The sequence below is a fragment of the Nocardiopsis mangrovi genome (assembly GCF_042653925.1).
Classification (GTDB): domain Bacteria; phylum Actinomycetota; class Actinomycetes; order Streptosporangiales; family Streptosporangiaceae; genus Nocardiopsis_B; species Nocardiopsis_B mangrovi.
Window position 1 is genome coordinate 1 of record NZ_JBHSFQ010000019.1, and the last position, 55,990, is coordinate 55,990.

Annotated in this window: 49 protein-coding genes (1 of these 49 cut by a window edge); 22 read left to right on the plus strand and 27 right to left on the minus strand. The window is 74.7% G+C overall.

Annotated elements, in window-relative coordinates; translation table 11 throughout:
* Positions 1-964 precede the first annotated feature (964 nt).
* Both pstS and aroQ read right to left on the minus strand, forming a co-directional pair.
* Complete coding sequence (gene pstS / locus ACFO4E_RS18635; protein ID WP_378576531.1) at positions 965-2,077, minus strand: phosphate ABC transporter substrate-binding protein PstS; 1,113 nt, start codon at positions 2,075-2,077, stop codon at positions 965-967.
* Positions 2,078-2,271: 194 nt separating this feature from the next.
* Positions 2,272-2,751, minus strand: a complete 480-nt coding sequence (aroQ, locus tag ACFO4E_RS18640) for a type II 3-dehydroquinate dehydratase (RefSeq protein WP_378576533.1) — start codon at positions 2,749-2,751, stop codon at positions 2,272-2,274.
* A gap of 259 nt (positions 2,752-3,010) precedes the next feature.
* Between aroQ and ACFO4E_RS18645 the strand changes: the two genes are divergently transcribed.
* Both ACFO4E_RS18645 and ACFO4E_RS18650 read left to right on the plus strand, forming a co-directional pair.
* Positions 3,011-3,886 (plus strand): putative RNA methyltransferase, encoded by an 876-nt coding sequence (locus ACFO4E_RS18645; RefSeq protein ID WP_378576722.1) that lies wholly within the window; start codon positions 3,011-3,013, stop codon positions 3,884-3,886.
* Entirely contained in the window at positions 3,883-4,344 is a 462-nt protein-coding gene (locus ACFO4E_RS18650) for a PPOX class F420-dependent oxidoreductase (protein WP_378576535.1), read from the plus strand. The genes ACFO4E_RS18645 and ACFO4E_RS18650 overlap by 4 nt, the downstream gene beginning before the upstream one ends.
* 78 nt (positions 4,345-4,422) lie before the next feature.
* Here the strand turns inward: ACFO4E_RS18650 and ACFO4E_RS18655 are convergent, their stop codons facing one another.
* Positions 4,423-6,684: an MMPL family transporter gene (locus ACFO4E_RS18655; RefSeq protein ID WP_378576537.1), complete on the minus strand. Its 2,262-nt coding sequence runs from the start codon at positions 6,682-6,684 to the stop codon at positions 4,423-4,425.
* A 288-nt stretch (positions 6,685-6,972) separates the two neighbouring features.
* Between ACFO4E_RS18655 and ACFO4E_RS18660 the strand changes: the two genes are divergently transcribed.
* On the plus strand, positions 6,973-7,635 hold the full coding sequence (locus tag ACFO4E_RS18660) for a TetR/AcrR family transcriptional regulator (protein ID WP_378576539.1): 663 nt from the start codon (positions 6,973-6,975) through the stop codon (positions 7,633-7,635).
* A 26-nt stretch (positions 7,636-7,661) separates the two neighbouring features.
* Here ACFO4E_RS18660 and ACFO4E_RS18665 read toward each other — a convergent pair whose 3' ends face one another.
* Positions 7,662-8,927 (minus strand): isochorismate synthase, encoded by a 1,266-nt coding sequence (locus ACFO4E_RS18665; RefSeq protein ID WP_378576541.1) that lies wholly within the window; start codon positions 8,925-8,927, stop codon positions 7,662-7,664.
* A gap of 153 nt (positions 8,928-9,080) precedes the next feature.
* On the opposite strand from ACFO4E_RS18665, the gene ACFO4E_RS18670 reads away from it, so the two are divergent.
* A complete protein-coding gene (locus ACFO4E_RS18670) occupies positions 9,081-10,685 on the plus strand; it encodes a glycoside hydrolase family 10-like protein (protein ID WP_378576542.1) in 1,605 nt (534 codons plus the stop codon).
* 186 nt (positions 10,686-10,871) lie between these two features.
* On the opposite strand, the gene ACFO4E_RS18675 is transcribed toward ACFO4E_RS18670, so the two are convergent.
* Positions 10,872-11,861 (minus strand): sulfite exporter TauE/SafE family protein, encoded by a 990-nt coding sequence (locus tag ACFO4E_RS18675; protein WP_378576544.1) that lies wholly within the window; start codon positions 11,859-11,861, stop codon positions 10,872-10,874.
* A gap of 237 nt (positions 11,862-12,098) precedes the next feature.
* Between ACFO4E_RS18675 and ACFO4E_RS18680 the strand changes: the two genes are divergently transcribed.
* Positions 12,099-12,314 (plus strand): M48 family metallopeptidase, encoded by a 216-nt coding sequence (locus ACFO4E_RS18680; RefSeq protein ID WP_378576546.1) that lies wholly within the window; start codon positions 12,099-12,101, stop codon positions 12,312-12,314.
* A 212-nt stretch (positions 12,315-12,526) separates the two neighbouring features.
* Here the strand turns inward: ACFO4E_RS18680 and ACFO4E_RS18685 are convergent, their stop codons facing one another.
* The 4 genes from ACFO4E_RS18685 to ACFO4E_RS18700 all read right to left on the minus strand — a co-directional run bounded on the left by ACFO4E_RS18685 (position 12,527) and on the right by ACFO4E_RS18700 (position 16,198).
* The gene (locus ACFO4E_RS18685) at positions 12,527-13,057 is read right to left on the minus strand and encodes a flavin reductase family protein (RefSeq protein WP_378576548.1); all 531 of its coding nucleotides are present in this window, start codon (positions 13,055-13,057) and stop codon (positions 12,527-12,529) included.
* A gap of 86 nt (positions 13,058-13,143) precedes the next feature.
* Positions 13,144-13,665: an NAD(P)H-dependent oxidoreductase gene (locus ACFO4E_RS18690; protein WP_378576550.1), complete on the minus strand. Its 522-nt coding sequence runs from the start codon at positions 13,663-13,665 to the stop codon at positions 13,144-13,146.
* A 53-nt stretch (positions 13,666-13,718) separates the two neighbouring features.
* Entirely contained in the window at positions 13,719-14,900 is a 1,182-nt protein-coding gene (locus tag ACFO4E_RS18695; protein ID WP_378576552.1) for an LLM class flavin-dependent oxidoreductase, read from the minus strand.
* Positions 14,901-14,980: 80 nt separating this feature from the next.
* A complete protein-coding gene (locus ACFO4E_RS18700) occupies positions 14,981-16,198 on the minus strand; it encodes an SfnB family sulfur acquisition oxidoreductase (RefSeq protein WP_378576554.1) in 1,218 nt (405 codons plus the stop codon).
* Positions 16,199-16,890: 692 nt separating this feature from the next.
* Here ACFO4E_RS18700 and ACFO4E_RS18705 point away from each other — a divergent pair.
* On the plus strand, positions 16,891-17,460 hold the full coding sequence (locus ACFO4E_RS18705; protein ID WP_378576556.1) for a cysteine dioxygenase: 570 nt from the start codon (positions 16,891-16,893) through the stop codon (positions 17,458-17,460).
* Positions 17,457-17,858, plus strand: coding sequence for a rhodanese-like domain-containing protein (locus ACFO4E_RS18710; RefSeq protein WP_378576558.1), 402 nt, complete (start codon positions 17,457-17,459; stop codon positions 17,856-17,858). Before ACFO4E_RS18705 ends, ACFO4E_RS18710 begins: the two co-directional genes overlap by 4 nt.
* Before the next feature lie 559 nt (positions 17,859-18,417).
* On the opposite strand, the gene ACFO4E_RS18715 is transcribed toward ACFO4E_RS18710, so the two are convergent.
* The 4 genes from ACFO4E_RS18715 to ACFO4E_RS18730 all read right to left on the minus strand — a co-directional run bounded on the left by ACFO4E_RS18715 (position 18,418) and on the right by ACFO4E_RS18730 (position 22,206).
* The gene (locus tag ACFO4E_RS18715; protein WP_378576560.1) at positions 18,418-18,951 is read right to left on the minus strand and encodes a winged helix-turn-helix domain-containing protein; all 534 of its coding nucleotides are present in this window, start codon (positions 18,949-18,951) and stop codon (positions 18,418-18,420) included.
* Positions 18,952-19,461: 510 nt separating this feature from the next.
* Positions 19,462-20,478 (minus strand): ABC transporter substrate-binding protein, encoded by a 1,017-nt coding sequence (locus ACFO4E_RS18720; RefSeq protein ID WP_378576562.1) that lies wholly within the window; start codon positions 20,476-20,478, stop codon positions 19,462-19,464.
* On the minus strand, positions 20,475-21,368 hold the full coding sequence (locus ACFO4E_RS18725) for an ABC transporter permease (protein ID WP_378576564.1): 894 nt from the start codon (positions 21,366-21,368) through the stop codon (positions 20,475-20,477). The genes ACFO4E_RS18720 and ACFO4E_RS18725 overlap by 4 nt, the downstream gene beginning before the upstream one ends.
* Positions 21,352-22,206: an ABC transporter ATP-binding protein gene (locus ACFO4E_RS18730; RefSeq protein ID WP_378576566.1), complete on the minus strand. Its 855-nt coding sequence runs from the start codon at positions 22,204-22,206 to the stop codon at positions 21,352-21,354. Before ACFO4E_RS18730 ends, ACFO4E_RS18725 begins: the two co-directional genes overlap by 17 nt.
* A gap of 252 nt (positions 22,207-22,458) precedes the next feature.
* Here ACFO4E_RS18730 and ACFO4E_RS18735 point away from each other — a divergent pair, with 252 nt between their 5' ends.
* The 6 genes from ACFO4E_RS18735 (at position 22,459) to ACFO4E_RS18760 (ending at position 28,571) form a co-directional block, all read left to right on the plus strand.
* Complete coding sequence (locus tag ACFO4E_RS18735) at positions 22,459-23,472, plus strand: tripartite tricarboxylate transporter substrate binding protein (RefSeq protein ID WP_378576568.1); 1,014 nt, start codon at positions 22,459-22,461, stop codon at positions 23,470-23,472.
* The gene (locus ACFO4E_RS18740) at positions 23,469-24,071 is read left to right on the plus strand and encodes a tripartite tricarboxylate transporter TctB family protein (protein WP_378576570.1); all 603 of its coding nucleotides are present in this window, start codon (positions 23,469-23,471) and stop codon (positions 24,069-24,071) included. The genes ACFO4E_RS18735 and ACFO4E_RS18740 overlap by 4 nt, the downstream gene beginning before the upstream one ends.
* 19 nt (positions 24,072-24,090) lie before the next feature.
* Positions 24,091-25,614: a tripartite tricarboxylate transporter permease gene (locus ACFO4E_RS18745; RefSeq protein ID WP_378576572.1), complete on the plus strand. Its 1,524-nt coding sequence runs from the start codon at positions 24,091-24,093 to the stop codon at positions 25,612-25,614.
* A gap of 166 nt (positions 25,615-25,780) precedes the next feature.
* Positions 25,781-26,938, plus strand: a complete 1,158-nt coding sequence (locus ACFO4E_RS18750; RefSeq protein WP_378576574.1) for an LLM class flavin-dependent oxidoreductase — start codon at positions 25,781-25,783, stop codon at positions 26,936-26,938.
* Positions 26,935-27,186 carry a hypothetical protein gene (locus tag ACFO4E_RS18755; protein ID WP_378576576.1) on the plus strand — a complete coding sequence of 84 codons (252 nt, stop codon included), beginning with the start codon at positions 26,935-26,937 and terminating at the stop codon, positions 27,184-27,186. Before ACFO4E_RS18750 ends, ACFO4E_RS18755 begins: the two co-directional genes overlap by 4 nt.
* Complete coding sequence (locus ACFO4E_RS18760; protein ID WP_378576578.1) at positions 27,183-28,571, plus strand: NtaA/DmoA family FMN-dependent monooxygenase; 1,389 nt, start codon at positions 27,183-27,185, stop codon at positions 28,569-28,571. The genes ACFO4E_RS18755 and ACFO4E_RS18760 overlap by 4 nt, the downstream gene beginning before the upstream one ends.
* Positions 28,572-28,646: 75 nt before the next feature.
* Here ACFO4E_RS18760 and ACFO4E_RS18765 read toward each other — a convergent pair whose 3' ends face one another.
* A complete protein-coding gene (locus ACFO4E_RS18765) occupies positions 28,647-30,578 on the minus strand; it encodes an FAD/NAD(P)-binding protein (RefSeq protein ID WP_378576580.1) in 1,932 nt (643 codons plus the stop codon).
* Positions 30,579-30,850: 272 nt separating this feature from the next.
* Here ACFO4E_RS18765 and ACFO4E_RS18770 point away from each other — a divergent pair, with 272 nt between their 5' ends.
* Positions 30,851-31,138, plus strand: coding sequence for a DUF3040 domain-containing protein (locus tag ACFO4E_RS18770; RefSeq protein ID WP_378576581.1), 288 nt, complete (start codon positions 30,851-30,853; stop codon positions 31,136-31,138).
* Positions 31,139-31,204: 66 nt separating this feature from the next.
* On the opposite strand, the gene ACFO4E_RS18775 is transcribed toward ACFO4E_RS18770, so the two are convergent.
* The 4 genes from ACFO4E_RS18775 to ACFO4E_RS18790 all read right to left on the minus strand — a co-directional run bounded on the left by ACFO4E_RS18775 (position 31,205) and on the right by ACFO4E_RS18790 (position 37,085).
* A complete protein-coding gene (locus ACFO4E_RS18775) occupies positions 31,205-33,631 on the minus strand; it encodes a penicillin-binding transpeptidase domain-containing protein (protein ID WP_378576583.1) in 2,427 nt (808 codons plus the stop codon).
* A gap of 328 nt (positions 33,632-33,959) precedes the next feature.
* On the minus strand, positions 33,960-35,312 hold the full coding sequence (locus ACFO4E_RS18780; RefSeq protein WP_378576724.1) for an FAD-dependent oxidoreductase: 1,353 nt from the start codon (positions 35,310-35,312) through the stop codon (positions 33,960-33,962).
* A gap of 304 nt (positions 35,313-35,616) precedes the next feature.
* Positions 35,617-36,168, minus strand: a complete 552-nt coding sequence (locus ACFO4E_RS18785) for a hypothetical protein (protein ID WP_378576585.1) — start codon at positions 36,166-36,168, stop codon at positions 35,617-35,619.
* A 167-nt stretch (positions 36,169-36,335) separates the two neighbouring features.
* A complete protein-coding gene (locus tag ACFO4E_RS18790) occupies positions 36,336-37,085 on the minus strand; it encodes a lysophospholipid acyltransferase family protein (RefSeq protein WP_378576587.1) in 750 nt (249 codons plus the stop codon).
* Positions 37,086-37,302: 217 nt separating this feature from the next.
* Between ACFO4E_RS18790 and ACFO4E_RS18795 the strand changes: the two genes are divergently transcribed.
* Positions 37,303-37,968, plus strand: coding sequence for a cyclase family protein (locus ACFO4E_RS18795; protein ID WP_378576589.1), 666 nt, complete (start codon positions 37,303-37,305; stop codon positions 37,966-37,968).
* 33 nt (positions 37,969-38,001) lie between these two features.
* On the opposite strand, the gene ACFO4E_RS18800 is transcribed toward ACFO4E_RS18795, so the two are convergent.
* The 4 genes from ACFO4E_RS18800 to ACFO4E_RS18815 all read right to left on the minus strand — a co-directional run bounded on the left by ACFO4E_RS18800 (position 38,002) and on the right by ACFO4E_RS18815 (position 43,879).
* Positions 38,002-40,056: an FUSC family protein gene (locus ACFO4E_RS18800; RefSeq protein ID WP_378576725.1), complete on the minus strand. Its 2,055-nt coding sequence runs from the start codon at positions 40,054-40,056 to the stop codon at positions 38,002-38,004.
* A 237-nt stretch (positions 40,057-40,293) separates the two neighbouring features.
* Entirely contained in the window at positions 40,294-41,607 is a 1,314-nt protein-coding gene (locus tag ACFO4E_RS18805) for a coiled-coil domain-containing protein (protein WP_378576591.1), read from the minus strand.
* A 395-nt stretch (positions 41,608-42,002) separates the two neighbouring features.
* A complete protein-coding gene (locus tag ACFO4E_RS18810) occupies positions 42,003-42,776 on the minus strand; it encodes a pyridoxamine 5'-phosphate oxidase family protein (RefSeq protein WP_378576593.1) in 774 nt (257 codons plus the stop codon).
* A gap of 137 nt (positions 42,777-42,913) precedes the next feature.
* Complete coding sequence (locus ACFO4E_RS18815; RefSeq protein WP_378576595.1) at positions 42,914-43,879, minus strand: aldo/keto reductase; 966 nt, start codon at positions 43,877-43,879, stop codon at positions 42,914-42,916.
* Positions 43,880-43,987: 108 nt separating this feature from the next.
* Here ACFO4E_RS18815 and ACFO4E_RS18820 point away from each other — a divergent pair, with 108 nt between their 5' ends.
* The gene (locus ACFO4E_RS18820) at positions 43,988-44,389 is read left to right on the plus strand and encodes a MerR family transcriptional regulator (protein WP_378576597.1); all 402 of its coding nucleotides are present in this window, start codon (positions 43,988-43,990) and stop codon (positions 44,387-44,389) included.
* Positions 44,390-44,429: 40 nt separating this feature from the next.
* On the opposite strand, the gene ACFO4E_RS18825 is transcribed toward ACFO4E_RS18820, so the two are convergent.
* Positions 44,430-44,969 carry a GNAT family N-acetyltransferase gene (locus ACFO4E_RS18825; protein WP_378576599.1) on the minus strand — a complete coding sequence of 180 codons (540 nt, stop codon included), beginning with the start codon at positions 44,967-44,969 and terminating at the stop codon, positions 44,430-44,432.
* A gap of 327 nt (positions 44,970-45,296) precedes the next feature.
* Between ACFO4E_RS18825 and ACFO4E_RS18830 the strand changes: the two genes are divergently transcribed.
* Positions 45,297-46,247 (plus strand): ketopantoate reductase family protein, encoded by a 951-nt coding sequence (locus ACFO4E_RS18830; RefSeq protein ID WP_378576601.1) that lies wholly within the window; start codon positions 45,297-45,299, stop codon positions 46,245-46,247.
* Positions 46,248-46,360: 113 nt separating this feature from the next.
* Positions 46,361-47,302: a LysR family transcriptional regulator gene (locus tag ACFO4E_RS18835; RefSeq protein ID WP_378576603.1), complete on the plus strand. Its 942-nt coding sequence runs from the start codon at positions 46,361-46,363 to the stop codon at positions 47,300-47,302.
* 48 nt (positions 47,303-47,350) lie between these two features.
* Here the strand turns inward: ACFO4E_RS18835 and ACFO4E_RS18840 are convergent, their stop codons facing one another.
* A complete protein-coding gene (locus ACFO4E_RS18840; protein ID WP_378576605.1) occupies positions 47,351-48,283 on the minus strand; it encodes a LysR family transcriptional regulator in 933 nt (310 codons plus the stop codon).
* Positions 48,284-48,355: 72 nt separating this feature from the next.
* On the opposite strand from ACFO4E_RS18840, the gene ACFO4E_RS18845 reads away from it, so the two are divergent.
* Complete coding sequence (locus tag ACFO4E_RS18845; protein WP_378576607.1) at positions 48,356-49,333, plus strand: EamA family transporter; 978 nt, start codon at positions 48,356-48,358, stop codon at positions 49,331-49,333.
* Positions 49,334-49,370: 37 nt separating this feature from the next.
* Here ACFO4E_RS18845 and ACFO4E_RS18850 read toward each other — a convergent pair whose 3' ends face one another.
* On the minus strand, positions 49,371-49,598 hold the full coding sequence (locus tag ACFO4E_RS18850; RefSeq protein ID WP_378576609.1) for a hypothetical protein: 228 nt from the start codon (positions 49,596-49,598) through the stop codon (positions 49,371-49,373).
* A gap of 230 nt (positions 49,599-49,828) precedes the next feature.
* On the opposite strand from ACFO4E_RS18850, the gene ACFO4E_RS18855 reads away from it, so the two are divergent.
* Positions 49,829-51,631, plus strand: coding sequence for a hypothetical protein (locus tag ACFO4E_RS18855; protein ID WP_378576610.1), 1,803 nt, complete (start codon positions 49,829-49,831; stop codon positions 51,629-51,631).
* A gap of 701 nt (positions 51,632-52,332) precedes the next feature.
* On the plus strand, positions 52,333-53,457 hold the full coding sequence (locus tag ACFO4E_RS18860; protein ID WP_378576613.1) for a carboxylate-amine ligase: 1,125 nt from the start codon (positions 52,333-52,335) through the stop codon (positions 53,455-53,457).
* Positions 53,458-53,539: 82 nt separating this feature from the next.
* Here ACFO4E_RS18860 and ACFO4E_RS18865 read toward each other — a convergent pair whose 3' ends face one another.
* Complete coding sequence (locus ACFO4E_RS18865) at positions 53,540-54,193, minus strand: alpha-ketoglutarate-dependent dioxygenase AlkB family protein (RefSeq protein WP_378576615.1); 654 nt, start codon at positions 54,191-54,193, stop codon at positions 53,540-53,542.
* 286 nt (positions 54,194-54,479) lie between these two features.
* Here ACFO4E_RS18865 and ACFO4E_RS18870 point away from each other — a divergent pair, with 286 nt between their 5' ends.
* Positions 54,480-55,643, plus strand: a complete 1,164-nt coding sequence (locus ACFO4E_RS18870; protein ID WP_378576617.1) for a magnesium and cobalt transport protein CorA — start codon at positions 54,480-54,482, stop codon at positions 55,641-55,643.
* Positions 55,644-55,691: 48 nt separating this feature from the next.
* Here the strand turns inward: ACFO4E_RS18870 and ACFO4E_RS18875 are convergent, their stop codons facing one another.
* A protein-coding gene (locus tag ACFO4E_RS18875) for a VWA domain-containing protein (protein WP_378576619.1) crosses the window boundary here: on the minus strand, positions 55,692-55,990 show its final stretch. 904 nt of this gene lie beyond the right edge of the window; the window shows 299 of its 1,203 coding nt (coding positions 905-1,203); the start codon falls outside the window, past its right edge — the gene reads right to left on this strand; its stop codon occupies positions 55,692-55,694.

Consider the following 55,990-nt stretch of genomic DNA (forward strand, 5'->3'; position numbering starts at 1 on the left):
CGAAGGCGATGGCGAGGCCGACGTAGACGGAGATCCAGGCGCCGGCTTCGCGCATGGTGGGTTCGTGGGGGTTGCGGGCGGTGATGATGAAGTCGACGGCGATGACACCGAGCAGCACGGCGATGGTCACCGCCCACACCCACGGTTGAACGTCCAAGATTCTTCTGCTCCATTGCGAGGGGCACGAAAGGTGCCCGCCCCGGTGCCGGGCATCGGGGAACGGATGGCCGGCCGTCAGGGGCGGCGGCCGCGCCCGGGCGGGAATTGTTCGACGGCGCCATGGTAGATGCCCGCGATCACACACCTGCACACGCGGGTCCCGCAATTGACCCTCACGTGAGCTGGGAACACGCTGCGTGATCGACCCGAGGGGCCGATGGGGGAGCGCCCGGGGGCGGCGGTGGCACGCGGCGGTCCGGGCGGCGGACGGGCGCGCCGATTGACAGTGAGGATGTAGATGGCACCGCTCGGGGGTCTGACCCGCCGTCGCGGCTCCCCGGTCCCCCCGGCGGAGGGCTGGACCGGGGCGCCGCCGTATCCGCGGGCCGACGAGCGGATCGGGTGGGGGTGCGCCGGGGCCGTCAGAGGATTGTCAGAGGGCCGGGTTAGGGTCGCAAGCGTCGTGAGGACGGCGCACGCCGCTCGCGGCGACGGCACGCACGCCTGAACGCGGTGCCGACCACGGCCATGGGTGCATCGTCGCGGAGGACGGCCGCAGCGAGGCGCCCATGGTCCGCCGCGTGCGCGCCCGTGCGGCCCGCCGGCCCGGCGCGCGGGATCCGGCAGCGGTCCGGCCGGTGGGGGAAGACACCGGCCGGGCACACACCCGGACCCCGGCACACAGGCCACGATAACACTGTGCCATAACACCACTTCGGCAGGTGATGTGACATGTCCGGGTGCGTGCGTGTGCGGGAGCGGCGGGCCGGGCCCGGCGGCGCCCCGCGGTGCGGCCGCCCTCCGGCTACTCCGGCCCGCTGATCGCGTCGACCGACGCGCGCAGCCCCTCCCGGGTCTCCTCGGGCAGCGGGGCCGATCCGGTCTCGTCGGCGGCGGCCTGCTGGCCCTCCTCACTGATCACGTACCCGAGGAAGTCGCGGACCTTGGCGGCCTCGCCGGCGTCGGCGTACTCCAGGCAGGCGACCTCGTAGCTCACCAGCACGATCGGGTACGTGCCGGGCTCGGTGGTGCCGTAGTCCAGCTCCAGGGCGTGGTCGTGCTCGCCGTTGCCCTCGCGCTCGGGGGAGTTCGCCACGACGGCCCCGGCCGATTCCGGGGAGACGTGCACGAACTCGTCGCCGACCTCGACGTCGACCGTCGACATGTGGCCGACGTGCGACGCCTCGACGTAGCCGAACGTGCCCTCGCCCGCCTTGACCGCCTGGGCCACGCCGCTGTTGCCCTGGGCCGCCTCGGCCGGGGGCACCGGCCACTGGCCGCCCGGCTCGTGGGGCCAGGCGTCGCCGGCCGCGGCCGCCAGGTACTCGGTGAAGTTCTCCGTGGTGCCCGACTCATCGGAGCGGGACACGGGGGTGATGGCCGCGTCCGGCAGGTCGGCGTCGGGGTTGTCGGCGGTGATGGCGGGGTCGTCCCACCTGCTGATGTCCCCGTTGAAGATCCCGGCGATCACCTCGGGCGACATGTTCAGCGAATCGACGCCCTCCAGGTTGAACACCACCGCGATCGGCACGATGTAGCCGGGGAGGTTGATCGCCGCCGAGCCGCACCGCTCCCGGGCCTCGGCGGCCTCCTCGTCGTCCAGGGCGGCGTCGGAGCCGGCGAAGGAGACCGCGCCGTCGATGAACTGGCTGCGCCCCCCGCCCGACCCGATGGAGTTGTAGAAGACCTGGGCGTCGGCGCACGCGGTCTGGTAGCCCGCCACCCAGGTCTGCATGGCGTTCTCCTGCGCGCTGGAGCCCGATGCGGAGATGCTGCCCTCGGCGCACGCGATGCCCTCGGGAGTGGGGAGCGGGTCGTTGCCGCGTACGGCGTTGTCGCTGCCGCATCCGGTCGTCAGGGCCAGTGCGCCGGCGACGGCGGTGGCGGACAACACGCGGTAGGCGGACGGCTGCTGCACGGCCTCGTCAATCCCTCTCGGTCGGTGCCGGTGCCAGGGGTGCCCACGTGGGGCCCGCCCGGCGGCGGCGGGTGAACCTGCGGTGATCGGACACCGACGACGAATTTAACAACAGGTGGCGCCGTGTGCAGAACGGGGGCCTTGTGGGAAACCCCGCAGGCCCGCCCGCCGCGCCCCCGTGCCCGCGGCCGGCGTCACCCCCGGGGCCGCCCGATGCGCGCCAGCACCGCGCGCAGGCCGAGCTCGTACCCGGTGACCCCGCACCCCGCGATGTAGCCCTGCATGACCGGTGCCGTCACCGACGTGTGCCGGAACTCCTCGCGCGCGTAGACGTTGGAGATGTGCACCTCCACGCAAGGGGTGTCCACGGCGTCCACCGCGTCGCGCAGGGCGATGCTGTAGTGCGCGAACGCGCCCGGGTTGAGCACGATCCCGTCCAGCTCCCGGGCCCGGTGCACCTGGTCGACCAGGACGCCCTCGTGGTTGCTCTGCACGCACTCGACGTCCGCGCCCAGCTCCGCGCCCAGGTCGGTGACCCGCTTCTCGATGTCGGCCAGCGTGGTCGTGCCGTACTGGGCGGGGTCACGCACCCCCAGCAGGTTGAGATTCGGCCCGTTGAGCAGCAGGACGGTCGGCCGGCCGGTGGAGCCCGTGGATGCGCGGTTCTCGGACAACGTGCGACACCTTTTCCATGGTAGGAGCGGCGGTGATCGCCCGAAAGCCTAGTGCCGCGGCGGCGGGCGCACCCCGCGCGGCCTGCGGGGCGCCGCGGGCGCGGCGCCCCGGCCCGCTCGATGCGGATCCCACCGCCGGGCCCGCGGCCCCGGGCGGCCGTGCGCGGCGGCGGTGGGGGCCGGGCGGCGCGGCGGATAGGGTGGAGTGATCATGAGCAGCACCGAGCACCGTCCCCACGCCGTTCTCGGCCGGCTGCGGATGCCCCCGGAGGTGCTGGCCGCCCTGGCGTGCGCCCACTGCGGTGCGGGACTGGCGCCCGCGGGCGGCGCGCTGCGCTGCGACCAGGGGCACGGGTTCGACGTCGCCCGCGAGGGCTATGCCAGCCTGCTCACCGGGCGCCGCCCCGCCGGGACCGGCGACACCGCCGACATGGTCGCCGCCCGCCAGGCGTTCCAGGAGGCCGGCCACTACGCGCCCCTGGCCCGCCGGATCTCCGCCCTGACCGGGGAGTACGCGCCCGCCGGCGGCCTCGTCGCCGATATCGGAGCGGGGACCGGCCGCTACCTGGCCGCGGTGCTCGACGACCACCCCGGCGCCGCCGGCCTGGCGCTGGACGTCTCCAAATACGCCCTGCGCCGCGCCGCGAAGGCCCATCCCCGTGCGGGCGCCGCCGCCTGCGACGCCTGGCGGGGCCTGCCGATGCGCGACGGCACGGCGGCCGTGCTGCTCAACGTGTTCGCCCCGCGCGACGGCGCCGAGTTCCACCGCGTGCTGCGCCCCGATGGCGCGCTGATCGTCGCCGGGCCCACGACGCGCCACCTCGCGGAGCTCACCGGCGCCCTCGGGCTGGTCACGGTCGACCCGCGCAAGGAGGAGCGGATGGGGCGGACGCTCGGCGAGCGCTTCGCGCGCGAGCACCGCGAGGAGCTCGACGTGCCGCTGCTGCTGCCGCACGGCGACATCGCGACCGCCGTCGGCATGGGGCCCAGCGCCCGCCACCTGTCGGCGGCCGACCTCGCCGAGCGGATCGCGGCGCTGCCCGATCCCGCCCCGGTCACCGCCTCCTTCCTCGTCACCGTCCACCGCCCCCGGCCGATCCCGCATTCGCCCACTGCGCACAGGAGCCCGAGATGAGCCCGTCCATCGCGACCAACACCCGCGTCTCGCGCGAGGAGCTGCTGGACTTCCTCCGGCCGCGCCACCGCGCCGTGCTGCTCACCCGCCGCGCCGACGGCGGCCCCCAGGCGTCCCCCGTGACCTGCGGCGTGGACACCTCCGGGCGGATCGTGGTCTCGACCTACCCCGAGCGGGCCAAGACCCGCAACGCCGTCCGCGAGCCCGCCGTCAGCGTGCTGGTGATGTCGGACGACTTCAACGGCCCCTGGGTCCAGGTCGACGGCGCGGCCGAGGTCGTCGACGGCGAGGACGCGGTCGAACCGCTCGTGGAGTACTTCCGGGCGATCTCGGGCGAGCACCCCGACTGGGACGAGTACCGCGCCGCCATGCGGCGGCAGGGCAAGTCGCTGCTGCGCATCACCCCCGAGCGCTGGGGGCCGGTGGCCACCGGCGGCTTCCCCGCGCGCCTGGCGTGACCCCGCGCGGCGGGGCGGGGCGTCCTCCCGTCCCGCCGCGGCCGCCGTCCGCGGCGCCGCTGGCCGGGAGGACCGCGATCATCCCGCCGACCGGGCCGGCGCCCGGTGCACGTCGGCGGGCGCCGGCGGCGGGCCGGACTCACTCAGCCCGATCCGCGCGTGCAGCCGCCGCAGCGGCGGTGGCGCCCACCAGTTGGCACGGCCCGCCACGCGCATGAACGCCGGGACCAGGACGGCCCTGATCAGCGTCGCGTCCACCAGGATGGCCAGGGCCAGCCCGACGCCGAGCATCTGGAGCAGCACGACACCGGAGGTCGCGTAGGCCAGGAAGGATGCCGCCAGGATGGCGCCCGCTGCCGAGATCAGCGGCCCGCTGCGCTGGAGCCCCGCCGCCACCGCGGCGGCGGTGTCGCCGGTGCGGTCGTACTCCTCCTTGATCCGGGCCATCATGAACACCTCGTAGTCCATGGACAGCCCGTAGGCGATGCAGAACATCAGCAGGGGGATGTTGGTCTCCAGCGTCCCGGCCGCGGTGAAGCCGAGCGGCCCGGACAGGTTGCCGTCCTGGAACCCCCACACCAGGACCCCGAACATCACCGCCAGGCTCAGCACGTTGAGCACCGTCGCCTTGAGCGGTAGGAGCAGGCCGCCGCTGAGCAGGAAGAGCAGGACGAAGCTGAGCCCGAGGATGAGGCCGACCACAAGGGGCAGCCGGTCGGTCACCCCGTCGCGGTAGTCCAGCAGTTCGGCGGGGTAGCCGCCGACCTCGGCGGGGGCGGGAGCCGGTGCGGCGCGGACCTCCTGCACCAGGGCGAACGGGGCGCTCTCCAGCGCAGCGACACTCGGTACGACCGACAGCCAGGTGGTGCCGGCGTTCGCGGCCCCGAACCGGGCGGTGCCGGCCCCGGGGGCGGCGGTGCGCGCGCCGTCGGTGAACGTCCCCGCTGCGGAGTCCACGTGCACCACCCCGTCGATGCGCGACAGGCCGGCGGCATAGGCCGCCACCCGGTCGTCGCCGGGGGCCATCTCGGTGACCACCTGGACGGCGTCGCCCTCCTCCGCCGTGAAGTCCTCGCGGATCCGCTCCGAGACCTGGCGGGCCTCGGCCGACTCCGGCAGCACCCGCTCGTCGGGCAGGCCGAAGCGGATGCCCAGCACCGGGGCCGCCAGGACCAGGAGCAGCGCCAGCACCGCTCCGCCGTAGCGCATCGGCCGGGCCATGACCCGGCCGGCGGTGGCGTGCCAGAACCCGGTGCCCGCCGGGCGCGCCGCTCCGGGGCGCAGGAACACACCGCGTGCGGCGCGCGGGCCGAAGGCGGCCAGGACGGCGGGCAGCAGGACCAGCGCCGCGACCATGCCGAACAGCACCACCGTGATTCCGGCGTAGCCGAAGGACCGCAGGAAGTCGAAGGGCAGCGCGAACAGGGCCGCGAACGCCACCGCGACCGTGGCCCCGCTGAACAGCACCGTGCGCCCGGCGGTGCGCAGGGTCTCGGCGACGGCGTCCTCGGTGGACCGGCCGGCGCGCAGTTCCTCGCGGAAGCGGAAGATGACGAACAGGCAGTAGTCCACGCCCAGCGCCATGCCCATGACCAGGGTGATGTTGAGGGCGAAGGTGGACAGGTCGGTGGAGAGGGTGACCACGCGGAACACCGCGAGGGTCGCGGCGATGGTGAACACCCCCAGGACCAGGGGGACGAGTGGCAGCGCGAGGCCGCGCAGCACGATCACCAGGAGCACGAAGAGGACCGGGAAGATGATCATCTCCGCGCGTACGAAGTCGGCTGAGGACTCGGCGGCGACCTGGCGGAACAGCTCCTCGGAGCCGCCGAGGCCGACGGTGATCCCGGCGCCGCCGTCGCCCTCGAACTCCGAGGCGAGGCGGGGGAGCACGTCGCCGCGCACATGATCGGCGTCACCGGGCAGCCGGGCCAGCAGCAGCGCGCTCGTGCCGTCGTCGGAGCGCAGGGTGGCGCCGTCCCCGTTCCAGTAGGAGCGGACGTCGGCGACGCCGTCGGCGGCCGCCAGCCGCTCGTGCAGGTCCCGTCCCGCCTCCCGCACGGCGGGGTCGTCGACGGTGCCGTCCTCGACCGTGGCGAGGAGCGCCAGGTCGGGACTGCCGGTGCCGAAGGTCCGGTCGAGGGCGACGGCGACCCGGTCGGACTCCGACCCCGGGGCGCTGTAGCGGTTGAGGGAGAGCTGCCCGATGACCGGGGCTCCCACAACGGCGGCCGCGATCAGGGCGACGAGGCCCGCGGCGATGACCGCCCACCGGTGGCGGGCGGTGAACCGGCCGAGCCGGGCCAGGGGAGGGCTGGGGCGGGGCAGGGATGCTGGCATCGTTGCGGTCCTTCGTCGAACACGATCATTTATTCGTGTTCATGTCGTGGAATTGTGGGTGCGCCTGTGGGGTCCGGGTGGTGTCCGCAGGAGGGGGTGGCCGGGTGGTCCGCAGGGGTGGGCGAGGGGCGCCTACTCGGGTCTCCGGTGGGTCCGGCGCTCGTGGGCGGTCGACGGGGCTCCGGAGTCGGACGATCTAATACGAGAGGGCGCTCGCATTTTCCAGTGGGCATAAACTACGAGTATTCGCTCGTATTCGTCAAGCGCGGTGGAAGGACGGCGGTGGCCATGGAGTCCGAACAGTCGGCGGTCGTGCGGCGGCAGGAACGGGGGCGCCGCCGCATGGCGGAGATCCTCGACGCCGCCGAGGGGGTGATCGCCGAGAACGGCTTCGAGGACGCGACCACCAACGCCATAGCCGCGCGCGCCGGCGTCTCCCCGGGATCGCTGTACCAGTTCTTCCGCAACAAGGACGAGATCCTGGACGCGCTCGTGCCGCGCTTCGTCCAGCGCTCCCACGGGTTCTGGGACGCCCAGCTCACCGAGGACGTGGCGCGGCTGCCGCTGCCCGACCTGATCGACCGGGTCGTCGACGCCATGGCGGCGTTCAAAGCGGACAGCCCCGCCTATTGGGTGCTCTTCCACGGGTCGCCCACCTCGCCGCGGCTGGCCCGCGCGGCGCAGGAACTCAACGGCGGGATCGCCGACCGGCTGCGCGCCCTGTTCGCGCGCCGGGTCCCCGGGCTGCCCGAGGAACGGCTCGACCTGCTCGCCAAGGTCGCCATCGCCATCACCCGCGGCGTGTTCCCGATGATCATGGCGGCCGGCGGCGACGACCGCCGGCGCGTCCTCGCCGAGCTGAAGGGACTGCTCTTGGGCTACCTGGGCCCGGTCCTCGGCTACGGCCCCGTACGCCCGTCCGGCACCTCCCCGGAGGACACCGCGGACTGAAGCGACGGTGGGCCGGCCCGGGGCGGTCAGTCGGCCAGGGCCTCGCGCATCACCCGCAGCTTGGCCTCCGACTCCGCCAGCTCCGTTTCGGGGTCGGATCCGGCGACGATGCCGCAGCCGGCGAACAGGCGCGCGCGGGAGCCGGTGATCTGGGCGCAGCGCAGCGCGATGCCCCACTCGCCGTTGCCCGCGGCGTCGATCCAGCCCACCGGCCCGGCGTAGCGCCCGCGGTCCATCCCCTCGATCTCGCGGATCAGCTCCACCGCCGCGGGGGTGGGCGTGCCGCCCACCGCCGCCGTGGGGTGCAGCGCGGCCACCACGTCCAGCGTCGTCGCACCCGGCAGCAGCGTGGCGCGGGCCGGCGTGGCCAGGTGCTGCACGTTGGCCAGCTGGAGCAGCCGCGGCCGGTCGGGGATCTCGACCTCCTCCGCCAGCGGCTCCAGGGCCTCGCGCAGCGAGTCGACCGCGTAGCGGTGCTCCTCGGCGTCCTTGGTGGAGGCCAGGAGGTCGGCGGCGAGCATGTCGTCGTCGTCCTGGGTCTCGCCGCGCGGGCGCGTCCCGGCCAGCACCAGGGAGGCCGCGCGGTCGCCTTCGCGGCGCACCAGGAGTTCGGGGGTCGCGCCCACCATGCCGTCGACGGAGAACGTGTAGCAGCCGGGGTAGGCGCGGACCAGCCGCGCCAGCAAGGTGCGCGCGTCGATCCCGCGCTCGGCGTCGGCGAAGGTGTCCCGGGCCAGCGCAGCCTTGGCCAGTGCGCCGCCGCGGATGCGCGCCACGGCGGTCGCCACCGCCGCCTCCCACTCCTTCGGCTCCAGCGCCCCCTCGCTCCAGGTCAGCGGGCCGACGGGCCGCATGGGGGTGACCCGGGAGAGGATCTCGCCGGGGTGGGCCTCCGCGCGGTCGCCGATGGTGGTCAGCCAGGCGCGCCCGTCGCGCGACCCGACGATGACGCGGGGCACGACCAGTACCGAGCCGGCGGAGCGGGGATCGAAGGTGAAGGCGCCGAAGGCGACCGGGCCGGTGCCGGGCGCGTCGACGGCATCGTGCACCTCGGCCCGCGCGGCGAGATCGGCCAGCCACGCCGCCGCCTCGCCGAAGCGGGCGACGCCGCCGGGGTCGTCCTCGGCCGGCAGCGTGATCCGCGCGGCCTCGCCCCACGCCACCAGGCCCTCGCCCTCGTGCACCCACGCCATGGGCGCGTCGGCGGGCAGGTGGCGGAGCAGACCGCCGCCCGCGCGCAGGGGGACGGTGCGGACGGTGGGATGAGGTGCGGCTTCGCGGACGGTCGTCACGACATTCCAGTCTATAGATCAGCAAGAGCCTGTTCCGTCCGCGGTCGCGTCCGGGCTCCGCGCGATGGGCCGGACCGGGGTCCGGCCGCCCTTAGGCTGTGGCGGAAACGTGACGAACCGCAGACGGTCCACAGAGGGTGAGGTGACCTCGTCATGGGGTGGCGGATGCGCGGGGCGGCCGCGGCCGCGGCGCTTCCACTGCTGGCCGGGTGCTTCGGCGCCCCGTCGGGGGACGGCGCCGGATCCGGCGACACCGCGGCCCAGGCGTCGCCCGGGCCGGACCCGATCCCCGAGGACTGCGAGGCCGACCCCGCGTTCCCCAAGCGGGAGATGCGCGGCGCGTGGCTCACCACGGTCCGCAACATCGACTGGCCCTCCGAGGCCGGGCTCTCGGCGGAGGAGCAACGGGAGGAGCTGCGCGAGCGGCTCGACGGGGCGCGGGCGCTCGGCCTCAACACCGTCTTCCTGCACATCCGGCCGACCGCCGATGCCATGTACGAGTCCGAGCTGGAGCCGTGGGCCCGCTACCTCACCGGTGAGCAGGGCGGCGACCCCGGGTACGACCCGCTGGAGTTCGCGGTGGCCGAGGCCCACGAGCGCGGGCTCGAGCTGCACGGCTGGTTCAACCCCTACCGCGTCGGGTTCGCCGACCCCGACCTGGAGAACCTCACCGACGACCACCCCGCGCGGCGCAACCCCGAGTGGCTCGTCGAGTACGGCGACGAAGGCTACCTCGACCCCGGCAACCCGGAGGTCCGCGCGTGGGTGGTCGACGTCGTGCTCGACGTCGTGGAGCGCTACGACATCGACGGCGTCCACTTCGACGACTACTTCTACCCCTACCCCGCCGAGGGGGAGGAGTTCGACGACGACGCCAGCTTCGAGGCGCACGGCGGCGCCGAGGACCGCGACTCCTGGCGGCGCCGCAACATCGACACCCTCATCGCCGAGGTCCACGCCGGGATCGGCGAGACCAAGCCCTGGGTGCGGTTCGGGGTCTCGCCGTTCGGGATCTGGCGCAACGACGCATCGGACCCCGAGGGCTCGGCGACCGGCGGGCTCCAGTCCTACGACGCCCAGTACGCCGACACCCGCGCGTGGATCCGCGAGGAGACCGTCGACTACATCGTCCCGCAGCTCTACTGGCACCGCGGCTTCGCCACCGCCGACTACGAGGAGCTCGTGCCCTGGTGGTCCGACCAGGTGGCCGGGACCGGCGTGGACCTCTACATCGGCCAGGCGGCCTACCGGGTCGGCGAGGACGACTGGGAGGGCGCCGACGCGCTCTCCCGCCAGCTCGACTTCAGCCGGGACCGCCCCGAGGTGACCGGTGACGTGTACTTCTCGATGAAGGACCTCACCGGGCGCGCGAGCGCCGCCATGGACCGGCTCGTCGAGGACCACTATCCGCGCCCGGCCCTGCCGCCGCAGGCCGACGGGGCCGAGGGCGTCCCCGACCCCGTGGGGGAGGTCACGGCCACGCGCGAGTCCGACCAGGTGGAGCTGCGCTGGGACGAGGTCGACGGCGCCCGGTCCTACGCCGTGTACCGCGTGCCGGGGGCGGGCGAGGACCTGTGCGACCTCGCCGACGCCGAGAACCTGGTGGCGGTCGTGGGCGCGGGCGGCGACGGCCCGCGCACCTTCACCGACACCGCCCCGGCCGACGGCGAGGCCCGCTACCAGGTGACCGTGCTCGACGCCTACCGCACCGAGAGCGCACCCGGCCCCGCCTCCCGGGTCGCCGGCGCGGGGGAGTGACCCGCCGGCCGGCGGCCGGGCCGTGACAGGGGCTGGACCGCCCCGCGTCGCCGTGGCGGCCGGGATGGTCGCCGCCACGGGGGCGGAGCGGTCCAGCGTCAAGGGTCCGCTGCCCGGCGGTGCCGGGCAGCGGACGGGGCGCCCGGCGGTGTCGGGGCGGCGGCACCCGGCCCGTCTCCGGACGGGTCAGTCGCGTGCCTCGATGCGGGGGGAGTCTCCGGTGCCGCCGGGGGCCGTGTCGGTGACGGCTCCGGCCGCTTCGCCCGGACCGGGCTCCTCGGGCGTGGCGGTCGGCGCCGCGGCCTCCGCGTGCAGCCGGCGGTCGGCCAGGTGCGCGCGGACCGACCACACGACGGCCGCGGCCCAGACGAGGTAGAGGACGACGTAGACGGCGGTCTGGGCGCCGTCCGGGACCTCCAGCCAGCGGATGATGGTGCGGGTGTTGGTGAGCACGATGAGGCCGCCCACCGCCGATCCCAGGACCCGGGGCGGGAAGTGGCGGACGATCCAGGCGGCGATGGGCGCGGCGATCACACCGCCGATCAGCAGCGCCGCTGCCCAGGCGTAGTTGACCCCGGCGGCGCCCAGGCCGACCAGGAAGCCCAGGCTCGCCGCCAGCGCGACGATGAATTCGCTGGTGTCGATGGAGCCGACGACCTTGCGCGGCTCCATCCGCCCGCTGGCGAGGAGGGCGGGGGTGCCCACGGGGCCCCAGCCGCCGCCGCCCGTGGAGTCGACGAAGCCGCCGAGCAGGCCGAGCGGGACGAGGAAGCGCCGCCGCACCGGCTTGCCGAGGTTGCCGCGGGGGGTGCCCCATCCGGTGAAGCGGACGAGGATGTAGAGGCCCAGCGCGAGCAGGATGCCGCTCATGATCGGGGCGGCGGCCTCGGTGGAGAGGCTGCTCAGGAACGTGGCGCCGGCGAAGGCGCCGATGGCGCCGGGCAGCGCGATGCGCCGCACGACCTTCCAGTCGACGTTGCCGAGCCGCCAGTGGGAGACCCCTGAGGCCAGGGTGGTCCCGATCTCGGCGAGGTGCACGGTGGCCGACGCCGCTGCGGGGTTGGTGCCGATGAACAGGAGCAGCGTCGTGGAGGTGACGCCGTAGGCCATGCCGAGGCTGCCGTCGACGAGTTGTGCGAGTAAGCCGACGAGTCCGAGGAGGACGATGGTCTGCATGGGGGCCTTCCCGTTCGGCAGGGGGTGCGGTCTCTTTTTCTACCGGTTTAGTAGGGATAATACGTGAGGCGGCCACCGAGGCCAAGAGCAAGCGGGCGCGTCGCCCCGAGATCACCCGATGAAACCGCCCGGCCGCACGCCGTTGACCGCCGGCACGGACGTCGGCCGCGACGCCGACGGCCCCCGCCCGATGGGCGAGCCCGTACGCGCGCTATCCGCCGGTGGCGCCCCGGGCCGGTGGCGACCGCGGCGGGCCGCGCCGCCGGCGAACCGGCGGCCGCCGTCCACGTCCACTTGTGCTACACCGGCCTCGGCCGCGGGCGCTGGCTCGACCTCTACCCGGCATGGGACCGCACGCACCCGGACACGCCCGAGCGGCGGTCGGTCACCGATGAGATCCGCTCCGAGGCACACGCGTCCTCGTCCGCCTGGCGACGACCGCCCGCCACCTGACCGCCCCGGTGTGATCGACCCGCATTCCGCCGGCGAGGGGTGGGACTCGATGGTCGCGGCCGGGGCCGGTTCGGGTGCCGGTTCCCGCGCATAGGCGACGCGCGCTCGGAGTCCGGGGGCGTGGTCGATCGCGCGCCGCCGTCCGACCGACCCCGGCGATCGAGCGCAGCGGCCCACGACCGCCGGGTGCACCGCGGATGAGAACCCGATGTTCAGGACCGGGCGGTGAAGCCGCCGAAGGTGCCCTGGTGGTAGAGGAGCGGCGGGCGCGGCGCGGTGACCTCGGCCTCGACGACCTCGCCCACCACCAGCCAGTGGTCGCCGATCCGCCGGGTGTCGCCGCGGCGGCACAGCAGCCGCACGGCGGTGTCGTCGAGCAGCGGCACGCCCCAGGCGCCGCGCCGCCAGGCCGTCGGGGGGCCGAACCGGTCCACCCCCTTGGCGGCGAAGCGCGCCGCCACGGCCGCCTGGTCGTCGGCGAGCAGGTGCACGCCGAAGGCGTCGGCGCGCCGCAGCTTGGGCCAGGTGGCCGAGGACTCCGCGATGTAGAACGCGACCAGCGGCGGTGCCAGGCTGACGCTGGTGAACGAGGTGGCGGTGAGTCCGACCGGTTCCCCGGCGGCATCGGCGGTGACGACGACCACTCCGGCCGGGTGGAGGCCGAGCGCCTGGCGGAACCGGTCGGCGTCGACCGGTCGCCGGTCCGGGGCGCGCGACGGCGGCGCGGCGTGCGCGCTGCGCATGGCGCTCTCCTTTCGGGTGCGTGCCGGATGGTGGGCGGAGGGGGCGGGACACGCCCCCGCCGCCGGGTCGCCGCGCCGCGGAGGGATCATCCGCCCGCCCGCGCGGGCAGCGCCGCGGCGATCCGCGGCGCGATGCGCTCGGCCCACGGCGCGAGGACGTCGTCGAGGCGGTCGACATCGTCCTGGAGCAGCGCCAGGCCCGGGCCGGGCACGGTGGCGCCCAGTTCGACGAGCAGCGGGCGCAGGTGGACCTCGACGGCGAGCGTGTGCGCCGGGGACGCCATGACCAGCAGCGGCAGGGCCACCGCCCCCGACAGCGCACCGCCCGGCAACAGGTCCAGGAACACCTTCAGCAGCCCCGTGTAGGTGGCCTTGTAGGTGGGACTGGCCACCAGCAGCAGTTCGGCGGCGGTCACGCGCTCCAGCGCGGCGGTGACGTCGGGGTGCCGCTCGCGGGCGAGCAGCACGGGGGCGAGATCGGCCAGGTCGATGACGTCGAGCGGGCCGGTCCGGCCCGCTGCGTCGGCCGCGCGGCGCGCCGCGGCGACCGCGGCCGTGGCGGTCCGGGAGCCCGGGCGCGGGTTGCCGATCAGGACGGTGGTGCTCATCTGGGGACTCCTCGTGGAGGTTCCGGGCCGGGGGAGGGAACGTGCGGGGGCCGTCAGCCGGTGGGCTGGGGGACGGCCGCGGCGGGCCCGGAGAAGGGGACGGCCGGGGCGGCGGGGCCCGCGGCGCCCGCGGGGCGGTCGGGGTGGCGCCACAGGCCGCGCCCGGCCAGCAGCGGCAGCACGCCCTCGCCGAACCAGTACGCCTCCTCCAGGTGCGGGTAGCCGGACAGGACGAACTCGTCGATCCCCAGGGCGGCGTACTCCTCGATGCGGTCGGCGACCTCGCGGTGGCTGCCCACCAGCGCGGTCCCGGCTCCGCCGCGGACCAGGCCGACGCCGGCCCACAGGTTGGGGTGGATCTCCAGGGCGTCGGTGCGCCCGCCGTGCAGGGCGAGCATCCGCCGCTGGCCCTCCGACTCGCTGCGGGACAGGCCCGACTGCACCCGTTCGATGGTCTCGGGGGTGAGGTGGGACAGCAGCCGGTCGGCCTCGGCCCACGCCTCCTCCGCGGTGTCCCGCGAGATGACGTGCAGCCGGATGCCGAAGCGCGGGGCGCGGCCGTGCGCCGCGGCCCGCTCCCGCACCTTCCCGATCTTCTCGGCGACCGCCTGCGGCGGCTCGCCCCAGGTCAGGTAGGTGTCCACGCGCCGGGCGGCGACGTCGAGGGCGGCGGGGGAGGACCCGCCGAAGTAGACCGGGGGGACCGGGTCGGGGCGCCGGTGCAGCACGGCCTGCTCGACGGTGATGTGGGTGCCGGCGAAGTCGACCGTCTCGCCCTTCCAGAGCCGGTCCACGACCTCCAGGAACTCGTCGGTCCGCGCATAGCGGGCGTCCTTGTCCAGGAAGTCGCCGTGCGTGCGCTGCTCGTGGGCCTCGCCCCCGGTGACCACGTTCAGCAGCAGGCGCCCCTTGCTGAGCCGCTGGTAGGTCGATGCCATCTGGGCGGCGAGCGTGGGCGACAGCAGCCCCGGCCGGAACGCCACGAGGAACTTCAGGCGGTCGGTGGCGGCGACGAGCATGGCGGTGCTCAGCCAGGAGTCCTCGCACCACGCGCCGGTCGGTGTCAGCACCCCGGTGAACCCGAGCTGCTCCGCGGCCCGGGCGATCTGGGTGAGGTAGCCGATGGTGGGCTCGCGGGTCCGCCAGGCCGAGCCGACCTCGACGCCATGGCCGCCGCCGACGATGCCGCGGCTGTCGCCCTGGGTCGGCAGGAACCAGTGGAACGTCAATGCCATGAGAATCCTTCTTTCGCGGACGGTTCGCGGTCGTGGGCGCGACCGCTGCGGCCGGTGCGGACCGGCCGCGCCGTGCCCGGCTAGATCTGGCCGTGGCGCGGCGGCCGCTGACCGTTGAGGGAGTAGCGGCCGATGTGCTGGACCTTCCATCGGGCGGGGTCGTGCAGGGTGTGGGTGCGGGCGTCGCGCCAGAACCGGTGCAGGTTGAGGTCCTCGCCGGCCGAGCGGGTGCCCGCCACCTCGAACAGGGCGCCGGCGACGTCGACGGCCGCCGCACCGCCGGCGACCTTGGCGGCGGCGACCGAGATGGACGCCTCGGCGGTGGACGCGTCGGTGGGGCCGGCGTCGGCGTCGGCGACCCGGCCGGCCGCCGTGGACAGCAGCGCCTCGGCGGCGCGCACCTGGACCTCCAGCTCGCCGAACCGCTGCACGGTGAGCGGGTCCGCCGACGCCTCGGTGGCGCCGCTCTCCGACCAGGGGCGGCTCGTGGTGCGCACGAACCGGGCGGCCTCGGTGAGGGCGCCCCGGGCCAGCCCGACGTCGATGGCGCTGTGCAGGAGCTGGGCGTAGGCGCCGTAGGTGGTGGGTTCGCGGAAGGTGAGGTAGTGGGGGAGCACCAGCTCATCGGCGACCTCGACCCGGTCCAGCCGCACCGTGCCGCTGCCCGTGGTCCGCTGGCCCATGCCGTTCCAGTCGTCCTCGACGTGCAGGCCGGGGGCTTCGCGGGGGACGAAGGCGATGTGGGTCTGCGGTTCGGCCTCGCCGGGGACATCGGCCTTCGCGGTCACCGCGAGCCAGCCGGCGAACAGCGACCCGGTCGCGTAGAACTTGGTGCCGGTGAGGGTCCAGCCGCCCGAGGCCGCGCGCTCCAGCCGGGCCTGCTGGTCGTGGGAGTGCGCACCGCCGCGCTCGGCCTGGGCGTTGGCGACCAGGGTGCCCTTGAGGACGTCGGAGTAGAGCCGCTGGCGGGCGGCGGGGCCGCCGCGCAGCCGCAGTGCGTTGAGGAAGGCGAAGTGCGGCTGGAGCACCTGGGCGATGCTGAGGTCGGCGGTGCCGATGAGGCGCAGGACCTCGGCCACGGTGGCGGGCCCCGCGCCCGGGCCGCCGTGCGCGGTCGGGACGCTGATCCCGAGCAGGCCGTCGGCGGCGATCCCGGCGACCTCGGCGTAGGGCAGCCGCCGCTCGGCGTCGCGGTCGCCGGCGCCCTCGGCCAGGCGGCCGGCGAGCGCTCCGGCGATGGCCGCCGGGTCGTCTCCGCCGCGGTCGGTGGCGTGGCGGGTGCCGGTCGGCTCGGACATGGATCGACCTCCTTGCCGCGGGTGCGGCGTCCCCCGAACGTCCCGGCCGCCGGCGGGGGCGGAGCGGATTGTCGGAATTTCCTACGTGAATTATCTGGAATAAAGCACGGCGGACTCCCGATCGCCGGGAGGCGGGGGTGCCCGGCGTGGCGCGCGGGGGGTGTGCGCGGCGGCTCGGGTGTGGTCGGTGTCGGATCGGCGGCCGGTGGCGGCGCGGACGGGGTCGGCCGGGCCGGGGGCGATGGGCGCCGCACGTGCCGATCGCCCCCGGCGCGGTCATGCCGGGCGGCGTGGGACGGCCTGGGGGCGAGGTCGCCGTCCCCGGCCGCGGCGCCACCTCCCGCACGGTGGCCACCGCCCCTGCGGCGCTCCGGATCCGCGCTTCCGGAGTGCCACGGTGCAAGCGTCGCCGAGTAAGAAGACTTTGTCAACTGAAAAAGTAGGAAATAGCAGCGGTCCATTCCGGTTCGCGCCCGTGTGCGGTCCGCCGGGTCGCGCGGTGGCAGTGTGCCGTCGGATCTTCGGTGCGTCTCTACCCACTAACCCTGTAGGAAATATGGTTAACTTTGATCATGGCAGCGACGACCGATCCGGCCCGCCGCATCTGGCGGCGCGGCCTCCTCTTCGATGAACGGTGTCACCGGCGGACCGCGTGAGACCGTCCTGACCAGCATCGAACCGGAAAGACGCCCATGACCATCGACCACAGCCCCGTCCTCGCGACGGCGCCCACCCCGCTGACGCTCGACCGGCTCGTCGAGCTGACCGCCACCACCGCCGAGGAGGTCCGGCGCGGGCTGCACGAGATCCGCTTCGACGCGGAGAACCGCTGGTCGGTGCGGCTCCGCGGCGACGCCTACGCCGACGTCTGGCTCATCAGCTGGACCCCCGACCAGTCCACCGCGCTCCACGACCACGCGGGGTCGCTGGGCGCGCTGACGGTCGTCAGCGGGAGCCTGACCGAACGCTACTGGGCGGCCGGCCTGCACGAGCGCCCGCTGTCCGGCGGAGGCGGCGCCGCCTTCCCCCTCGGCCACGTCCACGACGTCGTGAACCTCACCGCCGCCCCCGCGGTGACCGTGCACGCCTACTCGCCGCCCCTGACCGCGATGTCGTACTACCGGGTCGACGGCACCGGGGCCCTGACCCGCACGCACAGCATCCTCACCCACGAACCGGAGCCCGGGACCGTCGTCCTCGACGACGTCCCCACCCGTGACGGCGCGCAGCGACCGGCACCGGCGGCGGGCGGCGCGCGATGAGCGCGATCGACGCGCTGCTGGAGCGCAGCCGCGCCCGGCTCGACCGGGTCGGCCCCGAACAGGCCCGCGCCGAGGCGGCGGCCGGCGCGCTGCTGGTCGACACCCGACCGGCCGCCTACCGGCGCGCCGAGGGCGTCGTGCCCGGCGCGGTCGTCATCGAGCGCAACGTCCTGGAATGGCGGCTCGACCCGACCAGCCCGGACCGCATCGCCGAGGCCGGCGACCCCGGCCGCCGCATCATCGTGTTCTGCAACGAGGGCTACGCCTCCAGCCTCGCCGCGGCCCAGCTCCGCGACCTGGGGCTCACCCGCGCGACCGACCTCATCGGCGGCTTCCGCGCCTGGGCCGCGGCAGGCCTGCCCACCGAGCCGGCGCCGCCCGGCGACGACCCGGCCTGACGGCGCCGCCCGCTCCGGCGGTCGGGCCGGGGCGGGCGCTCCGCCGAGCGCCCGCACGGAGCCGCGCAGCCGGAGCGGCGGCGCTCCGGGTGTTCGGGGCGCGCAGCGGGTTCGGGGTGTCCGCCGGGCCGCTCGGCCGCGGAGGCGCACCCCGTGGCACCCGGATCACACCCTCCGTGTTTCGATCACGTCTTCATGTCATGGATGTGCCGGGGCGCCGCTCGCGCCCGGGTCGGGGCGTCGGGGCCGGGGCCGGGGCCGGTGGCGGTGCACGCCGCCCGGCGCAGGGGGCGTGTGCGCACTGGCGGACCATGCCGCGGGCCGCCTGCCCGGTGGCCGGGCTCCTGTTCCCGGTCCGGTTCCGTGCCCGGCCTGCGTGCGCGCCGTTCCGGCGGTGTCGGATCCGACGCGGAAGCGCGAGGCGAAAGGGGGGTCGTCGCGCGCTTCCGCGGCGGCGGATCGACGGCGGTGCCGAACCGGTGCCCGGCATGGTCGGCATCGGCGGGCCGCGGTGCCGTGGCTCGCGGCCGGGCCGGTCGCCCCGTCCGGTGTCGCGGCCTCAGATCCGCTGGTAGACGTAGCCCACCCGGCGGACCGTGGAGAGGCGGTTGCGCAGGGGGCCGAGCTTGCGGCGGAGCCGGTGGATGTGCACGTCGATCGTCCGGGTCTGGAGGTCGCCGGCCGTCCCCCACACGCTCTCCAGGAGCTCGGTGCGGGAGAACACCCGGCCCGGGGCCGATGCCAGCCGGTCGAGCAGCCGGAACTCCTGGTAGGTCATGTCGATGGGCGCGCCCCGGGCGGTGACCCGCCAGGTGGCGCGGTCGATGACGAGGTCGTCGGCCGGATCGTCGTCCTCGTCGAAGGGGGAGGGCGCCCCCGGGGCCGGGGCGCCATCGGCGTCCACGACGCGTCCGACCACGATCATCAGCTTTCCGTCGTCCTCCAGCGGGACGACGCCGAGGAGCGTCTCGGATTCGTCCGAGAGCGGCAGGTCGGCAAGGGGGAGGTCGGCGGTGGTCCCGGCGGCCGCGTGGGGCGGCGGAACCACCGCGAGGCGGCGAAGGGCCGGGTGTTCGCTACGTCGGGTGAGCATGGTCTTAATCATGCGAGATAAACTCGATTAAGTCTACCTATTTAGTAGGATTAAATCCGTGACCCATCCGACGCGGCGGCTGAGCGGGGCCGCGATGCGGCGGCGGAGCCCCGGCCCTGTTCTCCCACCGAGCGCATCTCGATCCGGCGCGGCTACCTCTACTACCTCTACCTCTACCTCGCCGCGCTCGCGATCCACCGGCGCTGCCCGCCGGCGGCGGATGTTCCCGCCGGGGCCGGGCCGACGGGGGTGTCGCAACGGCGCCGCCGGACGAGGCGACCCGCCCGGCAGGGGATTCATGGCCCCGATCCTGCGCGGCCGCCGCACACGACCATGGCCCGCCCGGTCGGTGTCCTGGTACCGCACGGCGCACTTCGGCGATCGCGATGAGGTGGTCCGCCCCGAGCGGGAGCGGACCGGGAACCCCGGCCCCGACGGGTCGGGGCCGGGGAACGGCCGGGGCGGCGGGCCCCGGTCGGGGCCCGCCGCCCGGTGCCCCCACCGGGCCGGCTAGCCGCCCTGCTCCTCGGCGACCGTATCGAAGACCAGGTCCCGCCAGTCCTCCGGCCCGGCGTCGATCTCGCCGATCTCGGCCATGAACGCGCCCAGGTCCTCCAGCCCCTGGGGGGTGGTGGTGAACTCGATGCCGTCGCGGGTGAGGTAGTCCTCGTACCGCTCCGGGTCGATCTCGCCGTCCTCGGCCTCGGAGAGGATGCGGGCGGCCTCGCCCGGGTCGTCGGCGATCAGCTCGTTGGCGCGGGCGACATTGGCGTGGACGGCCTCGATCACCTCGGGGTTCTGCTCCGCGTACTCCTCCAGCGCCACCACAACGTTGAACCCGTGCGGGCCGCCGAACACGTCGTAGCTGTCCAGCAGCACCCGCGCGCCCTCCTCCTCGGCCTGGTACTGGAACGGCGGCGAGGTGACGGCCGCCGCGATCTGCCCGCTGATCAGCGCCTGGAGCGCGTCGGGGTGCGGCATGGCCACCAGGTTGGCGGTGAACCGGTCGGCGTCGCCGAACTCCTCCCGCGCGGCGCGCGCCAGCACCATGGACTGGATGGACCCGGGCTGGGGCGAGGAGATCCGGTCCGCGTCGGTGATGTCGGCGAGGCTCTGGATGCGCTCGTCGATCGCCACCATCCACAGCGGCATGTTGTTGAGACCGGTGACGATCCGCCACGGAACGCCGGCGTCCCAGCCCAGGAGGTAGGGGGCCAGGCCGCTGGTCCCCGCCTGGAGGCTGCCGCCGAGCAGGCCGTCGCGGCTGGCGGACCCGCCGCTGAGGATCTGCCAGCTCACGGTGTGGCCGGGCAGGTCCTCGTCCAGCCAGCCCTGTGCCTCGATGATGGTGAGCGGGGCGTAACTGATCCCGTGCCCGCTGGCGATGGCGACCTCGCCGGTCGACCCGGCCGCTCCCTCGCCGTTCGAGCACGCCGCGAGGGGCCCGATCACCGCCGCCCCGGCCAGCAGGCCCAGCCCGCCCCGCAGCACATCCCGCCGCCCGGGGCCGGTGGTCGTCGTACTCAAATGGTCGCTCCTTCTTTCATGCCCCAGCGCACCACTGTGCGCCGTTCGAGCAGGGTGAACAGCAGGTCCAGCGCGATCCCGATCAGGGCGATCGTCACCAGGCCCGCGAAGACGCCGGGGATGTCCAGGTAGTAGCGGGCCTCATTGATGAAGAAGCCCAGCCCGCCCTGTGCTCCGGCCACGCCGAAGACCAGCTCGGCGGCGATGATCGTGCGCCAGCCGAACGCCCAGCCGGTCTTGACCCCGGCGATGGCGTGCGGCAGAGCGGCGGGCAGCCGCACGTCGCGGATGAGCCGCCAGCCGCGCAGGCCCAGGCTGCGGCCGACCATGAGCGTCGTGGCGGGCACCGTCCGGAAGCCGGTGCCGACGTTCACCGCCATCGGCCACAGCACGGCGTTGGCCACGACGAACACCAGGGCGGTCTCGTTGAGGCCGAACCAGAGCATCGCCAGCGGCAGCACCGCGACCGACGGCAGCGGGTTGATCATGGCGGTGAGCAGGGAGAGCAGGTCGTCGCCGAACCGGGTGCCGACCGCCAGCGCGGTGAGCAGCAGGGCCAGCGCCATCCCGATCGCCATCCCCAGACCCAGCAGCCGCAGGGTGGTCAGCGTCGGTCCCACGAGCGCCCCGCCGGTCCAGCCCTCGGCGAAGGCCGCCGCGACGTCCAGAGGGCCGGCGAACACCAGCGGGCTGACGCCGGCGGCGGTCACGTAGCCCTGCCATGCCGCGACGAGCGCCACCAGCAGCGCGGTGCGCCGCAGCCAGGTGGGCAGGCGCGACCACGGGCCGGGGCGGTCGGCGCGGCCGTGCCCGCTGGTCCGCCCGGAGGGGGCCGCCGGGGCGGGGGCGGCCGGGGGCCCGGCGACGGCGGTCTCAGTCGACGGCGGCATGGCGCGGCTCCTCTGCGTCGTCGGGGGCGTGGTGCGGCCCGGCTGCGTCATCGGCGGCCAGCAGGGCGCGCAGCCGCCGCCGGGCCTCGATGAACTCCTCGCTGTCGGGGCGCTCGACCCCGGTGACTCCGACGATGTCGCGGACCCGCGAGGGGCGTCCGCCGAGCACCACCACGCGGTCGCCGAGCAGGACCGCCTCGTCGATGCTGTGGGTGACGAAGAGGATGGTGACGTCGGTGCGCCGCGCCCGTTCGGACAGCTCCCGCTGGAGCCGGTCCCGCGTCTGGGCGTCCAGCGACCCGAACGGCTCGTCCATCAGCAGCATGAGCGGGGAGAGGGCGAACGCCCGCGCGATGGCGACCCGCTGCTTCATCCCGCCGGAGAGCTGGTGGGGGTAGCGGTCCAGCGCGTGGCCGAGCCCCATCAGCTCCACGTGCTCGCGCGCCCGTTCGCGCGCCTCGGCGCGCGGGGTCCCGGTGGCCCGCAGCGCGTAGGCCACGTTGCCCAGCACGGTGCGCCAGGGGAAGAGCTGGTCGAGCTCCTGGAAGACGACGGCCCGGTCGGGGCCGGGCGTCAGATCGGCGCGCCCGTTGAACGTGATGCGCCCGGCATCGGGCCGGAGGAACCCCGCCACCGCCTTCAGCAGCGTGGACTTCCCGCACCCAGAGGGCCCGAGGAGCATGGTCGTCTCCCCCCGCTGCACCTCGAAGTCGGCGCCCTCCACGGCCGGCACGTAGCCGCCCGGCCGGCGGTAGCCGATGGCCACCCCCTCCAGCCGCAGCAGCGGCCCGCCGCCGTCCGCTTCCGCGCCGCCGTCCGCGGGATCCCCGATACCCACCCGGCACCTCCCTCCTGGTCGATCAAAACTAACCAAACCAGTAAAACATACCTATTAAGTGGGTAATAGGTGCGGATCGTGCCCCTGGAGCGGAGTCCGGGTCGGCGGATCAGATGATACGTAGAAGGTATCGGTTTATGCCTATTTCGACTTGGACATGCATGGATCAATCCTCCTATGCTGCCACTCACCCACCCGGGTGACCGTTTTCACATCCCCGGGGCGGTGGGTGCGACACACGAGGAGGACCCCATGACCGGACTGCCGAACAGGCGACGCGCTGTACCCGCGCGCACGGTGCCCGCCCTGACGGCGCTGGTGCTCCTGGCCGCCACAGGCTGCGGCGGAAACCTGTCCGGAGGCGGTGCGGGGGAGTTCCCCAGTGGGCCGATCACCCTCGTTGTGGGGGCGGAACCCGGCGGGAGCACCGACCTGATCGCCCGCGCCCTGGCCGAGGGGGCCGACGACGACCTCGGCGTCGCCATCCCGGTGGTCAACACCCCCGGCGCCAACGGCGCGCTCGCGGCCAACGAGGTCGCGGGCCAGGACCCGGACGGCCACAACCTGCTCATCCTCAACGCCTCCCTGACCTCGATCACCCCCCTGGCGGTGTCGGAGGAGGAGGCCGTCAGCGTCGGCGACTTCGAGGTCATCACCGGGATCTCCCGCGACGACTACGTGCTCGTCGTGCCGGCCTCATCGGACATCGACACCCTCGACGACCTCGTCGACCAGGGGGAGGACCTGACGTTCGGCAGCACCGGCGTGGGGACCGGCAGCCAGCTGGCCCAGGAGCTGCTCTTCCAGCAGGCCGAGGTCTCGGCGACCCACGTCCCCTTCGACGGCGGCGCGCCCACCCTGACGGCCGTCCTGGGCGGGCAGGTCGACGTGGCCGCCGTCCAGCTCGGCGAGGCCAAGGAGCAGGTCGAAGCGGGTGAGCTGATCCCCCTGGCCACCTTCGCCGAGGAACGCAGCGAGCACATGCCCGATGTCCCCACCGCCGTCGAGTCGGGCTACGACGTGCTCGTCTCCCAGTACCGGGCGGTCGCCGCGCCGAAGGACACGCCCGACGAGGTCCTGGAGAGCCTGCGCTCGGCGTTCGGCACGGCGTTCGAGACCGAGGCGTACCGGTCGTTCAACGAGGACAACCTCTTCAGCGCCCACGAAGTGGAGCCCGAGCAGCTGGTCGAGGAGTGGGACGGCTACCGCGAGGACTACGCCGCCATGGTGGAGGAGTACGGCATCGAACTGGGGGAGGAGCAGTGAGGGCCCCCTGGCTCAGGCGCGCGGAGGAGAGCGCGCCGGCCGCCTCCCCGCCCGGCGCGCCCGAGCCCGGGGGGGAGCCCGAACCGGGCGCGCCCGCCGCCTCCGGGCCGGACGGCGGCGCCGGCACCCCGGACGGCACCGACGAGCACGACGCCCCGGCGCCGCTCGGAACGGCGGCCAACATCGGGGTCGGGATCGCGGTCGTCGCCCTGGGCGCCGCCGGCATGGCCGGCGCCTGGGCGCTGGGGCCGGGGGAACCCGCCCGCCCCGGGGCCGGCACCTGGCCCCTGATGGTGAGCGCGGCGACGGCGGCCCTGGGGGTCGCGCTGCTGTTCATGGCGGGACGCACCCGTGACACCGAGGCGTTCTCCGCCGCGTCCTGGAAGGTCCTGGCGGGCCTGGCCACCATGGTCGGGTTCGTCGCCGTGATCGGTGTGATCGGGTTCGAGATCCCCTCGGCCCTGCTGGCCTTCGTGTGGCTGCGCTTCCTCGGCGGCGAGTCCTGGCGGCTGTCGGCGGTGGCGTCGGTCCTCATCGTGGTCGCCTTCTACGTGGTCTTCGTGGGCCTGCTGGCCGTGCCGATCCCCCACCTCTTCTAGGAAGCTTAGGAAGCTGCCGATGGACTCCCTGGCCTCCATGGTCGACGGGTTCGGTGTCGTCCTCGAACCCACCAACCTCCTCTACTGCCTGATCGGCGTCGTCATCGGGATGCTGGTCGGGGTGCTCCCCGGCCTCGGGCCGGCGGCCACGATCGCGATCCTGCTCCCGATCACCTTCGGGATCGAGCCCGTGACGGCCATCATCATGCTCTCGGGCATCTTCTACGGGGCGCAGTACGGGGGCACCATCACCTCGGTCCTGCTGCGCCTGCCCGGGGAAGCGTCATCGGTGGTGACGGTCTTCGACGGGCACGCGCTGGCCCGCCAGGGGCGGGCGGGGACGGCGCTGGGGATCGCGGCCATCGGCTCCTTCGTGGGCGGCACCGCGTCGATCGTGGCGCTGTCCCTGGTGGCCCCCCTCGTCGCGGGCTTCGCGCTGGACTTCGGCCCCGCCGAGTACACCGCGCTGGCCCTGCTCGGGATCCTGCTGGTCGCGACGGTGGGCAACGGCGGGCGGGTCAAGGCGATCGTCGCCGCCTGCCTGGGGCTGCTCCTGGCGACCGTGGGCCGCGACACCTTCTCCGGGGCCGAGCGCTTCACCTTCGACTCGCTGTCCCTGTCCGACGGCATCGACTTCGTGCCGATCGCGATGGGCATCTTCGGCATCGGCGAGATCCTGCACAACCTGGAGGAGCGGCACCGGGCGGCCGCCGCCCCCGCCAAGGTCGCCAACACCTGGCCCTCCCGCGCGGACCTGCGGCAGTCGGCCGGAGCGATCGGCCGGGGATCGGTGCTGGGCTTCGTACTGGGCATCCTGCCGGGCGGCGGCGCCACCCTGTCCTCGCTGGCCGCCTACGCCCTGGAGAAGCGCCGCTCCCGCACGCCCGAACGGTTCGGCCGCGGGGCGATCGAGGGCGTGGCCGCACCCGAGACGGCCAACAACGCCGCCGCCACATCGTCGTTCATCCCGCTTCTCACGCTCGGCATCCCCGCCAACGCCACGATGGCGATGATCTTCGGCGCCCTGCTCATCCAGGGCGTGGCGCCCGGCCCGCAGCTGGTGTCCCAGGAGCCGGAGCTGTTCTGGGGCGTCATCAACTCGATGTACATCGGCAACGTCCTGCTGCTGATCATGAGCATCCCCCTCGTGGGGCTGTTCGTGAAGATCCTGCGCGTGCGGCCGGCGATCCTCGCCCCGATCACCGTGCTGATCACCCTGGTGGGCGTCTACACCGTGCGCAACAACGTCTTCGACATCGTCCTGGTGATCGTCTTCGGCCTGCTCGGCTACCTGATGAAGAAGTTCGGCTTCGAGCCCGGGCCGCTGGTCCTCGCCTTCGTGCTGGGCTCGCTGCTGGAGAGCTCCCTGCGCCGGTCGCTGCTCGTCTTCGACGGCGACCCGACGGGCTTCGTGACCCGCCCGATCTCCGGGACGCTGTTCCTGCTCCTCGCCGCCGTCATCATCGTGCCGATCGTGCGCGGGTTCCTGCGCCGCGGCCGCGAGGCCGAGAAGGCGCCGGCGCGGGAGGACGCGCCCGTGTAACAGGGCCGCGGGCCGGCACCGATCGCGGGGCCGGGACCGGGAGGTCGACCACAGGGGAATATTGGTAATCCAGATCGGTTTAGTAGGTTAAAGCTCTTCTGGACACCACCCCCTGTGACGACACGGCCGCCCGCGGCTCGGCGAGGCGGCCGAGGGAAGAGGAACCGTGCCCCCGAATCCGGCATCCCCGCCCGCCTCCCTGCACATCGGCGCCGCCATCGACGGCGCCGGGGCGCACCCCGCCGCCTGGCGCGTCGCCCCCGCCCGCCCCGCCGACCTGTTCACCACCGCCCACTACGCCGCCGCCGCGCGGGAGGCCGAGCGCGGCGCGCTCGACTTCGTCACCCTGGACGACTCCCTCGCCCTCCAGAGCGGCCGCGCCGACCGGGTCCGCGGGCGCCTCGACGCCCTGCTCACGCTCACCGCCGTCGCCCCCCTGACCTCCCGGATCGGCCTCGTGCCGACCGTGACCACCACCCACACCGAGCCCTTCCACGTCGCCAAGGCCGTCGCCACCCTCGACTTCGCCAGCCTCGGCCGCGCGGGCTGGCGGGTGCAGATCTCGCCCACCGAGGCCGAGGCGCGCCACATCGGCCGCCGCCCCGCCGTCCCCGCCGCCGTGCTGTGGGACGAGGCCGCCGCGGTCGCCGACGTCGCCGCCCGGCTCTGGGACAGCTGGGACGACGACGCCGAGATCCGCGACGCCGCCACCGGCCGCTTCATCGACCGCGACCGGCTCCACTACGTCGACTTCACCGGCCCCGGATGGTCGGTCAAGGGCCCCTCCATCACCCCGCGCCCGCCCCAGGGCCACCCCCTGGTCGTGGTCCGCGCCGACGACGACGCGGCCCTGGCCGCGGCCGCCGCGCACGCCGACGCCGTCCTCATCGCCCGCCCCGACCCCCAGTCCGCCGCCATCGCCCGCGCCCGCGTCCGCGCCGAGGTCCGCCAGGCCGGACGGTCGCCCGACGACGTGGCCGTGCTCGCCGACGCGACCGTGCTCCTCGACACCGACGGCGCCGCCGCCCGCGACCGGCGCGACCGGCTCGACGCCCTGGCCGGCGCCCCCGGGCCCGCCGCCGGGCTGGACTTCACCGGCACCCCCGCCGACCTCGCCCGCACCCTCGCGCAATGGGCGGAGCGCGGGGCCGCCGACGGCTTCACCGTCCACCCCGCGGTCCTGCCAGAGGACCTCACCGCCTTCGTCGACCACGTCGTCCCCCTCCTGCGCGGCGACGGGCTGTTCCGCGCCGCCTATACCGCCGATACCCTGCGCGGCCATTTCGGCCTGCCGCGCCCCGCCGGCCACTTCGCACGGACGTGAGCCGCCCGGCCGGGCCGCCCCCGCCGGCCCTCGCGGCGGCCTGTGTCGCCCTCGCCGCCCGCGCCGCCGGCTGGCTGTGCCCCGACCCGCTGCCCGCCGGCGCCCGTTCCGGCGAGGCGTGCGCCCACAGCGCCGAGCTGGGACTCGCGCTCGGCGTCGGCCCGCCGCCCGCACCCGCCCCGCCTTCCGGCCGCGAGCCCGCGGCCCCGGTCCCCACCGGTACCGAACAGGAGACCGCCCGATCATGACCGCAGCCCCCCACAAGCAGATCCGCCTGGCCGCCCACTTCCCCGGCGTCAACAACACCACCGTGTGGAGCGACCCCGCCGCGGGCAGCCAGATCGACTTCGCCTCCTTCACCCACCTCGCCCGCACCGCCGAGCGCGGCCTGATGGACTTCCTCTTCCTCGCCGAAGGGCTCCGGCTGCGCGAGCACCAGGGGCTGATCCACGACCTGGACGTCGTCGGGCGCCCAGACACCCTCGCGGTCCTCGCCGGGGTCGCGTCGGTCACCACCCGCCTGGGCCTGGCCGGCACGCTCAGCGCGACCTTCAACGAGCCCTACGAGCTGGCCCGCCAACTCGCCACGCTCGACCACCTCAGCGGCGGGCGCGCCGCCTGGAACGTCGTCACCTCCCCGGACGCCTTCACCGGGGAGAACTTCCGCCGCGGCGGCTACCTCGACCACGCCGACCGCTACGAGCGGGCCGCCGCCTTCGTCGCCGCGGCCCGGGAGCTGTGGGACAGCTGGGACGCCGATGCGCTGCCCGGCGACCGCGGGGCCGGGGTGTTCGCCCGCGACGAGGGCATCGGCCGCATCGCCCGCAGGGACCGGTTCTTCGACATCGAGGGGGAGTTCACCGTCCCCCGCTCGCCCCAGGGCCACCCCGTGGTCATCCAGGCGGGCGACTCCGCCGACGGCCGCGATTTCGCCGCCTCCGCCGCCGACGTCATCTTCTCCCGGCACGGCGGACTCGACGCCGGCCGCGCCTTCTACGCCGACGTGAAGTCGCGCCTGGCCGCCTACGGCCGCGGCCCCGACGACCTGGTCATCATGCCCGCGGTCACCTTCGCCATCGGCGACACCGAGGAGGATGCCCGCGAACGCGCCCTGGCCATCCGCTACCAGCAGGTCAGCGGGCAGACCGCCCTGCGGTTCCTGGAGCAGGTGTGGGGCCGCGACCTGTCCGCCTACGACCCGGAGGGCCCCCTGCCCGACGTCGACCCCGATCCCGACAACATCTCCATCACGCGCGGCCGCGTCCGGCACACCAAGGACCCCGTCGGCCTGGCGCGCGAGTGGCGGGAACTGGCGGACGCCCGCAAGCTGAGCATCCGCGACCTGATCGTCGAGACCACCGCCCGCCAGACCTTCGTGGGCACCCCCGAACAGGTCGCCGACGCGCTCGACGAGCACGTCCGCGCCGGGGCCTGCGACGGGTTCGTGCTGGTCCCGCACATCACACCGCACGGTCTCGACGACTTCGTCGACCGCGTCGTCCCGGTGCTCCAGGAGCGGGGCGCCTTCCGCTCCGAGTACACCGGGTCCACCCTGCGCGAGAATCTCGGGCTGGCCCCCGCGGGAGCCGCCGGGGCCCGCCGGCGCGGCTCCGCCGACCCGGGCGCCGCCTGACGCCCGCCGCTCCGCGCGTGCGCCGTCCCGCCGCCCCCGCGGCGGCGGAGCGGCCCTGCGGGCTGGGACGGGCGGCTACCCGCCCACCGCCTGCCGCAGCGCCGCGCGGGCGATCGCGTCGTTCTGCCGGAAGAAGCCCGCGTTGGTCCGGGGCCGGGAGAAGCCGCCCGACCCCACCCCTCCGGCGACCATGATGCCCGCGCCGAACCGCGCCGGGTGGACACTGCCGTCGGCGCGGCGCAGCCGCTGGTCGGCGGGGTCGGCATCGATGAGGCCGGTGCGGTGCGCGGTCCCGGTCGCGGGGTCGGTCCGGACGCGCTCGGTGATCTCGCCGCGCCCGGCCAGCCGGGCGAGCAGGGGGTCGGCCGTGCGGGCCAGCGACCGGCGGGGCAGCCGGGCGTCGACCAGTGCGCGGGCCCGCACCTCGCCCGGCGCTGACGGGGACGCGGCGCGGAACCCGTCGTCGTGCGCCACCACCTCGGTGTCGGCGCCCAGGAACCGCACCACGCCCGCGCGCGCCAGCGCCAGGAGCTCTTCCAGGCGCGGCCCCGGCGGGCCGCTCGCGAGGTAGCTGAAGAAGCCGAGGAACTCCGGGACGTCCCGTTCCTCCGATCCGGGCGCGATCCGCCCGGCCGCCAGGAGCTCGGCCAGGACCCCGAACACCGACAGCAGGCCGTGGAAGACGGCGAGGTCGCCGCTGTACCGCTGGTCGCGGCGGCGTCGCAGGTCGGCGTCGATGTAGGCGTGCAGCCACGCCTGGAGCGCGTCGGCGTCGGCGAAGCGCAGGCCGGCCAGCGGCCGGTCCAGCCGGTCGGGGTCGAAGCGGTCGGCGTCGTCGGGGACCGCCTCGGCGATGAGCGCCTTGATGCCGGGCCCCGCCCAGTCGACGGCGTCCAGCTCGGCCAGGAACCGCTCCGGGGCCATCGCCAGCCGTTCGGGGTGGGAGGCCGCGAGTTCGCGGTAGGTCGCGTCGGCCAGTTCGCGCAGGATCAACGGGCGCAGGTCGTCGGCGATGTCGAGCGGGCGGTCGCCGAGCGCGGCCACGGCGCCGGCGTGGAAGTGGCGGGGCAGCGCCGGCCGCTCGCCCGGCAGCGAGTAGTGGATCTTGGAGTGGTAGGGCACGCCGCGCCGCGACCCCGCGTGGATCACCGGCTCGCGGCCTGACGGGAGGTAGCGCAGTCCGCCGTCGGGGCCGCGTTCGAACCGCCCGCCGCGCCCGGAGGTGAGCAGCACCATGGCGTCGATGAAGGCGAGCCCCAGGCCGCGCACGATCACCGGCTCGCCGGGCCGGATCGCGTCCAGGCCGATATCGGCGGTGGAGGCCGTGGGCACGTAGGCCAGGCCGTGGGCCGCGGCGTGGGCGGCCAGCCGCTCCTCCGCCGGGTCGGGCCGGACGGCGATGTTGCCTTGGGCGAAGAGCACCGTGTCGGCGTCGATGGCGGATCCGTCGGCGAGGAGCACGCGCTGCCGGCCGCCGGGCAGGTCGCGGACGTCGGTGGCCGCGGTCGCGTGCGTGTGGACGCCGAAGCCGGGCGGCGCCTGGGCGGCGACGTGCCGGTACACCCAGGCCAGGTAGTCGCTCTGGAGCCGGCGGGTGGCGAACCACCCGGGGTGCACGCGGGCGGCCTCGGCCAGGGACGCCGGGTGCGGGCGGAATCCGGGCGGCAGGTCGAGGCGCCCGGCGGCGGCGTCGTTCGCCCAGGTGTCCAGGCCGGGGCCGGGGACGATGGGCCCCTCGCAGGCCACGGTGGAGTCGGTGAACATCGTGCAGTCGGCCGCGGTGGTGTTCATCCACAGCAGCGGCGACTGCCGGTGCCGCCAGATGCGCCCGCCGCCGGGCGGGTACGGGTCGACGAGGTGCACGTCCGCGCGGGCGCCGGGGAGGATGTGGGGGGCGTTGGCGATGAGGCGTTCGAGCAGTGAGGTACCGCGCGGTCCCGCCCCGATGATCGCGATGACCGGATCGAGGGGCCGGGGAGCGGACGGCGGCTGGGGGTGGAGGGTCACACGGAGAACGTATTTCCCACTAAACAGGTAGTCAATAGAGGTAATAGAGCGCGCGGATCGGCGGGAATGTCCGGCATGAGGGGGCGGTGTGTCCGAAGTGTCGGTCCACGAAGCCGTGCGCGGCGTGAAAGGTGAGCGGAACCGCACCTCGGAGGCTGGTACGGATGTGCCGTCCGCGGGACGCGATCGGTTCGGCACGGATAGAACACCCGGGGGGCGGGCACACTTGACGCACGCGCCGTGTGCGTGCGGACCCAGCCGAGGAGGGTGCGATGGCCCTGCGAGAGTACGAACGGCGGATCCTCGCCGAGATCGAGCAACGGCTCGGGGAGGACGACCCCGCCCTGGCGGGGCACCTCGCCACGTTCGGCGCCGACGACCCCTCTTTCGCGCGCGCCGCCGGGGGCGGCTGGCGGCCGTGGGCGGTGTGCGCGATGATCGCGATGGCGGCGGCCGGGCTGCTGGCCCTGCTCTTCTTCACGGCCCCGAGCACCCCCGCCCCGGAGCCCGCCTCACCCCGCCAGGTGCCCGAGACCGCGGTGGAGCCCGGCCCCGGCTGACCCGGCGCCCCCACCGAGCGGCGGAGAAAAGGGTCCGGGCCGCCGCGGCGGCCCGGACCCGGGGGATCACAGCGCGTCGAGGAATGCCTTCGCCAGCGGCGCGGCGGCCTTCGACCCGCTCTCGCCGTCCTCGACCAGGACCGCGAAGGCGACGTCGCCTTCGTAGCCGACGAACCAGGCGTGGGCGGGCAGGTCCTCGCCCTCCTCGGCGGTCCCGTACTCGGCCGTGCCGCTCTTGCCGTGCACCTCGCCGGTGAAGCCCACGTCCTTCGCCGTGCCCTCGGTCACCACCGCGCGGGTCATCGCCTGCAGGCTCTCGGCGTTGGCGATCGGGGTCGGCTCGGGGAGGCCGGACGTCTCGGGATCGGTCACGAAGACCGGGGAGCGCCAGGAGCCGTCGGCCACAGCGGCGGGCACGGTCGCCATGTGCAGCGGCGAGGTCAGCATCTGGCCCTGGCCGAGGCTGGAGGCCGCCAGCAGCGTGGTGCTGTCGGGGGCGGGGAACACCGGGTCGAACGCCGACAGCCCGGTCTGCAGCTCGGAGTTGAACCCGTACTTCTCCGCCGAGCTCACCAGCGACGCGGAGTCGAGCTTCTCGGCGACCTTCTGCACCAGCGCGGTGTTGCACGAGGTCGCGAACGCCTCGGTCACGGTCTGGGCGCCGTACTCGGCGTCGCCCGCGTTCTTGAAGTCCCAGCCCCCGACCTCGGCGTTCTCGGGGCAGTCCATGCCCTCGTCCATCGTCATCCCATTGCTGAGCAGGGCGTCGTAGGAGACGATCTTGAACGTGGAGCCCGCCGGGTACTGGCCCTCGACCGCCCGGTTGAACCCGGCCGGCGTGTTGGCCACGGCCAGCACCTCGCCCGTGGAGGGGCGCATGGCGACCAGGGCCGTGGGCTTGCTCTGGCCGCCGATCGCCTGGCCGGCGGCGGCCTGCACCGCGGGGTCGATGGCGGTGGTGATGTCCTGGCCGTCGGAGCCCTCGACCTCGCCGACGACGACGGGGTTCTCGGCGTCGGCGGCGGCGTCCTCCGCGCCGGCCTCGGCCACCCGGATCGAGGTCGTCGCCGTACCGGCCAGCTCTTCCTCGTAGGCCCGCTGGAACCCGGTGACCCCCGTGGGGTCGCCCGCCTCATAGGCGGGCCCCAGGTCCTCCAGCGCCTCCTCGGTGGCCTCGCCGACCTCGCCGACGAGCATCGCCACGGAGCCGGAGGCGTCCGGGGTGTCGAGCCGGGTGCCGTCGGCGGCGAGGATGGCCCCGCGCTCCCCCCATTCGTTCACGCGGGTGAGGGTCTGGCCCTCGCCCAGCTCGGGGTGGATCACGGCGGGGGAGAACTCCACCCGCCACTCGCCGTCGACCCGCACCAGGGGCAGCTCGCCCTCGTAACTCCAGTCGCCCGCGTTGCTCAGCGACAGGTCGGCGGTGAAGGGGGCGGTCGCGGTGTCGCCGTCGGCGGTGACGCCGTCGAGCGCGATCCGGGCCTCCTCGATGCCGAGGTTGGCGTCGAGGCCGGTGAACGCGTCCTCCAGGCCGTCTCCGGTCGCCAGCGCCGCCATGGCGGCGTAGTCCTCGGAGTTCCAGGCGTCGGCGAAGGCGTCGGCGGTCTCCTCCGGCTTGGGCATGTTCAGCACGTACCAGGACACGCCGCCCCCGACCAGCGCGAGGACGACGACGGCGCTGGTGATGCCGATGATCAGGCCCTTGCGGGACCTGCGGCGCGGTCCGGCGCCGTCGTCGGAGGGTCCGCCGGGGCCGTGGGAACCGTAGGGCGCCTGAGGGCCGGAGGGGCCCTGCGGGCCGCGCGCGGGGCCGGGGGGCTCGGCGGAGACCGCGGCGAAGGAGGCGGTGCTCTCGGGGTCGCCGGCGGGCCGGTGTGCGTCGTGGCCGCGGGAGGGGGCGGGGTAGGGGGTGTGGGGAGCCGGAGCGGACGCCCCGGGGGAGCCGTATCCCGCGCCGCCGAGGTCCGTGGCGGGGTAGCCGCCCGACGCGGATCGCGCGGCGTCCTGGGGGCCGGGGGAGCCGGGAGCCGCGTGGCCCGCGCCGCCGAGACCGGCGGCGGGGTAGCCGCCGGATCCGTACCGCGCGGTGTCGTGGGGGAAGGGGCCGGGAGCCGGTGCGCCGTGGCCGGAGGGAGCGGGGGGATCCGCCGGGGAGGGCGGAGCCGCCCGGAAGTCCGCGGCGGGGTAGCCGCCCGATGCCGACCGTGCGGGGTCCGGGGTCCCGGACCCGGCCGGCGTGCCCCGGGAGTCCGCGGCGAAGGACCGCTGTGCGCCCGACGGCTGGGTCAGCGCCGAGGGCAGGGTGTAGGGGGAGGGGCGCGGCTCCGGCGGCGGCGCGCCCTCCGGGGGGCCGTGCTCCGGCCGTGCGCCCGCCGGTGCCCCGGGGGCGCCGGCACCGTCCTGCGGATCGGGACCGCCCGCGGGGTAGGGCCGCGGGTTCTCCGGGGGTATCGGACGGTCGTCACCCGGTCCCGGAGTCCACCTCTCGTCCACGCCTGATCGTCCTTCCGCTCGGCTGGGACAGATCCGCCCCGCGTCCCTGGGGGTAGGACCGCGGGGCGGGAACGTTGGGAAGTGGCCGGTGTGGCGGTCGCCTCTCGGCGCGGTGCACAACGCGGCTCTCAAGACCGTGCATCCACCCGCCGCAGCGGGTACCGCACGCGGTATTCCGCGAAGGCTATAGGTGAGGCCCGGGGGACACTTGCTACCACACCGACCACCAGTGACTCTAACCCATCGAGATGGGCGCGCGTCCCGCAACCGGGACCGCGGGCGGAGCGGTTGCGCGGATCACAGCCCGGGTGTCCGGGGCGGGCGCCGCTCAGGCGGTCGTGTCGCGCGCGATGCGGGTCATCTCCTCGCGGGAGAGGACCTTGACGCGCTTGCGCCCGTGGGGCTCGCCGAGCGACTCCTCGTGCGCCTCCAGCCGCTGCCAGCCCTCCCAGGTGGTGTAGGGCACCCGGCGCTCGGCGAGCAGGCGCAGGAACGCCTCGGGGGCGGGCTCGGCGGCGGGGGTGAAGGACTCCCGGTCGGCCACGAGGTTGGCGACGGTCTCCAGGGCGTCGCCCTTGGTGTGGCCGATCAGGCCCACCGGGCCGCGCTTGATCCACCCGGTGGCGTAGACGCCCGGGATGTGGTGCTCGTCGAGGTCGAGCACGCGCCCGCCCTCGTTGGGGATGACCCCGCGCTCGTCGTCGAAGGGCAGGTCGGCGACCGGCGAGCCGAGGTAGCCGATGGCCCGGTAGACGGCCTGGACCTCGTGGTCGACGAACTCGCCGGTGCCGCGCACGCCGCCGTCGCCGGTCAGCTCCATGCGCTCGGTGCGCAGGCCGGTGACGCGCTCGTCGCCCAGGACCTCGACGGGGCGGTGCAGGAAGTGCAGGTGCAGTCTTCGGGCCTCGCCGCGGGGGTCGCGGATCGCCCAGTTCTGCAGGACCTTGACGTTGGTCTTGACCTGGTTGGAGCCCTCGATCGCCGCGAGGCTGGCCTCGCAGAGCTCGAACTCCTCGGGGTACACGATCACCTCGACCCCGGGCTGCTTGTCGAGTTCGCGCAGCTCCATGGGGGTGAACTTGCCCTGGGCGATCCCGCGGCGGGCGAAGACGTGCACGTCGGTGACGCGCTTGGCGCGCAGGTCCTGGTGGACGTTGTCGGTGATGTCGGTCTCGAGCAGGTCGTCGGCGTCCTTGGCCAGGATCCGCGCGACGTCGACGGCGACGTTGCCGGCGCCGATCACGGCGACGCTCGTGCCGTCGACCGCCCAGGAGGGGGCGACATCGGGGTGGCTGTCGTACCAGAACACGAAGTCGGCGGCGCCGTGGCAGCCGGGCAGGCCGGCGCCGGGGATGTCCAGGGGGCGGTCCCGGTCGGAACCGGTGGCGAAGACGACCGCGTCGTAGTGCCGGCGCAGGTCCTCCAGCTTGAGGTCGACCCCGTACTCGACGTTGCCCAGGAAGCGGATCTGGGGCTTGTCCAGGATCTTGTGGAGGGCACCCTGGATCTGCTTGATCCGCGGGTGGTCGGGGGCGACGCCGTAGCGGACCAGGCCGTAGGGCGAGGGAAGCTTGTCGAGGATGTCAATGCTGACCGGGGTCCCGCTTGCTGCGAGGGTGTCGTCCTTGGTCAACAGGTCCGCGGCGTAGATCCCCGCGGGGCCGGACCCCACGATTCCCACACGCAGTGGTCGCGTCATTGGCATCTCCATTCGTCGCGTCGGGTCCGGCGGCACTATGGGGGAGCGCGGTGCGGCACGTTCCCGCATCGAGGGACGCGGGCGAGCGCGTCGGTCATGATTTAAGGGCAGGCTAACCTAACCTCATATTAAACCATGTGGGTAATTCCCACTAAACCGACTATAAAGATAGACAACCGTCTTCCCCGCCGAATGAGCGGGGTCTCCGTCACGCGGTCGCCCTCCGCGCACATGGGCGCCGGTGCAATCCCCTCACACCACCACCAACACCGGCCGCGGGCATCCCTTAGCCCGAGACGGCTGTGGGGTACCTCACCTCGCGTTCCGCGGCGGAGGGCCGGCGGGCGGCGTCGGGCCAGAGCCGGATCAGGAACTCCTCCTGTCCGCGAAGGCACTGCTCGGCCACGCGGAACGCCTCGGACTTCGGATCGCGGTAGCGCCGGAGAAGGCGATCATAGCGCTCGGCGACCGCGTGCCGGCGCCGAGCGTGCACCCGCGCGCGGTAGGGGCCGGTCCCGCAGGCCAGGCGGAGGCGCACCGCGGCTCCGGGGATGCCCCCGCTGACGACGACGTAGCCGCGCAGGAACACCTGTGCCGACGCGTGCTCCTCCCACGAGGAGCCGTCGGAGTCGGGCGGCGCGGTGTCCCATTCCTCCAGGACGACGCTGACGTCCACCCGGCCCTGGAGCGTGCTCAGCTCCATGTGGCCGAAACCGTTGGCCAGCAGTGATCCCCCGCGCATCGGGGTGTCGCCGCGAGGGCGGTCCCCCAGCGCGTGCACACGGAACGACCCACCCCCGGGGAACACCGGAAACCGCAGCCTGTTCAGGCGTGCCACCGTCCCGCACCTCCACTGTCGAGCGTCCGCGTCCGGCTCGCGGCCGCCACGCGGGCGGCACGGCCGGAGGGGACCGGTTGAGGTGAGGGGCCCGGTCTCGACCACCGACTGTAGACCGCAGGGCGCCGTCCTGTACGCGGAATCGCGAGAATGAGGCGGACGCGCGGTCACGGGCCGGGCGGCGCCGCATCCGGGCCCGCGGCGCGACCCCGCGGATCCGGTGCGCCGGCCCCGCGACCGCGCTCCAGCTCCGCCTTGACCGACGACGCGAAGCGCGCCACCTGCTCCTGGCCGGACAGCTCCCGGATGGCCGCCATGATCGCGTCGGTCGCCGCGCGGCGCGAGCGCGCCCTGCCCGATTCCCCGGCCCAGGCCGACAGGTCGACGGGCGGCCCCACGCGCACGCCCACGCGCCGCAGCGCCGGGATGCGCCGGCCCCGCGGCCGGATGCGGTCGGTGCCCGCCAGCGCCACCGGGATCACCGGCGCCTTGGACGTCAGCGCGAGCCAGGCCAGCCCGGTCTGGCCCCGGTACAGGCGCCCGTCGGGGGAGCGGCTGCCCTCGGGGAAGATCCCGAAGACGTTGCCCTGGGCCAGCACGTCGAGGCTGTGGTCCATGGCGTCCTGGGACCCCTGCCCCGGACGGCGGTCGACCGGGAGCTGCCCGAGCGCGCGCAGCACGCGCGTGAACAGCCGCCGGGAGATTCTGTCCTCCGCGAACAGCTCCCGCTTGGCGATGAAGATGATCGGCCGGGGCAGCGCGACCCCGAGGAACAGCGGGTCGATGAGGGAGAGGTGGTTGACGGCGAGGATCACCGGCCCCTGCTCGGGCAGGTGGTGCAGGCCCTCCACCCGGATCGGCCACAGTGTTCTGGTGACCGGCGCGATGACCGTCTTTGCGGCCCCGTACAGCGACACGGCGGCATTCTCTTTCGTCCAGAGGGCGGGATGGGGGGCGCCCGAAGGGACGGCGCCGGTCCGACTGTACCGGTGTGCCCGGCAGGGGCACCGAGGCCGGGGCACCGTCGCCCCACGGGCACCACGCGCTACTGTTGGTCTAGACCTCTGGGGTCAGCCGGAGGTCCGGGCACCGCGCGTGCGGGAGAGCCGGGAACCGGAGAAGAGGGCGGAGCCGATGACGCAGCTGGTCGACGTCAGCCACCAGGTCACCGAGGGCATGACCACCTACCCGGGGCTGCCCGGCCCGACCATCGAGGACCACCTGTCCTTCGAGGCGTCGCGCGCCTCCTACGCCGAGGGCACCGAGTTCCGCATCGGGCGGATCTCCATGGTCGCCAACACCGGCACCTACCTGGACATGCCGGCGCACCGCTACCGCGACGGCGCCGACCTCGCCGACCTGGAGCTGGAGAAGGTCGCCGGAGTCCCCGGCATCGTGGTCGGAGCCGAGGAGCGCGCCATCGGCCCCGACTCCTTCAAGGGCCTCGACCTCGACGGCAAGGCCGTGCTGCTGCGCACCGGCTGGGACCGCCACTGGCGCACCGAGCGCTACGGCTCCGCCGACCACCCCTACCTGACCGGGGACGGCGCCAAGGCGCTCGCCGACGCCGGGGCCACACTGGTGGGCATCGACTCGGTGAACATCGACGACACCTCCTCCGAGGGCGGCGGCGCCCGCCCCGCCCACTCGCTCCTGCTGGCGGCGGGCATCCCGGTGGTCGAGCACCTGTGCCTGCTCGACCGCCTGCCGACCGCGGGCTTCGCCTTCTTCGCCGTCCCCGTCAAGGTCCGCGGCCTGGGCACCTTCCCGGTCCGCGCCTTCGGGCTGATCCCCGACTGACCGGGCGCCGGGCGGCCCGGCGCGCGGGCGATGTCAGAGGTCGGCGTCGACCTCGTCCCTGGCCCGGCGCTGCTCCCGCTGTGCGCGGCGCTCCTGCTCCTGGGCCGCCGCCCGCTCGTCCTCGGCCACGGCGGTGCGCATCGACGACGACAGCGCCCGCAGCTCCAGGTTGATCCGCGGGTAGTCCACCAGCCGGGGCAGCGCGCCCAGGCGGGGCGTCCGGCGCTCGCGCATCGCCGACATCAGCTCGGTGAAGGCCAGGTCGAGGCGTTGCAGGGTGATCTGGGACGCGGGCGGCGGCTTCTCCAGGGCCAGGGCCGACAGGGCCAGGTAGCCCGCCCGCTGGGCCGCCACCACCACCGGCCACAGCGGCTGGGTGGTGGTCGCCCGCGGGACGTCGCCGATGGCGCTGTCGTAGACACCGCGCAGGCTGATGAGCGAGGCGCGCAGGTCGCGGCGGAGCCGGTAGCGGCGTTCGGGGCCGATCTCCACCTCGGGGTCCAGCACGGCCACGACCGCGGTGCGGGTGGAGTCGAGAACGTCGATGATGGTCTGCGGCAGGCGCGCGGCCGATGCCCGCCGCCACAGCAGCAGCGCCCCCAGCATCCCCGCCAGCGACCCGATGACGGTGTCGACGATGCGCGCCTGCGCGAGCTCCCCGACGGGGAACGGCGCGGCGGTGTGCGCCACGAGCAGCGCCATCGGCGTCACCAGGATGCTGCCGTAGAAGAAGTTGCGCTGCACGACCAGCTGGGTGAGCCCCATGAACCCGGCCGCGCACAGGATCGTCGCCGGGAGGGGGAGTTCGAGCAGGAGCAGCCCCGCCCCGAGTACCACGCCGATCAGCGTCCCCAGCGCGCGCTGCGCGGAGCGGTTCACCGTCAGCACGACGTTGCCGCCCTGGAGGACGGCCGTCGCGGTGATGGAGATCCAGTAGAACCGCTCGAAGCCGAGCCCGATGCCGAGCATGCCGGCGATCGCCACGGTGATGCCCATCCGCAGGGCGGTCGGGCGGATCAGCGAGTCGCGGCTCAGGCTGGAGCGCAGGGCGTCGGCGACCGAGGGGTGGCGGCTGTCGTGCAGCTCCAGGCCGCGGTCGTCGTCCTCGGCCTCACGGCGGCGCGCGGTCTGGGCGGCGCGGGACAGGCGGCTGTAGAGGCGGGCCTCCAGCGAGCGCGGGCGCAGCCCGCGGCGCAGGTCGTCGAGGGAATCGGGGTCGGGGCACTGCTCGGCCTTGGCGACCGCGTCCGCCAGCCCGTCGGCGAAGTCGGCGGCCGCGGCGGGCAGCGGCTCGGTACGCGCGAGGGAGACGTCGGTGGCGGCGAGGTGGATGTCGGAGACCCAGCGCAGCATGGCGCGCTGCCGCGCGGCGGTGGCGGTGTCGCGGTAGCCGCGGGTCTGCGCCAGCAGCACGATGCGCCAGGCGTTGGCGACCGCGAGGGAGGCGTCGTGCTGGACGTGGTCGAGCCTGGGGGTGCCGATGGCGCGCAGCAGCGCGGCGAGCTTGCGGTAGGCCTCGGCGACCGCGCGGTACTCGGGGTGCCGGCTGCGGGCGAGCGCGCCCGCCATCGACACCGTCCAGCCGGTGGCGGCGCCGATGGCGGCCACCGCGGCGTGCAGGGGCACCGCGCCCAGCCCGCCCGGGGCGATGGTGGAGATGGCGCATACCAGCACGAAGAACAAGGGGCCCGGGCGGTCGACCCGCAGGGCCTGGCACAGCCAGGTGCTCGTTCCCGCGACGGCGCCGATGGTCAGCGCGGCCGACCAGGGGGTGGCCGAGGCCAGGGAGCCGATGGTCACGCTGGCGACGAACCCCAGGGCGACCAGGGCGAGCGCCGTCGCGCGGTAGGTGTAGGGGGTGTTGCGCTCGTAGAGGACCGCCATCGACCCGAGCGCCGCCAGGGCGCCGGCCTGCGGGCCGAACAGGTAGGCGGAGAGGGAGAAGGCGACCGCCATGGCGATCGCGGCCTGGAACGCCATGGCCCACGACCACCGGCCGCTGGCCAGCCCGAAGACCGCCTTGAGGTCCACCCTCTGGCGCGGGCGCTCGGCCACCTTGGGGCGGACGCGGGTCGGTGGATTCCAGATGGGCTCGCTCGGAGTCGGGTCGTCGGTTCCGCCGCTCGTCGTCGCCCCCGGATCTCCCACACCCCCAATGGTAGGAGGATTCGTCCCCGACCGGGCCCGGAGGGCACACCTCAGGTGAAATGTTCGATTTGATATCGAACACACCCTTTGTCATAACACGGTCATCCGCCCCCGGCCGCGCGAGCGCCCAGTGGCCGTGGCGGCGCCGTCGGCCCGTCTACCGTCGGCGCCGGTGTGTCATCGGTCGGCGGCGGTGGGGCGGAGGGACCTGAGGTCGGCCAGGGCTTCGTCGAGTTGGGATTCGGCGCGTTCGGCGCGGTGGACGGCGTGGGCGCGGGCCTCCTCGATGGCCGCCGACCGGGTCGCCGCCGACTCCTTCGCGTCGGCCAGGGCGCGCGCGGCCTCGGCGCGGTGGGCGTCGAGCTCTTCGCGGGCGCGGACGCGCTCGGCGTCGGCGGCGGCCCGGCCGCGGTCGAGCTCGGCCGCGGTCCGGTCGCGCTCGGCGGACAGGCGCTCCACCTCCGCGGTGGCCCGGTCCAGCTGTGCCGAGACGCGCTCCAGGTCGGCGACGGCCCGTTCGCTCTCGGCGACCGCCCGGCGCAGGTCGTCGCCCTGGCGCTCCAGCTGCGCGTTGAGGCGCGTGTGCTCGGCGGCGGCCTGCCCCAGTTCGGCGGCGATGCGGTCGCGGTCGCCCGTGACGTCGGCGAGGTCGGCGCGGGCGCGGCCGGCGTCGGCCTCGGCGCGCCCGGCGCGGTCGTCGGCCTCGGTGCGGGCCCGTTCCTCCTCGCTCAGGCGCTCGCGCAGCCGCTCGCGTTCCGCGGTGGCCTGCTCCCGTTCGGCCGCGGCCTGTTCGCGCAGCTGCTCGCGTTCGGCGGACGCCTGGTCGCGGAACCGGTCGAGTTCGTCGCGCGTGCGGTCGCGTTCCTGCTCGGCGTGCTCGGCGCGGGCCCTGGCCTCGTCGCGTTCGCCCAGTGCGGCCTCGCGCCGGGAGATGGCCTCGTCGGCCATGCGCTCCGCCGACCCGGTGGCCGCGGTGGCGGACTCCGCGGCGTCCTCGGCGTGGGCGCGGGCCTGCTGCGCCTCGCGGCGCCGGTTCTCGGCCTCCAGCCGCGCGGCGTCGGCCTCGGCGACCCGCTTGGCCGCCTCCAGCCGGGCGGCCTCGACCTGGGCCTCGGCGCTGGCGGGGTCGGTCATGGTCGCGAACGCGTCGGTCGCCGCGGTGAGCGTGGCCGAGAGCTGCTCGGCCTGTACGGCGAAGCGGGTCAGCAGGTCGTCGGCGCGCAGGCGGGCCGTTGTGACCGGCGCGGGGTCGGCGGGCGTGCCGGATACGGCGGTGGGGACGGCCCCGGAGGACGCGACGGCCGCGGCCTCCTCGACCGCCCGCTGGCGCTCCTCGGCCTCCTGTTGCAGGCGCTGGCGCTCGCGCCAGGCGCGCCAGCGCGTGTGCTCGGGGAGGTCGCAGTACTCCGGCGGGCGTCCCGGGGACGAACCGCGCGGGACGGGGCGGGCGCATCCGGGGAAGTTGCAGGTGTTGGAGTCCGTTTCGGGCACGGCACGAGCGTAGTCATATTCGGCCGCCCGTGGTGGCCCGTGCGGCCCGACGCGCCAGGAGGCGGCGTCGGGCCGGCGGGATCGGGGATCGGCTCCCCTCCGAGCGCTCCGGACCGGCGGGGATGGCGGCCGCGGCCGGAGACGGTCCGGGAGGGGGAGCCACCGTCCCGCGACGGGGGTGGTGCGGGCGTGTGCCGTCCCGCGCCGGGGCGGCGCGCAGGCGCCGCTCCGGCGCGGTGGCCGCCGGGGCCCGAGGGCCGCGTGCCGCGATGCGGTGGACCCGCGGCCGGCCGGGAGCCGCGCGGCCGCCTCGCTGTCGTCCCCGGCCCCGTGCGCACCGGCGGGACGGCCCCCCGGTGCGGTGCAGTGCGGGGCGGCCGGTTCCGGCCGCGGTGTCAGGGTGCGGGGAGGTAGGCGGGCAGAGGGGTGCCGGGGGCGAGGGCGGGGTCCGGCTGCGCCGCGCCGAGGGAGCGGGTGAGGGGCACGACGCCCGCCCAGTGGGGGAGGGCGAGGTCCTCGGGGTCCTCGGCCACGCCGCCGGCGCGGACCTTGGCGGAGACCTCCTCCAGGTCCAGGCGCAGGACGGCGGTCTGCGCGAGCTCCTTGGGCGTGGCCGGCCGGCAGTCGGCGGAGCGGCCCGGCACCGCGGCGTCGACGATGGCGTCGAGGGCGGCCGCCCGTTCGGCGGGGTCGGTCACGCGGCGGGCGACGCCGTGGGCGACGACCGACCGGTAGTTGACCGAGTGGTGGAACGCCGAGCGCGCCAGGACGAGGCCGTCCGCGATCGTGACGGTGACGCACACCCGCAGCCCGTCGCCGGGCCCCGCGTCCTGAGAGCCCGTCCGCGCACCGGAGGGGCGCTCCCCCTCGGCCGCGTCGGACCCGCCCGGCTCCGCGCCGCCGTCCGGCGGCGGGGTGTGCGGTGCCCGCGCCGCCGTGCGCAGCGGCCGGCTGCCGGTCGAGCCGTGCAGGTAGAGGCGGTCCGCCACCCGCGCGTAGAGGGTCGGCAGGACCACGGGGGCGCCGTCGGCGACGAAGCCCAGGTGGCAGATCCAGTCGGCGTCGAGGATGGCGTGGACCGCGGCGCGGTCGTAGCCGGCGCGCTCGCGGTGGCGGGTGGGGGTGGTCCGGGCGGTCTGCGGATAGGAGCCGTCAGGCGGAGCGGTCATGACATCCCCTTTATTTGTCCTAGTTCAAAATTACGTGCGTACTAGGACATTATCACCCGGGTTTCGTCCGGAGAAAAGCCGGAGGCCCCGCGGAGACGTGCTCCGCGGGGCCCCGGCCGGGCTCCGGTGCCGCGGGCTCAGGGGCGGACGGTGCCGTAGCGCTCGCCGACCGCGCGCGGCAGCGCGTCCAGCTCCGCGAGGTCGTCCGCGCTGAGCCGGACATCGGCCGCCGCGGCGTTGGACTCCAGGTAGCGCAGGGTCTTGGTCCCCGGGATCGGGATGACGTAGCGTCCCTGGGCGCGCACCCAGGCCAGCGACACCTGCGCCGCGGTCGCCCCCACGCGCGCGCCGACCGCTCCGATCGCGTCGCTGATCACCTGGTTGGCGTCGATCGCCTCGGCCTGGAACCGCGGGGCGGCGCGCCGCCAGTCGTCCTTGGGCAGGTCCTCGACGCTGCCGAACCGCCCGGCCAGGAACCCCCGGCCCAGAGGGGAGAACGGCAGGAACGCGATCCCGTTCGCCTCGCAGTAGGGCAGCACGTCGTCCAGCGGGTCGCGGCTCCACAGCGACAGCTCCGACTGCACGCTGGCCACCGGGTGCACCGCCGCCGCCCGTTCGATCTCGGGGACGCCGGCCTCGGAGAGCCCGATCGCCAGGGCCTTGCCCGCGGCCACGGCCTCGGCCATGGCGCCCCAGGTCTCCTCGACGGGGACCTCGGGGTCGATCCGGTGCAGCTGGTACAGGTCGACGTGGTCGGTCCCCAGCCGGCGCAGGCTCGCGTCGATGCCCGCCCGGACGTACTCGGGGCGCCCGTTGCGCAACGGGGACCCGTCCGGGCCCGGGTACAGGCCCACCTTCGTGGCCAGGACGGCCTGGTCCCGGCGGCCCTTCAGCGCCCGCCCCACCAGCTCCTCGTTCGTGTGGGGGCCGTAGACGTCGGCGGTGTCCAGCAGCGTCACGCCGATCTCCAGCGCCCGGTGGATCACCGACACCGACACGTCGTCGTCGCGCCCGTGCGGGTCGTAGCCGTGCGTCATCCCCATGCAGCCGAGGCCGATGGCACCCACCTCGGGTCCGGCGGCCCCCAGTCTCGCGGTGATCATGTGCGTTCCTTCCCCCTCGGCTCGGCGGCCGGACCGGCCGTCCGCGTGACAGCCTGCACCTTGGAGCGCGCTCCAAGGCAAGTCCTCCAAAGGCGTAGATTCGCGCCTATGAGCGCCATCACCCCCGGAGCCGCCCTGTCGATCTCACAGGCCGCCGAACGCACCGGCCTGTCCCCCGACACCCTGCGCTACTACGAGCGCATCGGCCTGGTCGACCCGGTCCCGCGCTCGGCCGCCGGGTACCGCGTCTACGGCGAGGACGCCCTGCAATGGCTGGAGTTCGTGCTGCACCTGCGCGACACGGGCATGCCGGTGCGCGACATGCTGGAATTCGCGCGGCTGCGGCGCCAAGGGGAGCACACCGCGCCCCTGCGGCGCGCGCTGCTCGCCGAGCACCGCGAGAAGCTCCGCGAGCAGGTCCGGCGCCTGGAATCCACCCTGAGCTTCCTCGACCGCAAGATCGACGCCTACGACGGGCGCGCGGCCCGCGCCGTACCCCGCGGCAGGTGAGAGGACGGGCGCGCCCCGCGGGGCACGCCCGTCCGGAGCGCTAGTCGTGCGCGCCGAGCCCGCCGATCCGGCACACCAGAGTCGTGACGAAGGGCTGGAAGCCCTCCTGCTCGAAGAAGCGGATGTCGTCGGAGCTGCCGGCCAGCGCGGTCAGCTCGATGTCGCGGATGCCCAGTGCGCCCACCTGCCGCCGCACCTCCTCCAGCAGGCCCGCGCCCACGCCGGCGCCGGTGTGCTCACGGGGCACCGCGAGCGTCTGCACGACGGCGACCCGGTCGCCGCGGTCCCACGACCCGTGTTGGGGCTCGCGGACGGTCACCATGGCATAGCCGACCGGCGCCCCGCGGCGCTCGGCCAGCACGGCGAAGGTGTCGGGGTCGGCCAGCCAGGCCCGGTACTGCGCCCGGCGGCGGCGCCACGATTCCGCGCCCCCCACCGAGGTGATGACGTCCTCCAGGTGCGGGGCGACCGAGGTGTGCCGCTCGTGCAGCTCGGCCCACAGATCGGCCAGTTCGTCCAGCTCATGGGAACCGAGGTAGCGGAAGCGCAGCACGTCCGAATGGGCGTGCGGGTTGGCCATCAACGAAGTTTCCATCATTTTTCTCACCCGTTCCACCCGCGTCCGTACGGCTCACACCCACGGAGATACCGACCATTTCAAGGCATGAGCTGTGATAGTGACACTACGTGTCCGATCGCTCGGTGCGCCGCTCGACACGAAGAAAAGACGCACGGCAGTGCCATTCCGAAAATTTTCCTCGAATTTCGCTTTGCCGTTGGCGGTGGCGCGCGCCCGGATCCCCCGTGCCCGCACCCCCGGGCCGCCGCGATTCCGTGCGCCCGGGCAGGATGGGGCCGGAGGACGCGCCCACCCCCGCGCCCTGCCGAGACGGAGAGGAACCAGCCCGTGACGTCGCACCCCGATCCCTCCAGGCCCGCCCCCGCCGGGGAGGCCGGCCCCGGCCACATCACCGTCCTGGCCCCCGGAGGCGTCGGCGGCCTGCTCGCCGGACTCCTCGCCCGCGACGGCCGCAGCGTGGACATCGTCGCCACCGAGCCGACCGCCGCCCGCATCGCCCGGGACGGCCTGCGCGTGGAATCGGCCGCCCTCGGCGACTTCACCGCCGCCGTCGAGGCCGCCCCCGCCGCACGGCGCACCGCCGACGTGCTCATCGTCGCCACCAAGGCCACCTCCCTGGAGCCCGCACTCGACCGCGTCCCCGCCGGCCGGCTCGCCGACGGCGCGCTCATCGTGCCGCTGCTCAACGGGTTCGAGCACGTCGACCTGCTCCGCGCCCGCTACCCCCGCGCCCGCGTCCTGTCCTCCGCCATCTGGGTGGAGTCGACCCGCGTCGCCCCCGGCCACATCCGCCAGACCGGCCCCTTCGCCGGGCTGCACATCGCCTATTCCGGCGCACCCGCCGACCGCGTCGAGGACCTGGCGGCCGCGGTGCGCGCCACCGGCTTCCCCGTCGAGCTGCGCGACGACGAAGCCGCGCTCCTCTGGGGAAAGCTTCACTTCCTGCTGCCCACAGCGCTCGTGTGCACACATGCCGAACAGCCCGTGGGCGGGGTGCGCGCCGAGCGCCGCGCGGACCTGGCCGCCGTCGCCGACGAAGTGGCCGCGGTGGCCGCCGCCCGCGGGGTCGGGCTGGACTCCGGCGACGTCATCGCCATCGTCGACGCGCTCCCGCCCGGCACCAAGCCGTCGATGCTGCGCGACCGCGAAGCCGGGCGGCCCATGGAGGTCGACGCCCTGGGCGGTGCCCTGCTGCGCGCCGGCCGCGCCGCCGGGGTCCCCACCCCCGTGACCGAGCGCCTGGTGGCCGACCTGGAGCGGATCGGAGCGGCCGGCTGACCCGCCCGCCGCGCGGACCCGCCGGGAGGCCCGCGCGGCGTGCAACGGATCACGTTGCGATGCCGGGTCCTGACGTGGCGTGGTGGTGCCGGGGCTCGCCTACATTGAAGATCATGATCGATGTTCGTCGGTTGCAGCTGTTGCAGGCTCTCGACCAGCACCACACCGTCGCCGGGACCGCGGAGGCACTGAGTGTCACCCCGTCGGCGGTATCGCAGCAGCTCGCGGCCCTGTCCAAGGAGACCGGGGTCGCCCTGGTCGAGCGCAGCGGGCGCCGGTTCCTGCTCACCGGCGCGGCACGGGTGCTCCTGGAGCACGCCGGCGTGATCTTCGCCGAGATGGAGCGCGCGCAGGCCGACCTCGCCCGCCACGCCGACGGCACCGTCGGCGTGGCGCGCGTGGGGTCCTTCGCCACCGGCATCGCCGATCTCGTCGCACCCGCCGTCGCGCGGCTGCGCGGCTCCCACCCCGGCTGGCGGTTCGAGATCGTGCAGGCGGAGCCCGAGGAGAGCACCGAGATGCTGCGCACCGGCGCCATCGACGTCGCGGTCACGATGTCCTCGGTCCACCTGCCGCCCAGCGGCACCAAGGAGTTCCGGGTCGACCCGATCATGGTGGAGCCGTTCGACGCCGTGCTGCCCTACAACCACCCGCTCGCGGCCTCCACCCACCTGGAACTCGCCGCCGACCTCGCCGGCTCCGACTGGATCATGTCGGGTCCCGGGTCGGCCTGGTACGACTGCGTCACCGCCGCCTGCAACCAGGCCGGGTTCCAGCCCCGCATCGTGCACACGGTCGACGAGTTCAGCGCGGTCTTCGCCATGGTCCAGGCGGGCCTGGGGGTGGCCCTGATGCCGCGCCTGGGCTGGACCGGCCTGCCGTCGGCGGGGATCGTGGTCCGCTCGGTGCGCAACACCGCGCAGCGCCACATCCTGGCCGTCAGCCGGGCCGGCTCGCACCCCGAACCGCTGCTGGGCGCGGTGCGCGAGGCGGCCAGCAAGGTGCCGGTGCCCTCGGCGGTCCCCCTCATGGTCTCGGGCGGCGGCGCGGCCTGACCCGCCCGCGCCGGCCCGCTGCGGCCGGGCCCTCGTGCCCGGCGGCGGTCAGCGCCCCGCTGCGGCCGGGCCGGGCGCGTCCAGGACCTCGGCGGCCGCCTCGGCCAGGTGGTCGGCGAGCAGCGCTATGGGCCGCCACGCCCATCCGCCGGTCCGTCCCGCGAGGTAGACGCGCCGGATCCCGCCGAGCTCGCCCAACGGCGAGTGCACGACGCCGCGCCGCGTCGCCGCCGCCAGCTTGGGCATGACCCCGACCCCCAGGCCCGCCGCGACCACCTGCTCCACGACGTCCAGGTTGTCGATGCGGTGCCGGATGCGGGGCGCGAAGCCGGCACCGGCGCACATGCGCTGGACGAGCTCGTCCTCGTCGCTGCCGCGCGAGTTCGCGATCCACGACGCCTCGGACAGCTCGCGCAGTCGGCGGCGGGTCATCGGGCGGCTGCTCGCCGGAGGGCCGGAGGGCTGCGACAGCAGCAGCGGCTCACCGCCCACCGGCCGCAGGGTCAGGGAATCGGGGAAGCGCCGCGGCACCAGGCTGTAGGAGTAGACCAGGCCCAGGTCGGCGCCGCCCGTCTGCAGCGCCTGCAACGCCTCGTCGGGCTCGTGCTCGATGACCCGCACCTCGATGCCCGGATACCGGTCGCGCAGCCGCCGCAGAGCGGGCAGCACGACCACCGGCGCCACGCTGATGAAGGTCACCAGGTTCACCCGGCCCACCGGGTCGCCGCTCCCGGCCAGCTCCGAGCGCGCGGCCTCGACCCGCGCCAGGATGTCCACGGCGTGCTCGGCCAGCCGGTGCCCCGCCGGGGTGAGGCGCACCCTGCGGCCGTCGGGGACCAGCAGCGGCACGCCGGCCTCCTGCTCCAGGACGGCGAAGTGCTTGGAGACCGCCGAGGTGCCCATGCCCACGACCTCGGCCACCGCCGCCATCGTGCCCATCCGGTCCAGCTCCACCAGCAGCCGCAGGCGTGTCAGGTCCATCCACCGAAACTACACGGTCGATCCACCAATGGTCCGTGGACAGAAACAAACCGCCCCGGCTGCAATGGTCCCATGATCACCTCCCCGCGCGGCCTGCTCCGCCGTGCCCTGGACCTCCCGGCCCCCCTTCTGCTGCTCGCCGGCATGTTCGCCCTGCACACCGGCAGTGCCCTGGCCGTCCGCGCGTTCGACTCCGTCGGCCCGGCCGGTGTCACCTGGCTGCGCCTGACGTGGGCCGCGCTCGTGCTGCTGGCGGTCGGCGGGCGATCGCTGTGGCCGGCGATCCGCCGCGCCACCCCGCGCGACCTGGGGGCCGTCGTGATCCTCGGCACAGTCAGCGCGGGGATGATGGCCCTCTACTCCGAGGCGACGGCGCGGATCGATCTCGGCACCGCCACCGCGCTGGAGTTCCTGGGCCCGCTGGCGGTGGCGGTGTTCGCCCTGCGCCGCCGCCGGGAGCTGGTCTGGATCGCGGCGGCAGCGGCGGGCGTCCTGCTGCTCACCCGGCCCTGGACCGGGTCGGCCGACCTCGCCGGCGTGGCCCTGGGCCTGGCCGGGGCGGGCTGTGTCGCCTTCTACATCGTGCTCACCCAGCGGGTCGGCGGCAGCTTCCGCGCGGTGCACGGCCTGGCCCTGGCCATGACGGTCTCCGCGGTGGTCATGGCGCCCTTCGGGGCGCCCCCGGTGGTGGCCGCCGCCGACGGCCGCATCCTGCTGGTCACGCTCGCCATCGCCCTGCTCTACCCGCTGCTGCCCTTCCTGGTGGAGATGGTGGTGCTGCAGCGCATGAGCCGCACCGCCTACAGCACCTTCATCAGCCTGGAGCCCGGAATCAGCCTGGTCATGGGGGCGCTCATCATCGCCCAGACGCCCCTGCCGGTCCAGGTCGCCGGGATGGCGCTCGTGGTGGCGGCGGGTATCGGGGCGGCGCGCGGCGACACCGGCCCGCCGCCTACCGGCACCGCCCGCCCCGCGGCGGAGCCGGGGGTCGATCGGCGGCCGGAATCGGCCGCCGCCGCGCCGCGGCGCGAGCCCGAGTACGCGGGCTGACCCCCGCCGCGCGGTGCGGCGCGGTGCGCGGCAGGCGTCACTTCTCGCCGCGCCCGCCCCCGTACTTCTTGTGCACCGCCTGCTTGCTGATGCCGAGGATGGTGGCGATCTCCGACCAGGTGCAGCCGAGCATGCGGGCGCGCCGCACCTGCACCGCCTGCAGCCGCTCGACCTCGGCGCGCAGCTCGACCGTGGCGTACAGGGCGGCCAGGGGCGAGTCTCCGCGCGCGGACTCCGCCAGTGGGGTGATGCGGTCCTCCTCCATACGGAGAAACCTACGCTCTCCCGGGCCCGGCGGCCACGCGCGGGCGCCGCCGCACCAGGGCGGCGGTGTCCGGCAGGGGTGCCGATATCCACTATGGTCGTTCGCAGACCTCGCCTCCCGCCCGTTCCGGGCGATGGAGGGACCCGCCCGCACGGGCGGGGTTTCCGTTTCACAGCCCGCTGCCGCTCCGCCCCCCGTACGGGCCGCCGCGGGGACCATGCAAGGACCGGATGAGCGTGCAATCAGATCTCGACCTGCTCCGTGCCTACGAGCCCGTGCTCGCCTACACCCGCGGCGAACTCCACTTCCCGGTCGACGTCGCGGACTACGTCGGCACCTGCAGCCTGTGGGTGGAGGACGGCGAGGGCGGCGAGCGCGAGGTCGTGCAGGCCGGCGAACTCACCGTCGACCGCCTGGCCCAGGCCGAGCTGGAATGGCCCGACCGCCACAAGCACCTGCGCTTCGTCCAGGAGTCGTCGCTGCGCGCGGAGGCCCGCCGCCACAAGCGCTCCGCCCGCCCCGTCATCCGCAAGAGCGGGCGACTGGCCGCCGTGGGCGTCCTCGGCCGCGTCGCCGACGTCCTGATGAAGCTCTCCCTGCTCATCCGCGGGGCCGTCCCCGGCGGGGTCGCCGCGGCCGCGGCCACCCGCTACAACGACCGGCTCGACAACGGCGGTGCCACCTACCACGCGCGCGTCATCCGTGAGGGCGGCTATATCGCGCTCCAGTACTGGTTCTTCTATGCGATGAACGACTGGCGCTCCACATACGGCGGCGTCAACGACCACGAGGCCGACTGGGAGAAGGTCACCGTCTACCTGGTCGAGGACGAAGACGGCGGGACCCGGCCCGTGTGGGTGGGCGCGTCCTCCCACGAGTACCGCGGCGACGACCTGAGACGGAGCTGGGACGACCCGGACCTCTCCCGCGAGGGCGACCACCCGGTGATCTACGTCGGCGCCGGCTCCCACTCCCACCAGATGCTCCCCGGCGACTACCTCATCCAGGTCGACCCCGCCGTCCTGCGCGGCGTGATCCACGCCTGGCGCCGCATCACCGAGCGGCTGTTCCCCAGCGACAGCGCCATCGTCCGGCACGGGATCGGCGTGCCCTTCGTCGATTACGCCCGCGGCGACGGCGTGCGGGTCGGGCCGGGCGGAGACCGCGAGTGGACCGCCGTCGTGATCGACGACACCACCCCCTGGGTGCGCGGGTTCCGCGGCCTGTGGGGGCGCGACACCCGCGACTGGCTCGACGGCGAGCGCGCCCCCAGCGGCCCCCGCTACGAGCGCGACGGAACGGTCCGCTGGTCCTGGGCCGACCCGCTGGCCTGGGTGGGGCTGCAGAAGGTCCCCTCGACCGAGGCCGAGGCCCGCGCCGGGCTCGCCGAGCACGTGCGCACGCTGGAGGAGGAGATCGCGGAGGCCGACGCCGGCATCGTGGCCGCCCGCGGCGACCTGCGCCGCCTGGCATCGGCGCGGGTGGTCCTGGCGCGCGAGGCGCACTCCGAGCCGCGCGCGGAGGAGTACGGCGCACGCGTCGGCAAGGCCGAAGCCGACCTGGGCGCGCTCTACGCCCAGCGGTCGCGGCTGGTCGATGAGCGCGACGCCCACCAGGCCGCCCTGGACGGCGAGGCCTCCGTGCTGGCCGGCCCCACCGATCACCTGCGCTCCCCGCACCTGCCCTATGCCTCCGGCAAGCAGCGGCCGACCCGCTTCATGTACGTCTGGGCCGCGCTGAGCACGCCGCTGCTGATCATCGCGCTGGGCGCGTTGGCGGTCCTGCGGCTGGGGTCGCTCACCATCCCCGCGATGGTCGGCGCGGTCATGGTGTTCGCCATGGTCGACGCCTTCGCCCGGCGCAGGCTGATGTCCTTCCTCGCCGGGCTCGCGGTCGTGCTCCTGATCGCGGTGGTGATCGCGGCGATCATCGCCGCGTTCGCGGCGAGCTGGCGGATCGCGCTGCTGGTCCCGCTGACGCTCATCGTGGTGATCCTGCTCGTGGTCAACGTCCGCGACCTCCTGCGCCGCTGACCCTTCGGCGGGGCGGAGGCCCACCATGGCACCTTCCGCGCCCGGCGACACCGGCACGACGGTGGCCCGCCCGGGGAAGGCCGGGGGCCGGTCCGGTTCCCGGCCGACCGGCGGCACCGTCGAACGGAATGAGGGTTCGGTGAAGGGTGGATAGCGAACGCTACGCCGCGATCGGACTCCCTGACGGACCATGGTGGGACTGGGAGGTCATCTCCTGGGACACCGCGGAGTTCCGGCTGAGCGCCGGGCACGACCTCACCTACCACCACGGTCTGGAACTCGTCTTCACCGAATTCCCCGTCGGCGGACGGCGGCAGGGGGACGCGGTGGCGGGGCCGCATGCGCTCGGCCTCCGGGGCCCGAACGGGTGGACGGCGGCCCGCCGCGCCCGTGGGGGTGGTGTGACGCGAGGGAAGGGGTGGTCCCGGGATCGTCGCTGAGCAGGGCGGACCTACGGAGAGCAATCGGTTGTCTTCGTAAGCGGCCATATTTTCCGGACCATCAGGAGAGTTCGCTGTGGAGCGCGCCGGGGGTATCAATAGGGCTCCACCCGTCGACCGCCAGGAGTCCGCCCCATGCCCGAGTCCGGACGCGCACGCCGACCCTCCCGCGCGGGAACCGCGCCGCCGACCAGGCCGCCGCGCCGGCCCGTCGTCGCGCCGGCGCCCGCACTGGACGCGGCGCGGCCGACGGCGCCGACCATGGGGGAGGAGGAAGAGTTCTTCGTCATCGACCCCGTGACGCGCCTGGCGAGCGCGCGGGCTCCCGAGATCCTCGCGGCGGCCGAACGGTCCGATGATCCGATCCCCCGCACCGACGCCCACCTGTGCGGTGAGATCACCCGCTACCAGCTGGAGGCCGCCAGCCCCGTCTGCCGGACCGCCGACGAGCTGCGCGGCCACCTCACCGCGGCGCGCGCCGCCCTGTGCGCGGCGGCGGCATCGCGCGGCCTGGCCGTCGCCGCGGCCGGGACCGCGGTGCTCGGCGACGTCGGCGGAGCCCCGCTCAGCGCCGGTACGCGCTACCGCAACATCGCGCGCACCTTCGGCGCCCTGCGCGACGCGCACACCGTCTGCGGCTGCCACGTGCACGTGGGCGTGGCCGACCCCCTGACCGCCGTCGAGGTCGCCAACCACCTGCGGCCCTGGCTTCCGTCGCTGCTGGCGCTGACGGCGAACTCCCCGTTCCGTCGCGGCCGCGACACCGGGCACGCCAGCTGGCGGGCGGTGACCTGGGCGCGGCTGCCTTCGGCCGGACCCCCGCCCTGGCTGGGGTCGCTCGCCGAGCAGGAACAGGCGGTTCAGGAGCTGATGCTCGCCGGCGCCATCCTGGACCGCAGGATGGTCTACTGGGACGTCCGGACCTCCGCCCACCTGCCCACGGTGGAGATCCGGGTGGGCGACGTCGCCGCCACCGTCGAGGAGGCGCTGCTATCGGCGTTGGTGGTGCGGGGCCTGGTCACCACGGCGCTGCTGGCGGTCAGCGCGGGCGAGCCCGCGCCCGCCCCCTCCGACGGTGTGCTGCGGCTGGCCATGTGGCGCGCCGCCCGCGACGGCCTCGAAGGGCTCACCCTCGACCCCGTCGCCCGAGAACTCGTCCCCGCGCGCCGACGGGTCGAGCGGATGCTGCACGCGGCCTCCCCAGGGCTGCGGATGTGCGGCGACGAGGAGACCGCCCACCTCCTGCTGGCCCGGCTGCTGGGCCTGGGGTCGGGCGCCCACCGGCAGCGCACCGCCTACGCCCGGCGCGGCCGCGTCTCCGATGTGGTGGACCTGCTCATCCGGCAGACCCGCGACGGTCTCGCGGCCGCGGCCGAGCACAACTGACCGCCGGCCCCGCTCGTCCCGCCCGTCCCGGCCGCCGCCGGGACGGGCGGGCGGCCCTGCCCGTCCGCGCGCGCCGCGGGGGTCAGCCCAGGCCCGAAGCGCGAATGGTGATGTTGAGCCGGCCCGCCGGCAGGCCGATGCCCTCGGGGCCGGTACCCGGGCGGGTCCGGGGCACGCCGTGGTAGGCGCGGCGCGACGGGCCGCCGAAGACGAACAGGTCGCCGCTGCGCAGCTCCACGTCGGTGTAGGGGCGGGTCCGGGTCTCGGTGTTGCCGAACCGGAACACGCAGGTGTCGCCCAGGCTCAGCGACACCACCGGCACGTCGGCCTGCTCGTCGGCGTCGCGGTGCATCCCCATTCTGGCGTCGGCGTCGTAGAAGTTGACCAGCGCCACGTCGTAGTCGGGCGTGCCGTCCGGGAGGGGCGCGCCGTAGGCGGTCTCCACCCCGCTGCGGGCGAGCGCACCCAGGTCGGGCGGGAACGGGGTAACCGGGGTGCCGTCGGGCAGCGTGGCCGCGTAGCGGTACGGGGCCCAGTGGAGTCCGAGCGAGGCCATCGAAACGCTCATCACGCCGCCGCGCGGCATCCGGTGGCGGCGCATCCCGGCCGGGCCGACCGCCCAGCCCCGGCACCGCTCGACCAGGACGCGCTGGGCGTCGGGGTCCAGCCAGCCCGGCACGTGCACCGCGCCCGGTGCGATCTCCACCGGCCGCGCCGGGAACAGCGGTTCGCTCATCCCCCCAGTCTCCCCGCCCGGCCCCGCCCGCGCACGTCAGGGGCGTTCCCGCCGACCACCGCCCACCGGAGCCCGCCCGCCGCACCCCCGTACCCGCCGCGCGCGGCACCGGTTGCCCCGATGCGTGCCGCCCGGCGGCTACCCTGGAGGCGAGCGGACGAGTAACGGATGCGGGGAGGTGGGGCCACCATGAGCCGACCTCCCAGTACCACCTAGCCGCACGGCCCGTCCCGGCCGTGCGTGCGCCCTGGTCACCATCCGTTTCCAGCCCGCCCAGGGGTGTCCCATGCCGCAACGCCGTCCGCTGTCCTGGCTGCCCGCATTCCGGATGCCGCTTCAGAACCGCATCTCCGTCGACGATCCGGCCCCGGAGTACGCCATGGACCCGCGCGCCGATTCAGCCCGCACTCCGTCCATGCACGAGAGTGTGATCGACGCTGCGATCTACGTCGACGGGCGCCGCCAGGACACCCCCGCCGACCTCGGCAACCTCGCCGAGCTGCACCGCCACACGCCCCGTACCGAGGGCGCCATGGCCTGGATCGGGCTGCTGCGGCCCGTCGAAGCCCAGGTGCTGGCCGCCGCCGACGAGTTCGGCCTGCACGAGCTGGCGGTGGAGGACGCCATCGTCGCCCACCAGCGGCCCAAGGTCGAGCGCTACGACGACAGCCTCTTCGTGGTCCTCAGGGCGGCCCGCTACCTCGACGCCGCCGAGCAGGTCGAGTTCGGCGAGATCCACGTCTTCACCGGACCGCACTTCGTGCTGACCGTCCGCCACAGCGACGCCCCCGACCTGGCCGCGGTCCGCCGCCGCCTCGAAGCCGACCCCGACCTGCTCGCGCACGGCCCCATCGCCGTCCTCTACGGCATCCTCGACGCGGTCGTCGACGGCTACGCCCCCGTGGTCGCCGGCCTGCAGAACGACATCGACGAGATCGAGACCCAGGTCTTCGACCGCGACCCCAATGTGTCGCGGCGCATCTACGAGCTGTCGCGCGAGGTCATCGGCTTCCAGCGCGCCGCCCACCCCCTCCTGGAGGTGCTGCGGTCCCTCATCGACGGACTCGCCGACGAGGAGGCCCACGCCGAGCTGCGCCGCTACCTGCGCGACGTCGCCGACCACGCCACCGCCGCCGCCGAGCGCTCCGACGCCTTCCGCCAGATGCTCCAGGACATCCTGGCGGTGAACGCCACCCTGGTGTCCCAGGCGCAGAACGAGGAGATGCGCCACCTCACCGAGGCCAGCTACCGGCAGGGCGAGGTCACCAAGAAGATCTCGGCGTGGGCCGCCATCCTCTTCGCGCCGACCCTGGTGGCCGGCATCTACGGGATGAACTTCGACCACATGCCCGAACTCCACTGGACCCTGGGCTACCCCTTCGCTCTGAGCCTCATGGCGACCGGCTGCGTCGTCCTCTACCTGCTCTTCAAACGCAGCAACTGGATGTAGCGCCCGCTGCGGCCGGGCCCCCGCCCTGGCCGCAGCGGGCCGCCTGGGTCACACCCGGCCCGCGGACGCCCCGCCACCGCCGTCCCCCGCCTGCTCCCGCTCCGCCCACGACACCAGCGAGCGCCCCTGGACCGCGGCCGCCATCAGCTCCGGGAACCGGTCGGGCGTGCACGCGAACGCCGGCACCCCCATGGCCGCCAGCGCCGACGCGTTGGCGCGGTCGTAGGAGGGCGCCCCGTCGTCGGACAGCGCCAGCAGCACCACCACCTGCACCCCGGCCGCCTTCATCGCGGCGACCCGGCGCAGCATCTCCTCGCGCACGCCCCCCTCGTAGAGGTCGCTGATGA

What these genes read in the sequence shown, in the direction of transcription:
- ACFO4E_RS18645 (WP_378576722.1), top strand. Translation starts at nt 3,011, where the DNA reads ATGCCCCCGGAGGTGCTGGCCGCCCTGGCGTGCGCCCACTGCGGTGCG.
- ACFO4E_RS18650 (WP_378576535.1), top strand. Translation starts at nt 3,883, where the DNA reads ATGAGCCCGTCCATCGCGACCAACACCCGCGTCTCGCGCGAGGAGCTG.
- ACFO4E_RS18655 (WP_378576537.1), bottom strand. Translation starts at nt 6,684, where the DNA reads ATGCCAGCATCCCTGCCCCGCCCCAGCCCTCCCCTGGCCCGGCTCGGC.
- ACFO4E_RS18660 (WP_378576539.1), top strand. Translation starts at nt 6,973, where the DNA reads ATGGAGTCCGAACAGTCGGCGGTCGTGCGGCGGCAGGAACGGGGGCGC.
- ACFO4E_RS18670 (WP_378576542.1), top strand. Translation starts at nt 9,081, where the DNA reads ATGGGGTGGCGGATGCGCGGGGCGGCCGCGGCCGCGGCGCTTCCACTG.
- ACFO4E_RS18675 (WP_378576544.1), bottom strand. Translation starts at nt 11,861, where the DNA reads ATGCAGACCATCGTCCTCCTCGGACTCGTCGGCTTACTCGCACAACTC.
- ACFO4E_RS18685 (WP_378576548.1), bottom strand. Translation starts at nt 13,057, where the DNA reads ATGCGCAGCGCGCACGCCGCGCCGCCGTCGCGCGCCCCGGACCGGCGA.
- ACFO4E_RS18690 (WP_378576550.1), bottom strand. Translation starts at nt 13,665, where the DNA reads ATGAGCACCACCGTCCTGATCGGCAACCCGCGCCCGGGCTCCCGGACC.
- ACFO4E_RS18695 (WP_378576552.1), bottom strand. Translation starts at nt 14,900, where the DNA reads ATGGCATTGACGTTCCACTGGTTCCTGCCGACCCAGGGCGACAGCCGC.
- ACFO4E_RS18700 (WP_378576554.1), bottom strand. Translation starts at nt 16,198, where the DNA reads ATGTCCGAGCCGACCGGCACCCGCCACGCCACCGACCGCGGCGGAGAC.
- ACFO4E_RS18705 (WP_378576556.1), top strand. Translation starts at nt 16,891, where the DNA reads ATGACCATCGACCACAGCCCCGTCCTCGCGACGGCGCCCACCCCGCTG.
- ACFO4E_RS18710 (WP_378576558.1), top strand. Translation starts at nt 17,457, where the DNA reads ATGAGCGCGATCGACGCGCTGCTGGAGCGCAGCCGCGCCCGGCTCGAC.
- ACFO4E_RS18715 (WP_378576560.1), bottom strand. Translation starts at nt 18,951, where the DNA reads ATGCTCACCCGACGTAGCGAACACCCGGCCCTTCGCCGCCTCGCGGTG.
- ACFO4E_RS18725 (WP_378576564.1), bottom strand. Translation starts at nt 21,368, where the DNA reads ATGCCGCCGTCGACTGAGACCGCCGTCGCCGGGCCCCCGGCCGCCCCC.
- ACFO4E_RS18735 (WP_378576568.1), top strand. Translation starts at nt 22,459, where the DNA reads ATGACCGGACTGCCGAACAGGCGACGCGCTGTACCCGCGCGCACGGTG.
- ACFO4E_RS18745 (WP_378576572.1), top strand. Translation starts at nt 24,091, where the DNA reads ATGGACTCCCTGGCCTCCATGGTCGACGGGTTCGGTGTCGTCCTCGAA.
- ACFO4E_RS18760 (WP_378576578.1), top strand. Translation starts at nt 27,183, where the DNA reads ATGACCGCAGCCCCCCACAAGCAGATCCGCCTGGCCGCCCACTTCCCC.
- ACFO4E_RS18770 (WP_378576581.1), top strand. Translation starts at nt 30,851, where the DNA reads ATGGCCCTGCGAGAGTACGAACGGCGGATCCTCGCCGAGATCGAGCAA.
- ACFO4E_RS18795 (WP_378576589.1), top strand. Translation starts at nt 37,303, where the DNA reads ATGACGCAGCTGGTCGACGTCAGCCACCAGGTCACCGAGGGCATGACC.
- ACFO4E_RS18810 (WP_378576593.1), bottom strand. Translation starts at nt 42,776, where the DNA reads ATGACCGCTCCGCCTGACGGCTCCTATCCGCAGACCGCCCGGACCACC.
- ACFO4E_RS18815 (WP_378576595.1), bottom strand. Translation starts at nt 43,879, where the DNA reads ATGATCACCGCGAGACTGGGGGCCGCCGGACCCGAGGTGGGTGCCATC.
- ACFO4E_RS18820 (WP_378576597.1), top strand. Translation starts at nt 43,988, where the DNA reads ATGAGCGCCATCACCCCCGGAGCCGCCCTGTCGATCTCACAGGCCGCC.
- ACFO4E_RS18825 (WP_378576599.1), bottom strand. Translation starts at nt 44,969, where the DNA reads ATGGCCAACCCGCACGCCCATTCGGACGTGCTGCGCTTCCGCTACCTC.
- ACFO4E_RS18835 (WP_378576603.1), top strand. Translation starts at nt 46,361, where the DNA reads ATGATCGATGTTCGTCGGTTGCAGCTGTTGCAGGCTCTCGACCAGCAC.
- ACFO4E_RS18840 (WP_378576605.1), bottom strand. Translation starts at nt 48,283, where the DNA reads ATGGACCTGACACGCCTGCGGCTGCTGGTGGAGCTGGACCGGATGGGC.
- ACFO4E_RS18845 (WP_378576607.1), top strand. Translation starts at nt 48,356, where the DNA reads ATGATCACCTCCCCGCGCGGCCTGCTCCGCCGTGCCCTGGACCTCCCG.
- ACFO4E_RS18850 (WP_378576609.1), bottom strand. Translation starts at nt 49,598, where the DNA reads ATGGAGGAGGACCGCATCACCCCACTGGCGGAGTCCGCGCGCGGAGAC.
- ACFO4E_RS18855 (WP_378576610.1), top strand. Translation starts at nt 49,829, where the DNA reads ATGAGCGTGCAATCAGATCTCGACCTGCTCCGTGCCTACGAGCCCGTG.
- ACFO4E_RS18860 (WP_378576613.1), top strand. Translation starts at nt 52,333, where the DNA reads ATGGGGGAGGAGGAAGAGTTCTTCGTCATCGACCCCGTGACGCGCCTG.
- ACFO4E_RS18865 (WP_378576615.1), bottom strand. Translation starts at nt 54,193, where the DNA reads ATGAGCGAACCGCTGTTCCCGGCGCGGCCGGTGGAGATCGCACCGGGC.
- ACFO4E_RS18870 (WP_378576617.1), top strand. Translation starts at nt 54,480, where the DNA reads ATGCCGCAACGCCGTCCGCTGTCCTGGCTGCCCGCATTCCGGATGCCG.